The 57,671-nt window shown below is 43.6% G+C and carries 42 protein-coding genes, 2 tRNA genes and 1 CRISPR repeat array (2 of these 45 only partly in view); of the genes, 32 read left to right on the top strand and 12 right to left on the bottom strand.

Annotated elements, in window-relative coordinates:
• Positions 1 to 1,092 carry part of the coding region annotated (locus tag AC1DBT_RS01010; protein WP_480018244.1) for an Ig-like domain-containing protein on the top strand (this coding region is incomplete at its 5' end). The annotated region extends 603 nt beyond the left edge of the window, so 1,092 of the 1,695 annotated nt are shown.
• Positions 1,093 to 1,399: 307 nt separating this feature from the next.
• Here AC1DBT_RS01010 and AC1DBT_RS01005 read toward each other — a convergent pair.
• The 4 genes from AC1DBT_RS01005 to gltX all read right to left on the bottom strand — a co-directional run bounded on the left by AC1DBT_RS01005 (position 1,400) and on the right by gltX (position 5,141).
• Positions 1,400 to 1,476: transfer RNA gene (locus tag AC1DBT_RS01005), tRNA-Glu, on the bottom strand.
• Positions 1,477 to 1,496: 20 nt separating this feature from the next.
• Positions 1,497 to 1,570, bottom strand: a tRNA-Gln gene (locus AC1DBT_RS01000).
• 264 nt (positions 1,571 to 1,834) lie between these two features.
• Positions 1,835 to 3,427 carry an L-serine ammonia-lyase, iron-sulfur-dependent, subunit alpha gene (gene sdaAA, locus AC1DBT_RS00995; protein WP_480018243.1) on the bottom strand — a complete coding sequence of 531 codons (1,593 nt, stop codon included), beginning with the start codon at positions 3,425 to 3,427 and terminating at the stop codon, positions 1,835 to 1,837.
• A gap of 118 nt (positions 3,428 to 3,545) precedes the next feature.
• Positions 3,546 to 5,141 carry a glutamate--tRNA ligase gene (gene gltX, locus AC1DBT_RS00990; RefSeq protein ID WP_480018242.1) on the bottom strand — a complete coding sequence of 532 codons (1,596 nt, stop codon included), beginning with the start codon at positions 5,139 to 5,141 and terminating at the stop codon, positions 3,546 to 3,548.
• 449 nt (positions 5,142 to 5,590) lie between these two features.
• On the opposite strand from gltX, the gene metK reads away from it, so the two are divergent.
• Both metK and AC1DBT_RS00980 read left to right on the top strand, forming a co-directional pair.
• A complete protein-coding gene (gene metK, locus AC1DBT_RS00985; RefSeq protein ID WP_303870545.1) occupies positions 5,591 to 6,844 on the top strand; it encodes a methionine adenosyltransferase in 1,254 nt (417 codons plus the stop codon).
• 93 nt (positions 6,845 to 6,937) lie between these two features.
• Positions 6,938 to 7,384: a MarR family winged helix-turn-helix transcriptional regulator gene (locus AC1DBT_RS00980; RefSeq protein WP_480018241.1), complete on the top strand. Its 447-nt coding sequence runs from the start codon at positions 6,938 to 6,940 to the stop codon at positions 7,382 to 7,384.
• Between the two features lie 87 nt (positions 7,385 to 7,471).
• Here the strand turns inward: AC1DBT_RS00980 and AC1DBT_RS00975 are convergent, their stop codons facing one another.
• Positions 7,472 to 7,924: a Dps family protein gene (locus AC1DBT_RS00975; protein WP_480018240.1), complete on the bottom strand. Its 453-nt coding sequence runs from the start codon at positions 7,922 to 7,924 to the stop codon at positions 7,472 to 7,474.
• Between the two features lie 390 nt (positions 7,925 to 8,314).
• On the opposite strand from AC1DBT_RS00975, the gene priA reads away from it, so the two are divergent.
• The 5 genes from priA to AC1DBT_RS00950 all read left to right on the top strand — a co-directional run bounded on the left by priA (position 8,315) and on the right by AC1DBT_RS00950 (position 15,398).
• Positions 8,315 to 10,639, top strand: a complete 2,325-nt coding sequence (gene priA, locus AC1DBT_RS00970) for a replication restart helicase PriA (protein ID WP_480018239.1) — start codon at positions 8,315 to 8,317, stop codon at positions 10,637 to 10,639.
• A gap of 72 nt (positions 10,640 to 10,711) precedes the next feature.
• Positions 10,712 to 11,263 carry a peptide deformylase gene (gene def, locus AC1DBT_RS00965; RefSeq protein WP_480018238.1) on the top strand — a complete coding sequence of 184 codons (552 nt, stop codon included), beginning with the start codon at positions 10,712 to 10,714 and terminating at the stop codon, positions 11,261 to 11,263.
• A 46-nt stretch (positions 11,264 to 11,309) separates the two neighbouring features.
• A complete protein-coding gene (gene fmt / locus AC1DBT_RS00960; protein ID WP_480018237.1) occupies positions 11,310 to 12,332 on the top strand; it encodes a methionyl-tRNA formyltransferase in 1,023 nt (340 codons plus the stop codon).
• Positions 12,329 to 13,993, top strand: a complete 1,665-nt coding sequence (locus tag AC1DBT_RS00955) for a transcription antitermination factor NusB (protein WP_480018236.1) — start codon at positions 12,329 to 12,331, stop codon at positions 13,991 to 13,993. The genes fmt and AC1DBT_RS00955 overlap by 4 nt, the downstream gene beginning before the upstream one ends.
• A gap of 19 nt (positions 13,994 to 14,012) precedes the next feature.
• Positions 14,013 to 15,398: a thiamine diphosphokinase gene (locus tag AC1DBT_RS00950; protein WP_480018235.1), complete on the top strand. Its 1,386-nt coding sequence runs from the start codon at positions 14,013 to 14,015 to the stop codon at positions 15,396 to 15,398.
• Positions 15,399 to 15,646: 248 nt separating this feature from the next.
• On the opposite strand, the gene rpmB is transcribed toward AC1DBT_RS00950, so the two are convergent.
• Positions 15,647 to 15,847 carry a 50S ribosomal protein L28 gene (rpmB, locus tag AC1DBT_RS00945; RefSeq protein ID WP_006303255.1) on the bottom strand — a complete coding sequence of 67 codons (201 nt, stop codon included), beginning with the start codon at positions 15,845 to 15,847 and terminating at the stop codon, positions 15,647 to 15,649.
• Positions 15,848 to 16,425: 578 nt separating this feature from the next.
• On the opposite strand from rpmB, the gene AC1DBT_RS00940 reads away from it, so the two are divergent.
• The 9 genes from AC1DBT_RS00940 (at position 16,426) to cas2e (ending at position 26,554) form a co-directional block, all read left to right on the top strand.
• Positions 16,426 to 16,566 carry a transposase gene (locus AC1DBT_RS00940; protein WP_480018247.1) on the top strand — a complete coding sequence of 47 codons (141 nt, stop codon included), beginning with the start codon at positions 16,426 to 16,428 and terminating at the stop codon, positions 16,564 to 16,566.
• A gap of 303 nt (positions 16,567 to 16,869) precedes the next feature.
• Positions 16,870 to 19,662 carry a CRISPR-associated helicase Cas3' gene (cas3, locus tag AC1DBT_RS00935; protein ID WP_480018234.1) on the top strand — a complete coding sequence of 931 codons (2,793 nt, stop codon included), beginning with the start codon at positions 16,870 to 16,872 and terminating at the stop codon, positions 19,660 to 19,662.
• Positions 19,655 to 21,331, top strand: coding sequence for a type I-E CRISPR-associated protein Cse1/CasA (gene casA / locus AC1DBT_RS00930; RefSeq protein ID WP_480018233.1), 1,677 nt, complete (start codon positions 19,655 to 19,657; stop codon positions 21,329 to 21,331). Before cas3 ends, casA begins: the two co-directional genes overlap by 8 nt.
• Positions 21,332 to 21,355: 24 nt before the next feature.
• Positions 21,356 to 21,970 carry a type I-E CRISPR-associated protein Cse2/CasB gene (gene casB / locus AC1DBT_RS00925; protein ID WP_480018232.1) on the top strand — a complete coding sequence of 205 codons (615 nt, stop codon included), beginning with the start codon at positions 21,356 to 21,358 and terminating at the stop codon, positions 21,968 to 21,970.
• A 52-nt stretch (positions 21,971 to 22,022) separates the two neighbouring features.
• Entirely contained in the window at positions 22,023 to 23,090 is a 1,068-nt protein-coding gene (gene cas7e, locus AC1DBT_RS00920) for a type I-E CRISPR-associated protein Cas7/Cse4/CasC (protein ID WP_480018231.1), read from the top strand.
• Between the two features lie 34 nt (positions 23,091 to 23,124).
• Positions 23,125 to 23,970 carry a type I-E CRISPR-associated protein Cas5/CasD gene (gene cas5e / locus AC1DBT_RS00915; protein WP_480018230.1) on the top strand — a complete coding sequence of 282 codons (846 nt, stop codon included), beginning with the start codon at positions 23,125 to 23,127 and terminating at the stop codon, positions 23,968 to 23,970.
• Complete coding sequence (gene cas6e / locus AC1DBT_RS00910) at positions 23,954 to 24,601, top strand: type I-E CRISPR-associated protein Cas6/Cse3/CasE (protein ID WP_480018229.1); 648 nt, start codon at positions 23,954 to 23,956, stop codon at positions 24,599 to 24,601. Before cas5e ends, cas6e begins: the two co-directional genes overlap by 17 nt.
• A gap of 20 nt (positions 24,602 to 24,621) precedes the next feature.
• The gene (gene cas1e, locus AC1DBT_RS00905; protein ID WP_480018228.1) at positions 24,622 to 25,593 is read left to right on the top strand and encodes a type I-E CRISPR-associated endonuclease Cas1e; all 972 of its coding nucleotides are present in this window, start codon (positions 24,622 to 24,624) and stop codon (positions 25,591 to 25,593) included.
• A complete protein-coding gene (cas2e, locus tag AC1DBT_RS00900) occupies positions 25,541 to 26,554 on the top strand; it encodes a type I-E CRISPR-associated endoribonuclease Cas2e (protein WP_480018227.1) in 1,014 nt (337 codons plus the stop codon). Before cas1e ends, cas2e begins: the two co-directional genes overlap by 53 nt.
• A 31-nt stretch (positions 26,555 to 26,585) precedes the next feature.
• Positions 26,586 to 28,028: direct repeats of the CRISPR family, unit length 28 nt; unit sequence GTTTTTCCCGCACACGCGGGGGTGATCC.
• Positions 28,029 to 28,980: 952 nt separating this feature from the next.
• On the opposite strand, the gene AC1DBT_RS00895 is transcribed toward cas2e, so the two are convergent.
• The gene (locus tag AC1DBT_RS00895) at positions 28,981 to 33,807 is read right to left on the bottom strand and encodes a DUF4011 domain-containing protein (RefSeq protein ID WP_480018226.1); all 4,827 of its coding nucleotides are present in this window, start codon (positions 33,805 to 33,807) and stop codon (positions 28,981 to 28,983) included.
• Positions 33,808 to 34,509: 702 nt separating this feature from the next.
• Between AC1DBT_RS00895 and AC1DBT_RS00890 the strand changes: the two genes are divergently transcribed.
• The 15 genes from AC1DBT_RS00890 to AC1DBT_RS00820 all read left to right on the top strand — a co-directional run bounded on the left by AC1DBT_RS00890 (position 34,510) and on the right by AC1DBT_RS00820 (position 51,455).
• On the top strand, positions 34,510 to 34,851 hold the full coding sequence (locus tag AC1DBT_RS00890) for an Asp23/Gls24 family envelope stress response protein (RefSeq protein ID WP_311430785.1): 342 nt from the start codon (positions 34,510 to 34,512) through the stop codon (positions 34,849 to 34,851).
• 309 nt (positions 34,852 to 35,160) lie between these two features.
• On the top strand, positions 35,161 to 36,903 hold the full coding sequence (locus tag AC1DBT_RS00885) for a DAK2 domain-containing protein (protein WP_480018225.1): 1,743 nt from the start codon (positions 35,161 to 35,163) through the stop codon (positions 36,901 to 36,903).
• Between the two features lie 7 nt (positions 36,904 to 36,910).
• Positions 36,911 to 39,160: an ATP-dependent DNA helicase RecG gene (locus AC1DBT_RS00880; protein WP_480018224.1), complete on the top strand. Its 2,250-nt coding sequence runs from the start codon at positions 36,911 to 36,913 to the stop codon at positions 39,158 to 39,160.
• Between the two features lie 87 nt (positions 39,161 to 39,247).
• Positions 39,248 to 39,844 (top strand): RsmD family RNA methyltransferase, encoded by a 597-nt coding sequence (locus AC1DBT_RS00875; RefSeq protein ID WP_480018223.1) that lies wholly within the window; start codon positions 39,248 to 39,250, stop codon positions 39,842 to 39,844.
• A gap of 54 nt (positions 39,845 to 39,898) precedes the next feature.
• Positions 39,899 to 40,396, top strand: coding sequence for a pantetheine-phosphate adenylyltransferase (gene coaD / locus AC1DBT_RS00870; RefSeq protein WP_480018222.1), 498 nt, complete (start codon positions 39,899 to 39,901; stop codon positions 40,394 to 40,396).
• A gap of 256 nt (positions 40,397 to 40,652) precedes the next feature.
• On the top strand, positions 40,653 to 41,150 hold the full coding sequence (locus tag AC1DBT_RS00865) for a hypothetical protein (RefSeq protein WP_048597088.1): 498 nt from the start codon (positions 40,653 to 40,655) through the stop codon (positions 41,148 to 41,150).
• Positions 41,151 to 41,180: 30 nt separating this feature from the next.
• Positions 41,181 to 41,759 carry a YceD family protein gene (locus tag AC1DBT_RS00860; RefSeq protein ID WP_480018221.1) on the top strand — a complete coding sequence of 193 codons (579 nt, stop codon included), beginning with the start codon at positions 41,181 to 41,183 and terminating at the stop codon, positions 41,757 to 41,759.
• 394 nt (positions 41,760 to 42,153) lie between these two features.
• Complete coding sequence (gene rpmF, locus AC1DBT_RS00855; protein WP_006303036.1) at positions 42,154 to 42,333, top strand: 50S ribosomal protein L32; 180 nt, start codon at positions 42,154 to 42,156, stop codon at positions 42,331 to 42,333.
• Positions 42,334 to 42,451: 118 nt separating this feature from the next.
• Positions 42,452 to 43,441, top strand: a complete 990-nt coding sequence (gene plsX, locus AC1DBT_RS00850; protein WP_420027370.1) for a phosphate acyltransferase PlsX — start codon at positions 42,452 to 42,454, stop codon at positions 43,439 to 43,441.
• A 123-nt stretch (positions 43,442 to 43,564) separates the two neighbouring features.
• Positions 43,565 to 43,801 (top strand): acyl carrier protein, encoded by a 237-nt coding sequence (locus AC1DBT_RS00845; protein ID WP_006303034.1) that lies wholly within the window; start codon positions 43,565 to 43,567, stop codon positions 43,799 to 43,801.
• An 18-nt stretch (positions 43,802 to 43,819) separates the two neighbouring features.
• Positions 43,820 to 44,521, top strand: a complete 702-nt coding sequence (gene rnc / locus AC1DBT_RS00840; protein WP_303870513.1) for a ribonuclease III — start codon at positions 43,820 to 43,822, stop codon at positions 44,519 to 44,521.
• Positions 44,522 to 44,647: 126 nt separating this feature from the next.
• Positions 44,648 to 48,214 carry a chromosome segregation protein SMC gene (smc, locus tag AC1DBT_RS00835; RefSeq protein ID WP_480018220.1) on the top strand — a complete coding sequence of 1,189 codons (3,567 nt, stop codon included), beginning with the start codon at positions 44,648 to 44,650 and terminating at the stop codon, positions 48,212 to 48,214.
• A gap of 12 nt (positions 48,215 to 48,226) precedes the next feature.
• Positions 48,227 to 49,138, top strand: coding sequence for a signal recognition particle-docking protein FtsY (gene ftsY, locus AC1DBT_RS00830; protein WP_480018219.1), 912 nt, complete (start codon positions 48,227 to 48,229; stop codon positions 49,136 to 49,138).
• Positions 49,138 to 50,619 carry a signal recognition particle protein gene (gene ffh, locus AC1DBT_RS00825; protein ID WP_480018218.1) on the top strand — a complete coding sequence of 494 codons (1,482 nt, stop codon included), beginning with the start codon at positions 49,138 to 49,140 and terminating at the stop codon, positions 50,617 to 50,619. Before ftsY ends, ffh begins: the two co-directional genes overlap by 1 nt.
• 17 nt (positions 50,620 to 50,636) lie before the next feature.
• A complete protein-coding gene (locus tag AC1DBT_RS00820) occupies positions 50,637 to 51,455 on the top strand; it encodes a TrmH family RNA methyltransferase (protein ID WP_480018217.1) in 819 nt (272 codons plus the stop codon).
• Between the two features lie 7 nt (positions 51,456 to 51,462).
• On the opposite strand, the gene aroQ is transcribed toward AC1DBT_RS00820, so the two are convergent.
• The 5 genes from aroQ to aroA all read right to left on the bottom strand — a co-directional run.
• A complete protein-coding gene (gene aroQ / locus AC1DBT_RS00815) occupies positions 51,463 to 52,545 on the bottom strand; it encodes a type II 3-dehydroquinate dehydratase (protein WP_480018216.1) in 1,083 nt (360 codons plus the stop codon).
• Between the two features lie 210 nt (positions 52,546 to 52,755).
• Positions 52,756 to 54,033: a shikimate kinase gene (locus AC1DBT_RS00810; RefSeq protein ID WP_480018215.1), complete on the bottom strand. Its 1,278-nt coding sequence runs from the start codon at positions 54,031 to 54,033 to the stop codon at positions 52,756 to 52,758.
• A 2-nt stretch (positions 54,034 to 54,035) separates the two neighbouring features.
• Positions 54,036 to 55,196, bottom strand: coding sequence for a bifunctional chorismate mutase/prephenate dehydratase (locus tag AC1DBT_RS00805; protein ID WP_480018214.1), 1,161 nt, complete (start codon positions 55,194 to 55,196; stop codon positions 54,036 to 54,038).
• Positions 55,197 to 55,205: 9 nt separating this feature from the next.
• A complete protein-coding gene (aroC, locus tag AC1DBT_RS00800) occupies positions 55,206 to 56,378 on the bottom strand; it encodes a chorismate synthase (RefSeq protein ID WP_480018213.1) in 1,173 nt (390 codons plus the stop codon).
• A protein-coding gene (gene aroA, locus AC1DBT_RS00795; RefSeq protein WP_480018212.1) for a 3-phosphoshikimate 1-carboxyvinyltransferase crosses the window boundary here: on the bottom strand, positions 56,378 to 57,671 show its 3' portion. 59 nt of this gene lie beyond the right edge of the window; only the last 1,294 of its 1,353 coding nucleotides appear in the window; its start codon lies off the right edge, out of view; it ends in the stop codon at positions 56,378 to 56,380. The genes aroC and aroA overlap by 1 nt, the downstream gene beginning before the upstream one ends.

Here is a 57,671-nt window from a genome sequence, read left to right as displayed (position 1 = left end):
ACAGATGCAGAGGTAAACGAAGCTGCAAGCTATACGGCAGTAGTGCTCGCCAACATCATTGACGTCACAAACAACCCTCAAACACCTACACCTCAAGGCTTCGTTCGCGTAACCTTCGAGGCAGGCGAGGGCGGTGTGCTCATCCACAATAACCAAACGTACGCCCAGGTAATATATGATGTAAAAATTAGCAATGCGATGCCTGTTGCTCCAATGGTTAAACCAAACGAAGGCTTAAAGCACCGCGATACAAAAGATGGCTGGACTCCCACCTTGCCAGACGTGGCAGGAGAGAAGAACGCAACATATACAGCTGTGTATTACGCCATGTCCGATCCCGCCATTGCAGAAGAAAATCCTGCTTTGCTTGCGTCCGCGGCCCCAACGGTGAATCCTGTTCACACTCAAACAAAGCAGATTACCGGCAAAGGCGTTGCAGGAGCAACCATTACGGTTACGTTCCCTGATGGCGCAACCACACAGACTGGCGTTGTGGACGCTCACGGTGACTTCTCCATTGAGGTTCCGTCAACTGTACAGCTCAAGCAAAATCAGATAATCGCCGTTGTCCAGATAGAAAAGGATAAAATTCCTGAATCTGTTAACGTTGTAGTTACGCCGTCTAAGGCCGATCGCTTTAAGATTCCTGCTCAGCGTGTTGTCGTGGACGACAAAACACATCTGACACCGTCGGAGAAGGACAAGGTTAAGCATAATCTTGATGACGCTAATCCCGATGTAAAGCCTGCTAAGCAGACTATTTCTGATAACGGAGATGCGTCACTTGAGTTTGATGACGGAAGCACGCTTGTTATCCCTGCCGATAAACTTGTGGTTGAGCGTGTGGTGCCGCCAACGCCGCCAACGCCGCCTACACCTTCGGCACCTGTACCTACGACGTCTGACGCTAACACTCACCAGCCGTTGCCTCAAGGCAAGTCTGCATTACCACAAACAGGCGTGAACGACGCTTCGCCGTTTGCTTCTCTGATGCTTGGATTGGGTGGTTTCTTAGGGCTCTTTGGTATTCGTCGTCGCAAAAAGCGTGGTGACAATACGACTGAACAGGATAGCGATAACACTGCTCAGTAACAGGTGTCTAAGCTAGTTTGTTTACGCTCATTGCTCAAGCAATAAATAGCGTAAACGGTTGATTTAACATAATCATCAATCTGTGCGGAGTACTCAAAAGGTACTCCGCTTTTTTAACAGCGTCTGATATTGTAGAGGTTGTGGCTACTGATGTAATGAATGAAATGCTAGACCAGCACAAAGATCGCAAAAAAGAGGGGCTATGAAGGGCTATAGGACAAAATAGGCAAAAAGAGAAGGCAGCTATAGGAGAGTTATTGAAAAAAGGCTAGAAAAAAAACCGCCCATAAGGCGGCTTAATAATCATTGGTAGCCCGTACCAGATTCGAACTGGTGATCTCCGCCTTGAGAGGGCGGCGTCCTAAACCGCTAGACGAACGGGCCATAGACAAGAGTTAGACAAATGGCTGGGACGGAGAGAATCGAACTCCCACTGAAGGTACCAGAAACCTTTGTCCTACCGTTAGACGACGTCCCAAAAAGATGTTGTACTAACTGCTACGCGCAAGGAATAAATATACGTTAAACACCCTCATTTTGCAATATAAATTTTAAAAAATTTTTCTCTTCACAAATTTTACGAGAGGAGCGCGAACAGTACGCATGCGAGCAACACGGGCGCGAGAAACGCAAGCGCGAACAGTACGCTCGCCAAACAGCACGCTCGCCAAACAGCACGCGCGTGAACAACACGAGTGCGCACAGCACACCGCACATCGCGCACAACCCATCCCAACGCCTGTTAATCGCAGAGATTGCACGTTGTACAACAAGAGCTTGCAGCTTGTGCAGATGGCGCCGCCGCTAGACCTCCCAGAGCCGTTTCTCTAAGCGTTGCTGGCAAAGCTTCGCCCACCGACTTCATCGCTTGAGTAACTTCATCAAATGGCAAGGGATCAAGAACACCTGACAGAGCCAATTGAGCTGCACTTATCGCATTTGCCACGCCAATAGCATTGCGGTCTTGACAGGGATATTCAACCAATCCGCGCACGGGATCGCATACTAATCCTAATAAATTAGCAATAGCAGTTGAGGCAGCACTTAAACACACACGAGGTTGTGCACCTAATAGCTCACAGATAGCGGATGCCGCCATTGCCGAGGCAGAGCCTACTTCGGCTTGGCACCCTCCTTCGGCTCCTGCAACTGAAGCATTATGCGCCAGAATAGCACCTAGTGCGCACGCATTCCACAGCGCGCGGCTTAATTGTGCGTCGTTGGCACCAATGGCTTTGCCAACGCCAAGAACCGCACCTGGAACTACTCCTGCCGATCCAGCGGTGGGGGCGGCAACAATTACGCCCATGGTTGCCGAGCGTTCAAGCACCGCCATTGCATACGCCACGCACGTAGTGAGCGTATCACCCATAAGTGCAGACGCGTAGCTGCTCTTATGCTTCCATACTGTTTGCGCTTGACCACCCAGTAATCCACCAAGTGAGGGGCGTGGGTTACGCAGCGGATCGGTTGTTTCCTCGCGCATAACTTCTAGCACGTGGAGCATTTTTTCGTCAACATTTTGAAGGCGTTCACAAAGCGTAAGCTCGCGGTTTCTCATGACTTCGCCTATGGTCATGTTGTGGTCATCACAGAGTTCTAATAGTTGAGCACCTGTTTCAAAACCAAGCTGCAGCTTTCCTTCGTGCGAGATAGCCACCGAACCAGGGATGTTTACGGTATTAACAAGATGTACGTGGTCTACGTTTCTTAAACGAGTAAGGAGATCGCCTTGAAGCGGATTATCAAGTTCAAAAACGGTGTAGGCTTTACCGCCACGTTTTGCCCTAAATGTGCGCATGGTGGCAATATTGATCTCATAGGTAGAAAGAATTCCGGTAAGAGCTGCAAGTACACCTGCAACGTCTTGATGAGCTACAAACAACGTTGGATAATCGCCAGTAATTTCAACACTAATGCCGTCAATGGAACTTATGCGAATTCGTCCACCGCCCAAAGATTCCCCGGTTACCGACATAGTTTGATTGTCCAGACCGTACATTTTTATCGTTACGGTATTGGGGTGTTTACCAGCGCCTTCATCGGAAGGAATAAAGTCAAACCGTAGGCCTTCTTTTTTTGCCGCAGTAAAGGAGTCGCGCACACGAATGTCGTCGGGCGCAAACCCCAAAATGCCGCCTACCAGAGCTTTATCGCTTCCGTGACCTTTGTAGGTGTGAGCAAATGAATTGTACAGAATAAATTCAACGCGTGCTAAGGGAGCCGGACCTAATGATCGAGCTACTAAGGCGATGCGCAAAGCACCGGCTGTATGCGAGGACGAAGGGCCTACCATGATAGGACCGAGCACCTCAAATGCAGATGTTGTCATCATAATAAACTCACTTATCTACAAAAATCTGTGTACGTTACTGATGGGTGTTGCGGGATATGCCGCGCTGCCACGCGATTTCGCTGTTACAGGCTGCCCTTACGGCTTAACCGTATGAAAATTAGCTATTATGTGCTTCTAGCAATTCCAGCGCGTTTTGCAAACGAAAGAGGGTAAGCTCGCGACCAAGCAGCTCCATAGATTCGCCCAAAGGAGGGGAAACCTGATTGCCACATTCAGCAACGCGAATGGCTGCAAAAAACTTACGCTTTGTGGCGCCAAGTTTTTCGGGAAGCTCAGCCATGGCAGCGTCTATGTGCTCACTTGTCCAGTCGTTTACCTCTTCAAGTGCCGTATAAGCAGCTTTGAGCGCCGCGTCTGCGCTTTCGTTGTTATAAATATTTTTGGTAAGTGAGAGCTCATCTATGCATAGGTTTTTGCCTTGATACAGAAAACGAGCTTTCTCGGCAACATCGTGTGCAAGCGTTGTACGTGGTTTAAGAATTGATGCCAGTAACAAATACCACGAAGGTCGCTTGTCAAAACATGCGTTAATATCGTTCTCATGTATGTCCATGGTCTCGTTTGCGCCTTCCGCCACGTCGCCTGTGTCGCCGTCCGCGCGTGCGTCAGTTTCTTGAGGCATTTCAAGTCCTGCTTTTATGAGCTCGGGAATAAGAACATTGCGCGCAAAATCGTTGTCGCTTAGACGCTGCATATATTGAGCATTAATCCAGTCAAGCTTTTTAGGATCAAAGGTCGCAGGATTTTTTGAAATATGTTCAAGCGAGAATTTTTGCATAAGCACATCTTTAGGCACAATGGTTGTTTCACCGTCAAGCGCCCATCCAAGCAGCGCCAGATAATTAACAAACGCCTCACTGTCATAGCCGCTATCGCGATACTCTTCTACCGAAGTTGCACCGTGGCGCTTTGAAAGTTTTTTACCGTCTACGCCCAAGATCATAGAAAGATGGGCAAAAACAGGAACTTGCGCGCCCAATGCTTCGTATACAATAACTTGACGTGGCGTATTTGATAAGTGGTCGTCGCCGCGAATGATGTGCGTAATCTTCATAGCCGCATCGTCGCAAACGGTTGCAAAATTATACGTAGGAGTTCCGTCTGAGCGAAAGATAATAAAATCGTCTAGCTCGCGCGCATTAAAGGTTACGTCGCCATGAATGAGATCGTGAACAACAACATCGCCACGGTTAAGAGGCACTTTTACGCGAATGGTATAGGGCTCACCATGAGCAATACGCTCTTTTGCAACATCAAGGCTAATTCCTCTACAAGCGCGATTGTAACCCTGAAAACGTGCATGCTGTTCTTGCGCTGTTTTACGCGCAGCATCCAGGGTTTCTTGACTACAAAAACAGTAATACGCCTTGCCTTCTTCTACCAGCTTTTGTGCAGCTTGGCGGTACATATCCAAACGCTCTGTTTGTTTATACGGACCAAAAGCTCCTCCTACATCGGGGCCTTCATCCCAATCAAGACCAAGCCAGCGCATAGCACGTAGAATAATCTGCGTATTTTCTTCGGTTGAGCGCGTAGGATCTGTATCATCAATGCGCAAAATAAATGTTCCTTTATGCGCACGCGCAAAAGCCCAGTTATATATAGCAGTACGCGCACCTCCTACATGGAGTTTACCGGTAGGAGATGGTGCAAAACGAACACGAACTTCTGTATTTGCAGTTTGTGAATTCATACTTGGATACCTCTCGATGTATGTTTATCAAGCAGTTATATGTATCATAGCGCGAAGGAGGTCTGTGCGCGCATGAGCGCATGCAAATTCTCGCTAATTTTGCCGAAATAACACGGTTTATGCTTTAAGCTTATTTTAATGAATTATATCGTATAAAATGTGTCATTTTTGCCAGTGCGCACTCCTTGATACATGTTACATGCATAAACGTGTACTATAAGGTATACAAAAACGGTAAACCTTATACGCTATTTTTGGTAAGCCTTTTGTCATATGGTGTTGCTAAGATTTAGTACAGGCATATCTACCCTTGTTGTCTTGGGTGTTTCATGGGTGCTATCTCATAGAGAATACGGTTTATCTCATATGTTTGTGGCTTGGGCTGGGTAACAATGTCAGGCTGCTTTGCGTTTACCGTTTACGCTACAACAGAAAGATCAGGTGCTTATATGGTTGGAAGAAATTTCCTATTTACATCAGAGGCGGTTACCGAGGGTCATCCCGATAAAATGTGTGACCAAATCTCCGATGCAGTACTTGATGCTATTCTTGCAAAAGAAGCTAATCTCGAAAAAGTTGGATACATTTCACCAAGCGGCATTCCTGCACGCCTTGCAGATGTTCGCTGCGCGTGTGAAACGTTTGTTACGACAGGCACCATTATTGTTGCAGGAGAAATTCGCACGCAGGCCTATGTTGATATCCCAGCTATCGCGCGCGAAACTGTCCGTAAAATAGGGTACGATCGTGCAAAATACGGTTTTGACTGTGATACCTGCGGCGTTATCAATCTTATTCATGAACAAAGCCCCGATATTGCTCAAGGTGTTGATGTTTCGTTTGAATCCCAACATGGTAACTCAGATGAATCTACTCAATTAGGAGCTGGAGATCAGGGTATGATGTTTGGTTATGCTTCGGATGAAACCCAAACATATATGCCTATGCCTGCTTTTATAGCGCAATCATTGGCACGTCGCTTGGCTCAAGTTCGTAAAGAGCACATCCTTGATTATCTTCGTCCCGATGGAAAAACTCAGGTAAGTATTCGCTACGAACATGATGTTCCCGTTTGTGTGAGTGCCATTGTTGTATCAACGCAGCATGCGCCCGAAATTACTTCTATGGATATGATTAAAGCCGACATCATTAAGCATGTTATTGCGCCCGTAATAGAGCCGTTGAATATCAGTTATAAGAATGCCGATATTTACGTGAATCCAACAGGGCGTTTTGTAGTTGGAGGCCCTATGGGCGACACAGGTTTAACGGGAAGAAAAATTGTGGTTGATACCTATGGTGGTATGGGTCGTCATGGCGGCGGTGCATTTTCGGGTAAAGATTGCACCAAAGTTGATAGGTCTGCCGCCTATGCCGCACGTTGGGTAGCTAAAAATATTGTTGCTGCTCATGCTGCTAAGCGTTGCGAAGTTCAGCTTGCCTATGCTATTGGCGTATCGCATCCGCTTTCGATTATGGTTGATACGTTTGGAACTGGCCAGGTTCCCGATACCGTGTTAAGCGATATGGTGCCGCGCGTATTTGATTTAACGCCTGCTGCTATTATTAGTGCGCTTGATCTTCGTCGTCCGATTTTTGAAAAAACTGCACGATATGGGCATTTTGGTCGCAATGATCCCGATTTTACCTGGGAGCAAACAAATAAAGTGGACGAGATAAAGGCACATTTGCAGCATGTTTAGTGCATGCTTGGCGCATGTTTGATGCCCGTTTAGAGCACGGTGTGCGTGCGCGTGGTGCACGTAGTAAGTTGTATGTTTGAATGGGAGTTTGTAATGGCAGATCAAGATGAGCGCGAATCACTTCTTGATGCGTGGATTTCACTCACCACAATCATCAATAATGACCGATTGGTTTCGGTTCTTCCTTATAACGAGGCTGTTGTATGTCGTATTTTGCTGCATCACGTTGATGAAGATATCACTGCTACCGAGCTTTGCAAGATTATGAATATGCAAAAATCTCAGATGAATCATACGCTTGCAGCTATGGAGCACAAAAAACTTATCGTTCGCAAACGTTGTACCAGCGATAAACGTCGTGTTTTTATTCGGCTTAATGAAGCTGAGATGGATGTGTATAATCGCCAACACGCGCAAGTTATGCATATTGTTGGAAATCTTATAGCTACGTTGGGAGAAGAACAAACCAAACAGGTTATTAAACTCTTACATGTGCTTGCAGATACTGCCAACAACGAGCTTGGCAATCATAAGGACTAGCTGCACGTAAGAAAAACGGAGTATCTAAAAGACACTCCGTTTTTATGTAATGTATGTTTATAGTTTGTGCCCGTTAGAGCACTTGTTTTAAGCAAGGTAAGAAGAAATCATCCAAAGTTGCTTTTGGTAATCGGCAATATACTCATTAAACTGATCTTGGGTTGCTCCGTCGCCAGCTTGCTCTGCCAGGTCTACAATCTCTTGAGCTTGACCAATCCACCAGGTAATGCTTTCAACAAGTTCGCGAATAACATCGTCGTCTTTAATAGGGGCGTTTTCGCGCTCTTTAATGGTAGCAAGCTTTAAAGCGCCTTCCATATTAGCGTTGGGGTTTCCGCCCAAAGCAATAATGCGCTCGGCAACACCATCAACAATTTCTTCTGACTGAAGATACATGTCCTCAAGTTTTTTGTGAAGAACAAAGAAGCTTTTGCCTTTAATATACCAATGCATGCTGAGCGTTTTAAAGTAATTAACTTGTTGGTTTGCGAGGTAAATATTCATTTTCTCAAGCAATGCGCTTTTAGGATCTTGTGCCATAATAACATTCCTTTCTGAGGTATTTTGATGTTATAGCTAACATCTGTTTACTCATTGTGTACCCGATTTACGCGATTCGTTACTTAAAAAGTTGCGCAATGGAGCGTGCACATGAAACATCCATGCTTTAAGCATATACTCAGCTTTTGTAAGGAATTGGCGCGCCAATCTATACGCAATACGTATAAGCTTACAAGGTAGAGCTGACTATACACATTATGAGTAGCTTCAAGTAATTTGGGCGTATGTGCTTAACTTTTAAGAAGATTATAAATTTGTACTATGCAAACATATGTACGTATTTTATACTAGTAGAGGGTTTTGTATTCAACGTGCGTCGCAGCTGTGTGCGTGCTCTTTGCGCAGTTGCAACAATAAGAAGGGAGGACTATGCCAGATACAACTCAAGAAATAACTATTGCATCTGTTGTACTTGATATTCCTTCCCGTGCGCTTACCAAGTCGTTTGATTACATAATCACATCCGAGCTTGTTAAAACGTGCACCGTTGGAACAACAATTTTAGTTGATTTTGCACATCGAACAGCTATTGGCTATGTAACTAACGTTAAAGTGCAAACGGCACCAGAAACCTCAAGAGAGCTTAAGCCTGTTTTGCGTGTGCTGGCACCACCTGCTTTTGATCGCCTTCATGCACGGCTGGCTACATGGATTTCGCGTGAGTATGCATGTCCTTTGTCAGAAGCGTTTCGTCCTTTTTTGCCACCGGGACAACTCGTAAAAATTAAACGTGATTCAAAAGACGCTCCGTGGCAGCTTGTGTGCGAGAAACGAGGTTGTGTTGATGAACGTTGGATCAAGCTTACGAAAGCGGGTAAAGATTTCAAACCAGCCGCTCGTGCATGTGCACAGCGTAGGTTATTAACAGCGCTTTCATCAGGTCCTGTTCGTGTGGCAGAGTTAAAGGTTTTGCTTCCAGGAACACTTTCGGTTGCCCGTGCGCTCGAAAAAAAGCATGTGGTAGAAATCTATAAACAACGCATAGAACGCCAGCTTGCACCATCTGCGCTTTCAAGTGCAAAAGCTTTAAAGCCGTCTCAGCTGACCCGCGGTCAAATTAATGCGCTATCTGCTATTAGGCGTGCTTGTGAGGCTCAAGCAGGAGATGTAATTCTTGTAGACGGCATTACAGGATCAGGCAAAACCGAAGTCTATTTAGAAGCAATCGAAGATGTGATAGCACAAGGGAAAACTGCGCTGGTACTTGTGCCCGAAATTGCTCTAACAGCACAAACAGTTGGTAGGTTTCGTAGCCGCTTTGGTAATCGCGTTGCAGTGCTTCATTCAAAGCTTTCGGTAGGCGAGCGCTATGATCAGTGGGATATGGTTCGTACAGGAAGCGCGCGTGTTTTGGTTGGTGCTCGCTCTGCTCTTTTTGCACCGCTTGCTGATATTGGCCTTATTGTGATCGACGAGGAACACGATAGTAGTTACAAGCAAGAACTTGCTCCACGCTATCATGCACGCGCCGTTGCCGAAAAACTGGCGCAGCTGTCGCATAGCGCATTGGTGCTTGGATCTGCAACTCCTTCGCTTGATAGTATAATGCACTGTTCAAAGCGCACGCACCAAGCGCGTACGTGGACGCATGTTGTTATGGACGAGCGTCCGGCTGGCGCACACTTGCCTCGTATTCAGATTGTGGATATGACCAAAGAGTTTGCGCTTGGCAACAAATCCATGTTTTCTCGTGCACTCACAGAAGAGTTGTGGCATGTGGTTGATGCTGGTAAAAAAGCTATGATTCTTATTAACAGACGCGGATTTGCTAATTTTTTGATGTGCCGCGAGTGCGGTGCGGTGCCTGAGTGTCCGCATTGTTCAATTACGCTTACCTATCACGAAAAAACGCATGAGCTCAAATGTCACGAATGTGATCGTCACTGGTCGGTTTTTGTATATCCAAATCCGCTTACCGCTTGTCCTCATTGTGGAAGTAAATACATGGCAGGATTTGGAGCAGGTACGCAGCGTGTAGAAGACGAGCTTATTCGTATGTTTGGCGATAAAACCGTGGTTGTTCGCATGGATGCCGACTCAACGCGTGCTAAAGGCGCACATGAAAAACTTTTAGAAACCTTTGATAGTGCTTCTTGTGCCATTTTAGTTGGTACGCAGATGATTGCCAAAGGTCTCGATTTTCCCGATGTGGTGCTTGTTGGTGTGTTGAATGCAGATACCACCCTTAAAATGCCCGATTTTAGAGCGGCAGAAAAAAGCTACTTCTTATTAGAGCAAGTTGCTGGAAGATCGGGCAGAGGTACGTGCGGTGGTAAGGTTGTTATTCAAACATATTGGGCTGGGCATCCGGTAATGGAAGCCGTGCAAACTCATAATCGCACGCGTTTTGTAACGCAAGAATTGCAGGAGCGTCAATCGGCATATTATCCTCCGTTTTCTCGCATTGCTAATGTGCTTATGTGGAGTTTGAATGCAAAAGACGTTGTTGATTTTTCGGCGCGTTTAGCAATTGAGTTGCAAACAACGCTTGCACATCAAGAAGGTATGTGGCGTATGCTTGGTCCGTCTAATTGCATGAAATACAAGGTTAACGACAGGTATCGCCGTCATATTGTAGTTAAAGCGCCACTTGGTGCTCCACTTGGTACAACCATTTCATCGTGTATAAGCCGTGTAAAAACGCCCCCTGGGCTTCGCATCTCTATTGATGTGGATGCTTACGATATTATGTAACGGTAGAATAATATGCATGAATAATATGGCATGTACAAGGTTACTTTCTAAACGTATAGGATGAGGAGTGTTATGAAAAAAAGTGTTGCGTATAAAGAAATGGTTTGCGCGCCGTCTGTTATTTTGCAAACAGTGTGTGAGCCCGTTAAAGAAATAACGCAGGAAATTAAAGATCTAGCTCATCATATGTTTGAAGTGATGTATGCAACTGATGGATGTGGACTTGCCGCGCCTCAAATTGGCAAAAACATACGCTTGGTGGTTATTGATTGCGAATGGGGCGAAGGCTCTCGCAAAAAACCATATGTGCTTGTTAACCCAAAAATTGTTGTTGCCGATGAAGCAGATCGTAGCATGTCTGAGGGTTGTCTTTCGTATCCAGGTATTTTGGTGCCCGTAAAGCGACCATCGCACGTTATTTGTGAAGCATTAAATTTGGACGGCGATCTTATTCGCTATGAAGCTCGTGGTAATTTGTTGGCTGCATGTCTACAACATGAGTGTGACCACCTGCAAGGCGTTACGATTCCCGATCATTTGCCGCTTCACAAAAAAATGGAAAAACTCGAAGAATATAAGCATGCTTTAGAGACAGGCGCGCGTCCTGGTGAAGTTGAAATTTAAGGTTTGAGTTTTAATTTTAAGTTGAAATGTAAGGTTTGAGAGCTTTATGAATATAGTTTATATGGGTACACCCGATTTTTCGGTTAAACCGCTTCAAGAATTGCATAAGCATCACAAGATTTCGCTTGTTATTACACGCCCCGACGCGGTGCGTGGTCGAGGAAAAAAGCTCATACCGTCACCAGTTAAACAGTGTGCGAACGCGCTTTCGCTTCCCGTGCGTGAGGCAACTCGTTTTGATGATGAGCTCATTTCAGCAGTTAAAGCATGTGAGCCTGATGTTATTGTTGTTGCTGCCTATGGTTGCATTATTCCCGATAGTGTTTTAGCTTTGCCTCGATATACAACGCTTAATATTCACGCGTCACTTCTTCCGCGTTGGCGTGGCGCTGCTCCTATTCAACGGGCTATTCTTTCGCGCGATGAAGTTACAGGCGTGTCTATTATGAACGTGGTTCACGAACTTGATGCAGGAGATTTTTGCAGGCAAGCATCGCTTAAGATTGGCGCTCAATCCCTAGACGAGCTTACCGATAAACTTAGTGCTTTGGGTGCGCGTGAGCTTTTGTGTGCGCTTAGTGATTTAGAGGAGCATAAGCTTGTATGGCATAAGCAATCTCAAACCGACATAACATATGCTCAAAAAATTGATAAACACGAGTTATTGTTGGATCCTGGCTTATCTGCAGAAAGTAATGTGGTTCGTATACAAGCGTCTGGCGACGCTGCGCCTGCACGTTTTATGATGGGTCAAAAGGGTGTTCGCGCGCTTGTCGGGCGCTTTGTAGGTGATGAAGTTGCATCCGAAAATGCGGCGTCTAGCAACGCAGCCTCCGCAAATGCGGTGTCCGAAAACGCAGCCTCCGAGAGTGCAGACTCCAAGAACGCTGTGCGCTTACAACACATACCAGCAGGTTCGGTCCTTATTCAAAATCATCGCGTATTTTTGGGTTGTGCTTCGGGCACCTTAGAACTTTTGCGTGTTAAACCCGATGGAAAATCTGCTATGTCGGCACACGACTGGTCTTTGGGCTTACATAACGTTTCTACATGGAGCCATGTCTCATGACAAGCGTTAAGGTTGCTTCTTCGCGCACGGTGGCATTTAAGGCTTTGTGTGCACTGCGGAAAAACACCACATATGCTCAGGACTTTCTAAAGCATTTTGATGCGTTTTGTGCGCTTTTACAAGACGAAAAAAGTTTTGTCCAGCATGTTGTATGTGGTGTTATAAGCTCGCAGAGTATGGTGGATAAGATGCTTGCGCAATATGTAAAGCGTCTTGCTCATCAGCCGTATAAAGTGCTTATATGTTTGCGTATGGCTACCTATGAATTGGTGTATAGGCAAACGCCTGCTTATGCAGTTGTAAGCCAATATGTAGAGCTTGTGCGCTTGGTGGATAAGCGTGGAGCTTCTTTTGTAAATGCCGTTTTGCACAGAATAGCTGCGTATGACCAGGCAAACTTTGCCCGCGCGCGTCAACATCTTGTGCGGATTATACAAGATTGCCACTCCTACGATGATATCTTGTGCATAATAAACGCAGCGCCGATCTCGGCTGAATCTCAACATCATTTGTTGCAATCCTATGGTTTTACTTGTGAATCTGATTTTCTTTGTGAGGCGTGTTTAGTTTCGGGATTACCCACATGGATTGTAAATCGCGTTTATCGTGATCGTGGGCTGTTTATATGTGCACATATGGCACTGGCCGCACAAGCACATGTTCCGTTTTATGTATGCAAAAATCCTTATAATCCGCCTCAGATACCTGGTGAACTTGTTCCAGTCCAAAATGCATGGGGTAGCTATAAATTACATGGAATATCGCCTGCTGCTCTCTATAACGATATTGAGGGTCAACGTTTAACAATTTCCGATTTTGCTGCGCAATGTATTGCCGCTTGTGTTGTACATACACGTCCCAAGAAGCTTCTTGAAATAGGATGTGGGAAGGGTACTAAGTCGCTTCTTATTTCTTATATGAATAAAAGGCTTTCCTGTCCTGCTATCTCTGAACGAGTTGTGTGCGACAAATCACCTCAAAAGCTCGCTTGCGCGCGGAAACGTCTCAGCCGCGCTCACATTAATGATTCTATTCGTTTTGTAGCTCATGACGCAACAAAACTTGATACCTATTTTGATGAGCACGAACGCTTTGATACGGTGTTTATTGATGCTCCGTGCAGTGGTTCGGGAACCATGAGAAGGCACGTAGAAGCGCCAACAATTATGAGTGAGGTGGCTCTTGATGTAGCTCGTTCTCACAGCCTTGTGTATACTCAAAGCGAGCTCCTTCGTGCGGCTAGTCGTTTGGTTAACGTGGGCGGCTTTTTGATATATGCAACGTGCTCGATTTTTTCGTGCGAAAATGAGGATGTTGTATCCGCCTTTTTGGCTTCAGACGCTGGAAAAGGCTTTGTATGTACGAACTTTCCGCGCGCGTGGACTCAAGAGCTTCATGCGTCTATGCGCGAAGTTGTTACGCAAGCGTATAATTCTTTTAGCGCGAATGTTGTAGATACCAATCACAAAGCAACTGCCGATCGCAAAACAACTGCCGATGTGCACTCATCTTCGCAGATAGCGCCTGGCGCCGCGTCCGCAACTTCGCAGGCGGCATCTGCCACTACGTGCACATCTTCGCGTTGCGGCATGTACGTATTTGCACCAATGGCACATTCATGCGACTCTCATTTTGTTGCATGTCTTACAAGAATTTCTTAATCGTAAAAGGAGAAATGGTATGGCAATTCAAGCTGCAATTTTTGATTGTGATGGTACGTTGCTTGATACGATGGATATGTGGCGCAACACAACAGCTCAGCTTCTAAATTCGTACGGTCTTGAACTTACCAAGTCGCTTTTCGATGCAATTGAGCCGCTCACGATTGTGCAAACGTGTGATTATATTCACACGCACTGCCATGTAGACGCGTCTGGCGATGCGGTTATGCAGCGTTTTAACGAAATAATTCGCAATGGGTATGAACGTTCGTCGGTACCCTTACCTGGTGTTTGTGAGTTTTTGCAAAGCCTTCGTGCGCACGGAGTTCGTATGGTAGTAGCTTCTTCTACGCCAAAGAAGCATTTAGAGTTTGCGCTTAAGCGTGCAGGCATTTTTGATTTCTTTGAGCGTACGTTTTCAACGGGTGGCTCTATTAGAAGCAAAGAGTATCCCGATATTTGGGAAGCTGCGCATACGTATCTTGGAACGGACGCTTCATCCACGTGGGTATTTGAGGATACACCGTTTGGTGTTCGCGAAGCTAAAGCGGCAAAGCTTAATACCGTTTGTATCTTTGATACTCATATGCAGCGCGACATTGAGACCTGCAAAAAGTTTAGTGATGTGTTTATTCATTCGTATGAAGAGCTATCGTATGAGTTGCTTGATGACTTTGAACCCTTGCCAGATTCATGTGACGCACATCAACAGGGGGATTTAAGCGATACAAGCGCTGATGATGTGTTGAGCGTGCTGATTGTTGCGGGTTCTCCTGCACCTTCTTCTCTTAAGCTGGTGCAAAAACTTGCGCGTGCTAACGATTATCTCATCGCAGCAGACGGGGGAGCAAATGTTCTGTATGAAGCAGGCATTGTTCCACAGGTATTTTGTGGTGATACAGACTCGGTTGATAGGGATGCGTATGAGTGGGTAACGTCTTGTGTCGAAAAAAAGATTACATTTCCGCGCGAAAAGTATGCAACCGATTTACAACTTGCGCTCGATTGTGCGGTGCACGAGGCGCGCAGGCGTCGCAAGCTTCTTCATGTTACGATTACTTGTGCTTCTGGTGGACGAGCTGATCATGCACTGGGCGTTGTTGGTGTCTTAGCACGTGCAGCTTCGTATTGTCCAACAATTGTTGAAGACAGCTATACACTGCAGATTATATCGTTGCGTGGACGTTCGCATATACATTTTGCGCAGACGGATATCAAAAAAACGGTGTCGGTAATTGCGCTTACTCCGTGGACGTGCATTTCAGAAACAGGATTTAAGTGGAATTTATCTCATTACGATTTGGCGCAATTTAGCGACGAGGGTATTTCTAATGTGGTAGAAGATTCTGGTGCAACAATTGTGTGTCATTCGGGGAAAGCTGCCGTTTTTATCATGCATGGTTAGTAGGGTAATGCTTGTAAAATGAGCGTGTAAAAAAAGAACGTACAAAAACGCGTGTGCAGTCTTACAACCTTACCAAAAAAGAGCTTATAAAAAAGTGCGTGCGTCTTACAAGCACCTAACAAGGCAGACAAAAAAAGAGCTCACAATTTCACAACTCTATAACTCTACAAAAAAAGGAGCGTAAAGCTCCTTTTGTGTTTATGTAGTGCGCACAAGGCGCAGCGCGTTTAACTACCTGCAGGAAGTTGTTATGCTTGCTCGGCAGAGCGAGCAACTTTACCGCTCTTAAGGCAACGAGTGCAAACGTTTTTCTTAGGAGTTTTACCGTCTTCAAAAACGGTAACGCGTTGAATATTGGGTTTAAATTTACGGTTAACAGTGCGGTGTGAGTGGCTAATTGAGCGACCAGCAACTGCGTGCTTACCGCAAATATCGCAGACTTTAGACATAATTGACCTCCATTGCAGGAGCGCATATCGCGCCTTTAATTCACAAGTGCTTATCTACTTTAGCACATAGTGTATTTTCTGCAAGTCAAACGCGGTTGATATGGTGGTTTAATGACGAAAAAATTTTGAGGAGTGGATAAGCATGCGCGCAGATTGAAAACTTCCCTCATTTGCTAGACATATCTGTTTGCTCGTCAGAATCGTCTTTGAATAAGCTCATTCAGATAAGTGCACGTGTAATCATAACGCGCATGAGTTCATTCAGAATAGCGATGAGAGGTGCGTCCGCGTATGAGCTTTTCAGAATTTGACGCGAGTATCTGGTAAAGATTTCTGCAGTAAACCGCAAAAATCTTTAATAGAGCGGTTGTACAACATCCATGAACGGGGTAGCGTCCATCTAATGGTGTAAAATTGCGGAGCAAAAAAAGAGCCAAGTGCCCTTCCCTTAGCTATAATTTATTGGTCAAAAAAATTAAAAAGTAGGAGTGACAAATGGCTCAAATCAGTATTACCTTTAGTGAGAAAGAAATACTACACTTATTTTCAAAAGATAAGACTAAAGGGCTTATAGAGAGCTGCTCCAATCATGTCTTAAGAGCATTTTGAAAGCTGAATCTACAGCTCAGCTCCATGCAGAGCCATATGAAAGAACAGTTGAACGTAAAGGTAGTAGAAACGGGTTTCGTGAACGACCCTACACACCTTTTAGGACTTGACCAAAAAAATGGTTCCAAGAGTTATTAGTACATGTTCACCTAAGTTTTGGAAGCACATCTAGTGTTCGACTTAGTGTTCTACTAACTTTTGAATTGAACATTTAGTAATTTAAGATTATATATTGAGTGAATAATATGAATTTTTTTTCAAAACGGTAAATATACATTGTGATCTTCTTGATAACTCCATCAAATTCATTCTCGTCTTACTTTCAAATCCAACATACACATTTTTGTCCAACCCCCCATGTATACTAGAGAGCGTAACATCTTATATTACTTAGCGGCTTTGGAAGGACCGTTATGACCAAGATTAATGCAGCTCTTTGGGGTAAAAAAGCAGAATATAATGGTGCTATGCTCTGGCTTCCACTAACACAACATTTAGTAGACACCGCCAATGTAATTGGCTTGCTTTGGGAACATTGGCTCAGTTCGAGTCAACGATTTATGCTTACCTCTTCGTTATCGAATCCCGCATGTGCAAAAAATTTGGTTCAATTTGTTGCGTCTGTTCATGATATTGGCAAGGCTACACCAGTTTTTCAGTTTAAAGAAGCTTTCACCAACTCCAAAGAGTTAGATATACAGCTCAGAAATAAGCTAATAGCTGCTGGTTTTAAAGGAGCTGACAAGTTTATAACCTCTACCAAGGATTGGAGCACAAGCCATCACACCATTACAGGGCAAGCAATACTTGAAAAATGCGGAGTGCCTCACGGAATATGTGCTATTGTAGGCGCACACCATGGGAAACCTTTGGATAGTTATCGAGTATACTTAGATGATCTTGCTGCCTATCCCGACCACTTTTATCAAACAGAAGGTATAAGTGAGGTTGCGCAGTTATGGAAAAGTACACAAGAACAGATTCTTGCATGGGCACTTGAAAGAAATAACTTTCAATGTGTTGCGGATCTTCCAGAAATAAGTGAGCCAGCTCAAATGATTCTCTGTGGCCTTGTTATTATGGCAGATTGGATTGCAAGCAATGAGGACTTTTTCCCTCTTATATCAATTGAAGAAAGCGGTATCACTAATCAGAAAGAGCGCCTCGAAAGAGGCTGGAGTGCATGGATTGAACATGGAACAAAAGACTTGTGGGAACCATCATTATGCACTGCCAATGCAAACCAGCAATATAATAAGCGTTTTGGGTTTACACCTAATGGTATTCAGCAAACAATATATGAGTCCATTCGTACCTGTAACAATCCTGGAATAGTTATCCTTGAAGCACCAATGGGATCTGGGAAAACAGAAGCGGCGCTCATTGCTGCTGAACAATTAGCTCGGCAAACAGGAAAAAGCGGATTATTTTTTGGGCTGCCCACTCAAGCGACTTCAAATGGCATGTTTTCGCGCGTACACCAATGGCTTAAAGGTATTATTGGCGATTTCAATGGATCACTTGGACTTAGATTAGTGCATGGAAAAGCAGCACTTAATGAAGACTTTGCCCACATTGCTAAAGCGTGCAAAAGTATGAATAATGGCGATGTGAATTCTGCAGTAATTCTTAATGACTGGTTTTCTGGAAGAAAGACAGCCTTGCTAGATGACTTTGTAGTAGGAACTGTTGATCAGTTTTTATTAGCTGGACTTAAGCAGAAACACCTCATGCTCAGGCACTTGGGGCTTAGCAAAAAAGTAGTAGTTATTGATGAAGTCCATGCATACGATACATACATGAATCAGTATCTTGAAGAAGCAATCATGTGGATGGCAGCGTATGGCGTTCCAGTGCTCTTGCTTTCTGCAACATTACCTTCTGATCGAAGAGATGCCCTACTACGAGCTTATGTAAAAGGGCTTGGTTTAAAGTGGAAAACTCAGTGCGATAAAACTGAATACAATCCTCATTCTGAAACATATCCGCTGCTTACTTATAACGATGGCGCGTATATTAAACAGAAAGTCATATGTGAGCGCAACGGACTGCATTCCTTACAAATTGAAGTGCACAAACTTATTGACGTTGAAAAACATGGCGTTTTACTATCTACATTGAAAGAGCTATTACAAGGTGGTGGAGTTGCGGGAATCATTGTTAATACAGTGCGGCGAGCTCAAGAAATCTATAACGCATGCCTTGAAGAGTTTGGCCATGATGAGCTTACGCTTATTCACTCTCAGTTCATTGCCACCGACCGCATAAGAAAAGAAAAAAGGATTAGCGAGGCAATCGGAAAAGGCGCAACTCGGCCATATAAAGCTATTATTATAGGAACCCAGGTTCTAGAACAATCACTAGATATTGATTTTGATGTGTTAGTTACAGATTTAGCACCAATGGACTTAATTTTACAACGGGCAGGTAGGCTACATAGACATGTGATAGCAAGACCTGCACGTGTAACAACCCCACACCTGTATATACTTGCCACATCAGAGGAGTTTAGGTTTGATAAGGGTGCAATCGCAGTGTATGGCGCTTATCTCCTCATGAGGACACAGTATTTCTTACCTCAAGTGATACACATACCAGAAGATATTTGTCATCTGGTGCAAGAAGTATATGGGTCTTCGGATATTTCACTGACAGATGATCTCAAAGATGTATATGCACAAGCAAAAGACCAGTATATGAACGAAAGCAATGCTAATAAGCTTAAAGCTTGTAATTATCGCATTGATAAACCCCGTTTAGGAATTGGTAAAAAATCCATTATGGGATTACTGTCTAATAGCGTTGCCGAAAACTCAGAGGAAGCAGGAATTGCACAAGTTCGTAATTCTAGAGAATCGATTGAAATAATAGCCCTGAAAAAGATTGGTTCTGGCTACGGTACATTTTCTGATGGTAATGATATTAAAGATCAAATCGACATGCCTTACATTGCCATGAAGATAGCTCGTGAAACCATTAGCCTACCAGCTCTGTTTACGAGAACAGCAAAGGCTACAGAACATTGCATTCTAGAGCTAGAATCCTATCGGCAAACTCACCTGGCCGAATGGAAGAATCAGCCATGGTTGTACGACTCGTTAGCTCTTATTTTTGATGAAAACGATTCCTGCGTTTTTTGTGGCTATACTTTAAAATATAATCAAGAACTAGGTATTCTCAGCCAAAAGGAGCCTCACGATGCATGAGTTCAATCTTTTAGAAGAGCCGTGGATTTCGGTAATTGTAGACGATTCGGGTCATACAAAATTGGTCTCAATGATAGATGTCTTGCAATCTGCGCATGAATATAAAGCACTTGCAGGCGATATGAAAGCGCAAGATTTTTCCATTTTGCGATTACTACTTGCAGTACTCCACACAGTATTTTCTCGCTACGATACTAAGGGCTGCGCTCGCGCGTTTGATCCAGATGAAGATGAAGCAGAAGATTTTGATGAAGAGAGCATCGAAATATGGAGAACAGTGTGGCAAGAGCGCCATTTTCCAAATATCGTATGTGATTATCTGGATAGTTGGCATAACAGGTTTTATCTTTTTGATGACGAATACCCATTTATGCAGGTGCTGGCTGAAGATATTAGTAGCGATAAACTCGGCGGAAAGAAACCTAGCGCAATTTCAGGAAAAAACATTAATCGTTTAATCTCAGAAAGTGATAATAAGATTGCGCTGTTTTCTCCAAAAAATGGGAACAAGGAAGATAAAAATCGCTTAACCTGCGCTGAGCTTGCGCGATGGCTTGTTACACTGCAAGGCTATGTGGGGCTTTCTGACAAAACTATTTTTGGTACACAAAAATATAAAGCCTCTAAGGGTTGGCTTTTTGACTTGGGTGGTATTACACTTGCGGGATCCAATCTGTTTGAAACACTTATGCTAAACTGGGTAGCCGCAAATCCATTCCAGTTAGCAGCAAGTGATCAAAAACCATGTTGGGAATATTCAGGTGCCGAAAACATACAGCATGCATTTTCAAGTGCTCGCGTTGATAATATAGCGCAGCTATATACGCGATGGAGTCGTGCAGTATATATCCCTTCAAGAGAGGATGAAAACGAACTGTTTACTCCTTTTATGGTTAAGCTTCCCGACCTCAATCACAAAAATGCATTTATAGAGCCAATGACCTTTTGGCATTATAATAAAACTGGAGATAATAAAGATACATTTACTCCCAGAAAGCACCGCACTGAAGAAGCAATGTGGCGTTCCTATAGCTTGCTTACCTTGGCATATTCTCTTGATGATAAAGAAAAATATCACAGACCAGAGGTAATAAGTTGGCTAGACTGCATTAGTCCATATATAGAAAATTTACGTATTGTACTAGAGGCCATTAGTGTAAAGGATGACGGTAATGCAACATCGTGGGTTCCTACTGACGAGATATATGATAATTTATATGTACACGAAGAATTGATAACAGACGTAGATAATAATGGATGGGTTTATCGTATAAATAATGAGGTAAACCATACGAAAACCGCTGTTAGCTCAACGTATAGGGGCTTCCTTAAAGACATGTGCGACATCCAAAATCGGAGTGATGATAATGCCGCTACATTTATTAATAGAACAATCAGCCATGTTTACTTTTTGCTCGATCGCCCATTTAGAGATTGGCTCGCAGGGATTAACCCAAGCGATTCAAAAAACGAATGCTGCGATAGGTGGAGAGCAACCGTTACGCGATTACTAGAAAAAGAAGCAAGTCAAATGGTTGCTAATGCCAATACAAGAGATTTAAATGGTATTACCATAACAGCAAAAGCAAGTGGAGCCGTTACAACAAAAAATATTATTACAGCTTATAACGCTTTTATATATCGACTTAACAAACTGTCAGAACAGTAATGTGCTATGCAGAAAGGAGCGCTTATGAACGAGGCAACCACAGGCTATTCTGAAGTGTCAAATGCCGTACAAAAGATTGTTAGGCAGTATCTTAGCAATGTCGATGCAGCATCACGCCGGGCAATTCTTGCAAAATTGCGACATTCTATTGGAAAGCCACTTAGCCAGTCGGTAGATATTTGGCCGTTAATACTAACGAATGTCCCCGATGACTTTTTAAGCGAGTATGAGGGGAAAAATCTAAAAATGCAGGCTGTGATTTATACTCTGCAAATATACGCTCTTTATGAACAGGGAAACATATCAACAGAAAATATAAGCACTGACAACACTGTCACCGACGAAAACGCTTTGGCACAATCTTTTTCATATAATATGGGTTCTTGCTTGAGAATATTGCGTTCAGATGAAAAGCAACGCAACGCAATGGATAGGCGTTTTTCTAATTTAATTACTTCAGATAATATTGATCATTTTTACTATAACCTAAGGCAATTGACTGGGATCCTTAAAAGCAAAACAAAGGATAACCACCAACATATTAACTATCCACGTTTGGCACGTGATTTGTATTTGTTTAACTTTATTCCAGAGAAGATACGTCTTTCATGGGCACAGGAATACTATCGATTTAATTAATCATCACTTATAAACACTACTTTTACGTAAGTAACAAAGAAAGGAAATCATTATGAACAATCGTCTATTTATAGATATCCACGCACTACAAACGCTTCCCCCATGCAATATTAATCGTGACGATACTGGTAGTCCAAAGACGGCACAATATGGCGGTTCTACACGTGCACGCGTGAGTTCTCAGTGCTGGAAGAGGGCAATGCGCACATATTTTAAAGAACACAGTGCCGAAGAAAATGTAGGAGTTCGTACGCTCTATCTTGTTGACTATATAGCAAAGAAGATTGCCGCACTCGATTCATCGATTTCATACGATGACGCATTGAAGTTCGGAGAAAAAGTGCTTAATAACGCGGGCGTTAAAACAACAAAAGGAAAAGCCAAAGCTCTTTTCTTTATAGGAGAAAAACAAGCGAACGCTCTTGCCCAAGCTGCGATAGACGGAGTTGACGATAAAAAATCATTGCAGGTGATACTGCATAAGAATCTTCCTATAGATATAGCACTTTTTGGACGCATGTTAGCTGATGATCCATCACTTAATGAAGACGCCTCTGCACAGGTAGCTCATGCAATTTCCACACACGCTATACAGCATGAATTTGACTACTTTACAGCAATTGACGACTTGTCGCCTAAGGACAACGCAGGTGCAGGTATGCTTGGTACAGTAGAGTACAATTCATCTGAACTATACCGCTATGCAAGTATTGCTTTGCATGAGTTTTTGTCACAGCTAGATAATGACAAGGAGGCCCTTGCAGCTTCTGTAAAGCTTTTTGTTAAAGGGTTCGTAGAGTCTATGCCTACAGGAAAAGCTAATACATTTGCAAATCAAACGTTGCCACATCTACTTCTGATAACGTTACGCGATGATCGTCCTGTAAATCTTGTAAGCGCATTTGAAGAACCTGTAAAATCAACAGACGGATATGCAAGCCAATCTACTGCTAAGCTTGCGCAAGAGATGGCAAAAACTGAAAAAATTGTCCACAAACCACTTGTTTCTTTTTACGTTAGCCTTGCATCCTCTGAACATATGCAGGAATTAGGAGAAGAAAAACCATCCATGCAAGCTTTACTAGATGATCTGGCAACCAAAATAACTGAAATTCTATAGCAATACATTTGCACATTATTTAATGAGGATTCTTATGAAAAGCTTATTGCTAAAATTTGCGGGGCCTCTACAATCCTGGGGGACAAGTTCTCATTTTGAAACACGCCATACCGATTATTACCCGTCTAAGAGTGCAGTCATCGGAATGATAGCTGCTGCTTTTGGCTATAGAAGAAATGAACCCCATGACGCTGACCTTACGCAACTTAATGAACTTGCTTTTGCAGTTCGAATTGACCAGCAAGGAAACCTGCTTAAAGACTATCACATTGCATCAAAATGCAAGCCTACTGGGGAGTTCGACCGCAATTATGTCACTAACCGTTACTGCCTTGAAGACGCTGTGTTTTTAGTTGTTCTTGGCTCAGAGGATAGTTTTTTGCTTGAAAAAATTGAGCAGGCTCTTGCTGCCCCATACTTCCAACTTTGTTTGGGACGCAGGTCTTTTCCTCTTTCGTATGATTTTATAATTGGTATGCAAGAAGAAGATCCGTTTACACTGCTAAAAACACATCCATGGGTGGCTCAAAAATGGCAACAAAAGAAAATCAAGTCCCTGAATAGTACAAGTGACGATTTGTTTATTCCTATATATGCGGATGCCGATCTCCTTGCTCCCTATCAAAGCAGTATGGAACACCCTTTTGTTCGAAAGCTAAGACACGATATCGCGTTTTCTTTTTCTAGTAAAAACAGAAGATTTGGCTACCGATACGAAGCTCGCTTTGACCTTCCCCTCAAGGCAATATGCCCTATGTTTGATAAAACACATGATAAAAAATCAGCTTCTGCAGATGAGTTAGCATCCAGTAAAGACTACTTAAGCATGGAGCATGATGTATTCAGTATGTTAGAGGTGAACAATGATGTATCTCAGTAGAGTTGAGATTGACTGCAGCAATCTCAAAACCATGCGAGATCTTGCACATGTAGAAACTTTTCATGCATGGGTTGAGGAAAGTTTTCCTGAAGAATGGCTAACACATACTCGTAGTCGTAAACTTTGGCGTGTTGATACGCTTCGAGGCAAGCAATACTTATTGGTACTCAGCAATTCAAAACCAGACTTAACGAAACTGGAAAAATATGGAGTTGCTCATACTGCAGCAACGAAGAACTATGCCTCACTACTTACATCACTTAAAAAAGGAGATAGGCTACAGTTTCGTGTAGCTCTTAACCCGGTAATCTCTCTTCCGAGTGAACAAGTTCAAAATGAGAAAAGACAAAGAGGCCGTGTAGTTCCGCATGTCACACGTGCACAACAAATAGAGTTTTTTACATCGCGAGTACATAAGTACGGGTTTAGCTTAGAAGCAGGAGAATTTGACATTGTAGAGAGAGGTTTTTCTTATTTTAGGAAATCTCAGAAACCTATTCGTTTAGCTAAGGCAGTATATCAGGGATTTCTAACTGTAGAAGACGTGGAACTTTTTAGAAGTGCTCTTGTTAATGGTATTGGTAAGAAAAAGGCATATGGCTTTGGAATGATGACGGTTATCCCCCAATAGTTGGTTTTCGTGAGAAGACCATGGAACTGTTAGGACTAGTTGCAATGAAAGCAAACGTTGGTGCAGAGAAAGTTAAGTTACAAGAGCTTCCTCACGTTTCTGATCGAATAAGCTTTATCTATATTGAATACGCTAAGATTAATCGAATTGACAGTGCCATTACTGCCTACAAAGAAGAGGGAACATTTAGAATTCCTGCAGCATTAATGAGTGTTTTACTACTAGGGCCAGGAACATCAATAACTCATCGTGCTATGGAGTTGTTGGGAAGTGTGGGCGTTTGCGTAATATGGGTAGGCGAATTTGGTGTAAGAACCTATGCTCACGGTAGGTCGTTAGCGCGGACATCAAAGCTTCTCATGTTACAAGCAAAGCTTGTATCGAACACGAGGACCAGACTAGAGGTAGCAAGAAGAATGTATCAGATGAGATTTCCATCTGATGATTGTTCAGCTTACACAATGCAACAACTACGGGGGCGTGAAGGAGCGCGTGTGCGCACCATATATCGAAGAATGTCACGTAAATATCATGTTCCGTGGAACGGTAGAGATTATAATTACGAGATTTTTGAAGATGCTTCTGCAGTTAATCAAGCACTTTCTGCTGGCAATGTCTGTCTTTACGGTTTGGTACAGAGCGTAGTTTATGCACTTGGCTTAGCATCTGGCTTGGGATTTGTACATGTGGGGCACGATCTTTCATTTGTTTATGATATTGCTGATCTTTACAAAGCTGAAATTACTATTCCACTCGCATTTTGTCTTGCAGAAGAAAAAGAGCAGGACAGCAGTATTGACATTGGTTCGCAGATGCGTTTGCGCATGAGAGATAGCTTTACTTCGGGGAAATTGCTTCCCCAGATTGTGAAGGATATTCAATACATACTGGCTGTACCTGAAGAACAGCAGGTTGAGGCAGATATTTTGCAATTATGGGATGATAAATTGGGAGCTGTTTCTGCAGGAATTAATTATAGTGAGACAGATTGACATGCCGCTTACCATAATTACCCTAAGCAAATGTCCTAGATCACTACGAGGAGATCTAACTAAATGGATGCAAGAGATTGATACAGGAGTGTATGTAGGAAATCTTAATAGTCGTATTCGTGAGAAACTTTGGAGTAGGGTTTCTAACTGTGTGGGTTCAGGATCTGCTACATTATCTTTCGTTGCCCAAAATGAGATTGGTTATGATTTCTGTACCATTAATTCTGCTAGAAGAGTTGTATATCTAGATGGGATTCCGCTTATATTTACCCCAAATTGTAATAAGTGTGATGATATCCAAGAACATGGTTTTAGCAAGGCATATCATTTTCATAAGGCGCATATGCACAGTAATAAAAAACTCAAAAAGGATGATGACTGCTCTTTAGAAACCACAGTAAAGGATGAAAATGTTTATACTGCAAGTGACTTTGAGATTTTATCTGATAAGAAATTTGTTATTTTAGACATTGAAACTAGTGGGCTAAACGAAATAGACGACAAAATCATAGAAATAGGCGCGATTAGAATTTGCGACAAGCAGGTAGATTACTATCAGCGTTTAATTAAACGGGATTCGTTGAATCTTTCCCCAGCTATAACCCAACTAACTGGGCTTACCGATATAGAGCTCGCTAATCGAGGAGTAAGTCCCTGCGCGGCTCTTAATGGGCTAAAACAGTTTATAGGAGATTTGCCTGTTTTAGGTTATAACATTGCGTTTGATACGCGATTTATAAATAACGAGCTGCACTCCATGAACGAAGAGCTTCTTGATAATAGAGAAATTGATGTAATGAGATTTATTAAGAAAGAAAAGATGTTCTTAGAGAGTTACACACTTGATAATGTTCTTAAAGTGTATGGAATATCAACTCCTGTTTCACACCGAGCGCTTGGAGATGCTAAACTAATAGCAAAGCTTGCATTAAAAGTGAATAAAATTTTTGATGTTCTCTAGTTAAAGTAGCTTTGAACAGGGATTTTTAAGAGTTTTTCCCGCACACGCGGGGGTGATCCTACTTTCTCTGCTCCACCCCCTTCCTGCTTACCGTTTTTCCCGCACACGCGGGGGTGATCCTAAGTCACAAAATGCTATGAACAGCTATCACAAGTTTTTCCCGCACACGCGGGGGTGATCCCGCTATGAGCAACAATCAGTAAAGCGGATATCAGGTTTTTCCCGCACACGCGGGGGTGATCCTTAATAATCTTAACTTTGAGTCTAAAAGTCCAGAGTTTTTCCCGCACACGCGGGGGTGATCCCTTTTCCGCCTGTGATGCGTGGCGCGTAAGATTGGTTTTTCCCGCACACGCGGGGGTGATCCCCTACACCAGCAAAAAAGAAGCCCTTAAAGCAGCGTTTTTCCCGCACACGCGGGGGTGATCCTGGTTGTGAACCTTCAGGAGCATGACCTTTGGCAGTTTTTCCCGCACACGCGGGGGTGATCCTTGGGCACGCGGCGAGATTGGGTACTCGCGTTGGGTTTTTCCCGCACACGCGGGGGTGATCCCAACGCTCCGCCCTTTTGAAAAGCCAGCTTTCAAGTTTTTCCCGCACACGCGGGGGTGATCCCATTTTTTATTTCCTTTCAAGTATACATTTATAGTTTTTCCCGCACACGCGGGGGGTGATCCTAGACAGGTAAAAGCGCGCAGACCTTTGCGCGCGTTTTTCCCGCACACGCGGGGGTGATCCTTTCACAGACCAAAAGACGGTGGATCTTTCAAGGTTTTTCCCGCACACGCGGGGGTGATCCTCAGTCACGCGACCCGACTTGCTCACGACAACCAGTTTTTCCCGCACACGCGGGGGTGATCCTGAGTTTAGATGCTGCACTAGAGTCAAGATTCTGGTTTTTCCCGCACACGCGGGGGTGATCCCAGTCAAAAGCAGCCAAAAACAGCCAAAAAAAGGTTTTTCCCGCACACGCGGGGGTGATCCTGACTAGAGCTTGAACTAGAGCTTGAACTTGTAGTTTTTCCCGCACACGCGGGGGTGATCCCAGACAAAAACAGCCACAAGCAGCCACAAACAGGTTTTTCCCGCACACGCGGGGGTGATCCCTCTTGTACTTTGCCTATAGCAAACGCGATTTCGTTTTTCCCGCACACGCGGGGGTGATCCTTGCCGTTCTCGTTAAAGTAGAAACGACAAGCGGTTTTTCCCGCACACGCGGGGGTGATCCCATATCTTTAACCAACCGGTATGCGTATCTATCAGTTTTTCCCGCACACGCGGGGGTGATCCTATCAGCTGTGCTATAGTGCAGATAGCACATATAGTTTTTCCCGCACACGCGGGGGTGATCCCCACTTTCGCAACTGTACAACGCGCTGAAACACGTTTTTCCCGCACACGCGGGGGTGATCCCCAATATGAGGTATCAAGAGAAATTGCAGAAGTGTTTTTCCCGCACACGCGGGGGGGGGTGATCCCGGCAGCCTGGATCAGGCTTCTGAATGAGTGATGGTTTGCCCACACTGACGGACGGCCAAGTCCTAAAAGTGGCGAAAATTCCGTTTCCTTCCTCTAGCTGTGACTGCTTTTCTATTCTCATCAATTTAATAGTAAATGTATTTTACTCGTATTCTTCTAAAACCAAGTTCACACCACGGCTGCTCATCAATTACCTTCATCCTATAAAGCATTGTGTTCAAAGACATTACCTATTGGATACCATACATTACTGTGTCACATATTGTAGCGGAATTTACATGTATAGGATTCCCTGATTGTCGTACATACCTGCTGCGTCATTGTTGCAACATCTGGTTGCGTAATCACTACCATAATGGTTGCTGTTCTGCGGCAACGCCTACAGTAAAAATAAAATTGGGCGTAACTTTTAGGTTCTGCTTGAATATTTCTCCTAAAACGTATGGCGCATAGCAAAACTGCATTAAAGTTCTCGTGATTTGTGTCCAAGAGAGCTGTCAGTGTCCTCGTTTACAAAACCAAGCGAGCAATATTGCAAAAAACCTTATTTGGCACGAGTTCTGAAGTTAAAAATTGCCCTTTGTGCCGCTTTTGAGAGGTTCTCAAAACTGTACCAACGCGATTATCTTGGAACATGCAAAACACGTTTTTGAACCTATGGCTCTTCGCCATAAAAACTCGTGTCAAATAAGGTTTATTCGAATATTAAGGAAAATGTTTTGTGAAAGCTTGCTCGAAAGCCCTGTCGCAGCGCCTAGGTGGCATGGAATCAAACCAGGTGTGACGGCGAGTCTTGCGCAGCATCACGCCAAGCGCAGCGGTCCGCCCCGCGTAGCAGCCACATGCAGCTCCAAGCCACAACGCAGTGCTACGCGCAACACCAAGCCAAACAGAAGCGAAATGTACACTACATTTTGACCCCGATCTTTCCTGTAATACTTGCAAGTTTATTGCGTATCACTTAACAATATATGATTATCATGTTCGACGATTTTACCGGATTTAAGCAACATCAATAAAGCATGATGTAAAGCTTCATTGTCGTATTTGCCTATTCTCTTTTTACCATATAGACCACCGATAAACTTATAGAGTCCATCTTGTGTCACCTTAACATTCTTACCGATAATCTTAAGCATTCCCTCGCCAATCTCTTCAGGTGCAATCTGGTTAAAATCGCGCACAATATCCCCAGGTATTCTAAAAACAATGGGTTTATACTCTAGATATAGAAATCCATGCCTGCGGATAATGCCGAGTTCTTCGCACCCGCGCATATTCGTATCAAAAGTTTTTTGCACAACAGAAGTAACTTTTTCACGGTGGAAATACCAGATAATTCTCTGCAAAAGCAGCTTTTCCGAAAGAGGCGCTTCAACTTCCAAAATATCTTTAATAAATTCTTTAAAATCTGTGTTTTTGTGCTCATAAAACATATGTTTGCAATCAGCCATTTTGTATGTTGGAAAAGAGAAGGTGTTTGTATCAACTGGTTGTGCAATACCATCAATAGTTTTTGAATATACTGCTTCTAAACTGCTCATATTTCCAATAGATTCATAATGAGAATTCGCATGATTAAAATGCCTGCCATAGCTATCATGAACTGAATTAGCTAAAACACCTGAATCATTGCTTGAAGAAACCATACGTTTACTAGGTAAAACCGTGATACTATCAGATGTATTTGCCGCATGAATATAGTTCATGTTTACAGCTTCGTTAGCAGCAGTCAAAAGCTTCTCTTGCTCAATTATTCTGTTTCTAAACCACTCAGTCGACCAAATTCTATAGAATTGCCAACCCATATGTTCCAAAACGGTTTGTCTCAATCTATCTCGATCACGAGCATTCTTAGAAGAGTGATAGCTCGCACCATCACATTCAATTGCTAAAACGTAGTCAGAACTGTTTTGCATCTTTAAGCCAAGATCAATCCTGAATCCAGAGCATCCTACCTGCGTGTCTACAGAGAACCCATGATTTCGCAAAAATTCACACACTTCAAACTCAAAATCTGAATCAAACTGATCTGTGTTTTCCACGCTTTCTGTGCGCTCAAGAGCAATCTGACCATGTTCAGCATAATCAAGATATTCTCTGAGTAATCTAACACCTTCTGATTTCGTGCGACTCAGATCTATATCGTTAGCATGCATGGAAGAAATAATCTGAATGTTATATTTAGCTCGCGTAACAGCAACATTCAAGCGTTTTTCGCCGCCATCTCGATTCAACGGTCCAAAATTAAGTGAAAGAACGCCTTTCGCATCCGGTCCATAGCCAACACTGAATATGATGGTATCGCGCTCATCGCCCTGCACTGTTTCAAGATTCTTTATGAAGAAAGCATCCTCTTTATTCTCGTCAAAGAATAATTCTTTTTCTGGAGTTGATTGGCGCCGCCTGTACAGCAATTTATCAATAAGATTCTGCTGGCTTTGGCTAAACGCAACAACACCCAAACTTCTATTAGGATATGTATCAATGTTTTTATAAATCAAATCGACAACATACTCAGCTTCTTTTTTATTGTTATGAGAGGAACGATCAAACTCTCCATTCACATAGTAATAATCAATTCCAAGACCTTGAGAATCATGCTGAGCAGATGGGAAACTTATAAGTTTGCCATCATAGAAGTTCTTATTAGAAAATGCGATGAGGTCTTCACAACGACTACGATAATGCCAGCTTAGTCTTACTTGCGGCAGCACGGCAGAAGCTAAATCTAATATAGAATCAAAACTTCTTATATCATCATCTTCGTCATCAATTTCATCATCATTTATAACTGCACTAAAGAAATTAGTAGGTGGCATTTGCTTAGAATCGCCTACAATAACAGCCTGCTTAGCACGACTTATAGCGCAAATTGCATCCCACGGAAACATCTGAGAGGCTTCATCAAATATGACAATATCAAAGTTCATACAATCATAGTCAAGATACGTACTCACGCTTAATGGCGACATCATAAAACATGGTTTAACTTGCTGAACAAGCACCCCAGTATCTTTAAGAAGTGAGCGTATGTCCATATTGTTTCTTGATTTCTGATTTTCTCGCAACAGTGTGCTCAAAGGGCTTCCTGCCGCAGCACAATTCAGTTCAGGGCAGGCGGATGCAAGTTTTCCGCGTAAAGTTAATTGATTGATTTTAAACTGCTCGACATCTTTTTCTGCAAATTCTCGGGCTGCTCTATCTTGGGAAAGTCTGCTAAATTGCGACAGAGTACTATTTTTTCTAATAATGAAGTCAATCCATTGCAAATAAAACTGCTTTTTAAAAGTCCCTACAATAGCGTCCTCGCTTACATTGTTTTTTATAACAGCGTCAATAAATGTAAGAATCCCAATATTTTTGATGTTATTAAGTAATTCTCTAAATGCACACCATTGATGCAATTGCCCGAATGCAGAAAGACAGCCATTCAATTTAGATAGTGCGTCGTCGAGTGACATAGATCTTATGTTAACAATTTCCTTATCAAAATTGCCACACATATAGTCCAAGTTTTGAACAGTGCTTTTATCAAAGATGTTGGAGATGCGATCGGAATAGTCAATGAATGTTTTGCTCTCGGATAAGAAGCTTGAGTGCTGCTCAAACTGCTCAAACGTGTGTTCTTCAGAAAGCATCTGTTTAAGCGTGTCCATTTGTTCACTTACATAATCCCAATTAGTATCGATACCTTTGTAAGCTGGGCCAAGCATGGATATAACAGGCGCTTCAATGGAAGGATACTTGTTTATCGCTTTCTGGTATGTTGATAGGGCACCCATCAAAAGAACAAGCTCGCCATACGCAGGCTTCTTGTTTGTTTTCATACATCGTCGTACATCAGAAACAATTTTCTTATATCCCGAATTAAACATTCTAGAAAACGCACTCTTCAGATGTTGCAGATCATTATAATTTTTCAAACCATCTAGTTGATAAATCCTGTCACTACAATACGACAACTTTTGTGCTGAAAGTCGGATCTCATCGCTCAATGACTTTAATTGTTGCAGAGCAGCGCTCGCACTGGCAAAATTTTGCTTTTGTAAAAGAGTGGGAGTAATGAGCGACGATTCGGCAGCAAATCTAAAAAACGTTTTCCAAAAAAGCAGATCCTTCAAACATGTACAGGTGATGGCATAGCGTTTAGAGATGGTAGCTGCTAGTGTCTGCAGTTCTCGTAGCATATCGACTAACGTAGACATACTGTGCTGTATGCGCGTTTCCTCGATCAAAGAAGTACTCTGATTTATGTATCCGTACCACGGATTATCGCGGTAGTTATATCCTATCGTAGGCAGATAATCTACATATGTTGTTAAGAGATTGGTCGCCGCATCCAGATAGTCTGAACCTAATGTTGATATATCTTGCACTTCACATATTACATCAGGATTTTTATCAAATTTTGCATGACATTCAAATAGATCATATAGGCTTTTATTAATTATAGGATTTATGCTATGCAGGTTGTAGTCATAGGAATCTAATTTTTCTTTTGCTGCTACTTTTGCACGTAGTTCTTCATTAACTTTTTGGTGATTGATTTCATTTTTTTGAATATCAAAATTGTCGCATATATCTTTGATAACATCCTTTTTATTTGCTTTGTTTGAATGAAGGGGGAGACAAAAATCGGCAATGCCTACTTGCTTCATTTTATGGTAAACGACATTTAGAGCTGCAAGTTTTTCTGAAACGAATAACACCTTTTTTCCGTCGTGAAGGCACTCAGCTATGATATTAGTTATTGTTTGACTTTTACCAGTGCCTGGAGGGCCTTGCAAAACAAAACTTTGGCCTGATTTTGCCATTTCTATGGCATTAATTTGGCTAGAATCAGCGTCAACAACAGTGCATAAGTCAATTACTGGATCATGCGTAGGTTCATATTTATCGATATCTGCATTGGGACTATCATAAGAGTTCGTAGGAGCACCTAAGAGCTTAGCAACTATTGGATTGTTAAGAATCTTATCCTTATTATGCTTAAGATCCATATACATATTTATTTTTGCGAAGGCAAAAAGCCCCACTTTACACTCTCGGCTTATTTCCCAGCCTAGGGGAGAAACTACATGCTGCACACGTTCAATGTATGCTTCCAATGTAGTTTCATTTGTATACTCTGGAAGTGTTATGCCATACTCGTTATTTAGTTTGCACGAAAATGTTTTATTGATAAGAACTTCATTATCAAGTACTGATATTACGCACGGATCAGTAAGAGCTTTATACGTTATTTGGATGGGGATTAAAAGTAGGGGAGCATAATGAACGGTATCAGCGTAATTAGCGTCTTTCCAATGAATAAAACCAAATGCAATATGTGCAACGTTTATGCCGGTTTCTTTCATAATCTCATTGGCGTTTTTCATAATACTTCTTGCAGTAGTTATGGGATTATTAGAGGTACTGTAAGCAAGAACTTGTGAGGAGCTTATTTCATTGGAGAATTTGTTAAGCAAATCGCTTTTGTTATAAACCTGTTCTTCTTCCTTACTATCTAATTTTGTATTGTATACAGAATTATCGTCATAATTACTAGTTCCATCGCGAAGAACCTTAACCGGATTAAATATTTTAAAAGACTTTGGATTATCTGAGGAAAATTCTTGGAAAATCTCATTGGCAGTTGGTTTCAATATTTCTAAGGTAGATGATTTACGATCTTTGAAACTTACAAGATTATTTCTCTTGCCAGTATCCAATAATTGTTCAGCCCACTTATCCATACGTTTAGATAACTCATCTAATTGTTTTGCTTCCATCTGCTTTTTCCTCACAAGCGTGCTAGTAGTAACTCAATTAGAATAATTCTAACTCTAAATACGTTCTGTTTTTTAAAACAAGGTTTAAAAATCATTCATACGTAATAGTAAAAAATGACAAAATTGAAATGGGAGTTTGTGAAATCTTGAGTTAAAACTCGCTGGCACCCTCGCTTACAAAAACTTTCGAGAAAATTCGAAAAATACCCCGTTTGACACGAGTTCTGAAGTTAAAAATAGCCCTTCGTGGTGCTTTTGAGAGGTTCTCAAAACTGTACCAACGCACCTACCTGGTAAAATGCAGAACACGTTTTTTGACTCCGTGGTGTCACGCTACAAAAACTCGTGTCAAATAAGGTTTTTTTTCGAATATTAAGCAGAATGTTTTATAAAACCTTGCTCGAAAGCGCCAGCGCAGCACCAAGATGGCATGGAATCAAGCCATGCACAACACCAAGCTACACGCAGCAACGGCGCGCCAACTTCACTGTCCGCGTTCCCACCAAACTCCTAAAAGCCAGATCCAATTACATCAAACCACGCCGCGCCCAACAACGCCTGCGCCCAACCACGCAGAATATATGGTATTTCTTAGGTAAATGCCTATAACCCCACTATTTAAAAATAGTTCCGTATGATTATTGAATGAATGCGTTACAATTGCTATATGTAAACATGCTTAAGACGAGAGGAGACTTTCGTATGTCACAAGTCGTTTGTGGAACGCTTAAAGTTTCAAACGATTGCATTGCCGATTTGGTAGGTCATGCAGCTCTTGAATGCTACGGTGTAGTGGGAATGGCTGCTCTCGATCAGCAAGACGGCATAATGCATCTCTTACCCATGTATCGCTTACGTAAAGGTGTAGACGTAGAAACTAAAGACGACCATCCAGTTGTATCGCTGCACGTCATTGTTGAGCAAGGAGTCAACCTGGTTTCGGTTTCTAAAAATTTAATCAGTGCCACTCAATTTATCTTAAAAAAGATTGCCGAGCTTAACGACGTAGAAGTTCGTGTATTTATTGAAGGCATACGCGCCTGATCGCGTGTTGCAGGTGTGCGCTTGCTGCACTAACGCGTTTGCTGCACGTCTTGCGTACGAGTTCGTCGCGTGCCATGTGACAGCGTGCCACGCGTTGCACCCGTCGCGCCGCTCCCGTTGACCTTGCGCACCTTGCTTGGAGCGTACTGGTGCAAACAGCGCGAACATCGTGCAAAGCGCGCACAAGCATCGCAAAGCGCACAAGCGCCACACCAGCGCACCAACCGCGCGCAATACGTGCACGCGTACCGCGCCTGCACCTGCTCAAGTATTGGATAACCGTCTATGAATTAAAGGAATTCCACTGATATGATTTCTCATGTGATTCGTACCTGCTTTCCCGTTGCAGCTCAAGCGGTTGCAAACAAAGCTGATGAAATTAACAAGCTTAACGTATTCCCCGTTCCCGACGGAGATACGGGAACAAACATGTCGCTTACGCTTCAAACCGTGGTAAAAGAGGTGGAAGACCTGCCTCAAGATGCGTCGATGGAAGATATAGCACATGCAATTACGCACGGATCACTTATGGGCGCGCGCGGTAATTCTGGCGTTATTACCAGCCAAATTTTGCGCGGTATTAGTGAAGGTCTTGTTGGTGCAACGGACGAAGCTCTAAGCGTAGAAGACATTGCAAAAGCCTTACGAAACGGCGTAAAAGTTGCATTTAAGGCTGTAAGAAAGCCCGTTGAAGGCACCATTCTTACCGTTTTAAAAGACGTGTCGCTTTGCGCCGATAAGCTTGAGCAAAAACACGCAACCAAGCAAGAGCTCCTTGATGCAATTGTGGTTGAAGCATATGAATCCGTTGCACGCACACCCGATTTATTGCCCGTGCTTAAAGAGAACGGGGTAGTAGATTCGGGCGCTTTTGGTTTTGCAACTTTTATCGAAGCCTTTGTAAATGCTTATAACGGTAAAGATCAGCAGCTTACCAATTTTAAGACTACGGTTGATGCCCACGATGCCCAAGATACCAAAGACGCTAAAGCCCACGTATCAAATGCGGTTGATATTGCGGTTAACGAAGATTGGGAAGGCTCTCAGTATCGTTATTGTACCGAGTTTTTGTTCCATGCCGATTTAGAAGACTTTAACCCCGAAACTCATCTTAAATTCCTTGCGTCCCAAGGTGACTGCGAACTTTTGGTAGGAAGTTATCCCGATTATAAGATTCATGTTCACACTAATCGTCCCGATTACGTTTTGCGCCACATGCTGCATCGCGGCCAAATATATAACGTGTTTGTACACAATATGGATCTAGAGGCTCACGAACGAACAGACGCCATCCGCGATGACAAAGTTCTTGTTCACGGTGATGATTTTGTCGCTGGATCTGCAGCATCTACATCGGCTGCATCAGCTGCTTCTAATGCACCGTTAAAGGACGTAGGTTTCGTTGCGGTTGCAGCTGGTAGTGGTCAAGCAGAAATTCTTACATCATTAGGTGTTGATCAAATTATCTCTGGCGGCCAAACCATGAATCCCTCAACGGCCGATATTCTTAAAGCTATCGAGGCAACCCATGCTCGTCAGGTAGTTGTATTGCCTAACAATTCTAATATTCGCATGGCCGCCGAAGCAGCTGTTCAGGCAGTTACTTCTTGCGTTGCAAAAGTTGTTCCCACTAAAAGCGTTCTGCAAGCGTTTTCTTGTATGTTCTGCGTTGATTTGAGCAAAGATTTTGATGAACTTGTTTCACAAATGACCGATCAACTTTCCCTCATTAGAGACGGCGAGATAACCTGTGCTGTTCGCGATTCGTCGGCCTCTGATGGTACGCCTATCCACGTAGGTGATGTCATGGGTATTGCCTGTGGTTCCATCGATGTGGTTGGGCACGACGTATGCAGCGTAACGCTTGAAGTTATTGCTCGTATGATGGCCGAAGAAGAAAGCGATACCTTAACTATCTTAGCTGGTAAAGATATGGATCAAGCAAGCTTTGACGATCTGGTAGAAAAAATAGAAGATAAGTTCCCCTCGCTTGACGTAGATCCACAACGCGGAGAACAACCGCTTTATCCTGTGATTTTCTCGCTCGAATAAGGCGTCTGTGGATACTCAACTGCATATATCCGAGGCATCACCGCGTCTTGCAGCGTCTTGTGCGCTTGACGCGCCGCTTGGCATGTTGCCGTATGTAACGCCTGCGCGCGCGAAGCTGTTTTCTAATCTTGGTATCCATACCCTGCGCGATCTCATGTTGCGTATCCCTCGTAGATACCTTGATTTTTCGCGGCATGTTTCTATTCTTGAAGCAGCTGTAAATGATACAGTTACTATATCGTGTGTTATTGATCGAATTAATCTTAAGCGTCCACGTCCGCATCTCTCAATTGTTGAGATGTACGTAACCGATACCATAGGTATCATGCGCATTTCGTTTTTTAGGCAGCCCTGGCTTGCAAAAGCCTACCATGTTGGCGACGTTGTTGCGCTTTTGGGTAAAGTAGAATATTCGTATGGCTTTAAGTGCATGAATTCGCCGTTTATTGAGCTTATCCACGCTGCAGATACCCGTCCTACAGACGGCCACGCTGCAGATACTCATACAGCGGACGCCCATGCACAAGATAAGCGCGCGCCTCAGCCCGTGGCCAATACTCGTCTTGATACGCATATTCTGCCTGTCTATGCACTGTGCGACGGCTTATCCGCTGCGTGGTATCGACGCATTATTAAAATATGTTTGCATAAAATTTTGCCGCTGGTAGATTGTATACCGTCTGTATATCTTGCGCGTAATCGTTTGATGGGATATTCAACTGCTATCCAGCAGATACACATGCCAACATCGATGCGTGCACAAGAAGCTGCGCGTCGCCGTTTTGCATATAACGAGCTGTTTTTTCTTCAGCTTGCACTTCGCGCGCGCACTTCTGTTGAGGATACTCAAGACCCCATACAACACTGCATTAACGGAAGCCACCTCAAAAACTTTTATAAGGCGTTGCCGTTTGAATTGAGCGCAGAGCAGCAAAGTGCAGCTCATGACCTTTTACATGATATGCAGGCAAAAACGTGCATGAATAGGCTGTTACTTGGTGATGTTGGAACGGGAAAAACCGTTGTTTGCGCCCTTGGTTTTGCTGTTTGCGCCGACACATCCACACAAGCTGCCATGCTTGCGCCAACCTCTGTTTTAGCTCAGCAATATGCCGAAAAAATAGGCACGCTCCTTACCAAATTGTCTATCTCGTGGGCACTTTTAACGTCTGCAACAACAAAGTCCGAGCGCACCGATATTCTGAGCGGCTTACAAACAGGGTCGCTTCAGGTCATTTTTGGTACCACATCGCTTTTGTCTGATGATGTGCAATTTCACAAGCTTTCCTACATCGTCATTGACGAGCAGCACCGCTTTGGCGTTCATCAGCGTCTTGCGCTTAGACAAAAATCTCCGTTTGCCGATTTACTTGCCATGAGCGCAACTCCTATTCCGCGTACGTTGGCACTCTCGTTTTACGGCGACTTAACCTGCTCTTTCATTAAACATAAGCCGTTTTCTACGGCAAAAGTAACAACAAAAGTATTAGCAAACGAAAATGTATCTGTGGCCTATGACGCTGTTGCTGCATGCATTGAGCAAGGTCAGCAAGCTTATATTATTTGTCCACTTATCGACAGCCAAGACGCGCGTACCACGGTTGATGACATTGCTCCCAATGCACAGTCTTCCGCGCAGACGTTGCACAGTGCACAACAAACGTTTGAAGCTCTCAAGCGTAGTAGTTTTAGCGCTTATCGAATTGGTCTTTTAACAGGTCGCATGGATAACGTTGAAAAAGATAAGGTTATGAGTCAATTTAGAGCGCATAAGCTTGACGTGTTGGTAGCAACAACCATTGTTGAGGTGGGTGTAGATGTTCCGCGTGCCTGTGCTATGATTATCCTTGACGCCGATCGCTTTGGGCTTGCAACGCTTCACCAGCTGCGTGGTCGTGTTGGCCGAGGTAGTCTTGCTGCGCAGGTTTATTTGGTGACCGCTTCAAAAAAGCATAGTTTAGCTCGACAAAGGCTTGATATTTTGGAGAACACCTTTGATGGCTTTGAACTTTCTCAAAAAGATTTGGAACTAAGACGCGAGGGCGACATTTTAGGCTATCGTCAAAGCGGTACGCTTACACTGCGTGTTTGTGATATGGTGCGCGATATGGATCTTATTGAGGCGGCTCACCGCGATGTGGGCGAGCTGTTAGACGGTGATCCTGATGTATCGCAAGTCCAACATCGAGCACTGGTGCATGAAATGCACGCGCGCTTTCCAGCTTATTTTGAAGAACTTAAAGGTATCGGGTTTTAGCGCTTTGAACTGTAAACCTTTGCGTCTGTGCTATCCGCGCCGTCTGCGCCGCGTATTAACTCATAAAGCTCTCTTGAAAGGAACCATATGCGTATTGTAAGTGGAGTTTGGGCTGGTAAAGAGCTCATTACTTTGCAGGGACGAAACGTCACGCGTCCAACTACTTCGCGCTTGCGTGAGTCTATAGCGTCTATGGTTAAGCATGAGTTTGATTTGGACTTGGCTCGCGCGTACGTTTTGGATGCATTTGCAGGTTCAGGAGCTTTGGGTTTTGAGCTTATGTCGCAAGGTGCAGCATATTTGGCCTCTATCGAAAAAGATCGCAATGCTTTTAAGATTTTGCAAACCAACGCGCAAAACCTTGGATGCGAGCCAAAAACGTTTACGGCGTTGTACGGTGATTGCATGAATCACACCCTCATTGAGCGTATTAAGCACCCAATTAATTGTGTACTGCTTGATCCACCGTATGCCTATAAGCCAGATGAGGTATGTAAGCTTTTTGATGCATTAAGTTTGGCGCATGTGCTTGATTTGCATGCGCTTGTAGTCTACGAGCACGAAAAACATACCACACTTGAAAAAAGTATCCGCACCCACTTTGCCACGCTTGAGCTTGTGCGCGAGAAAACTCACGGTATTACGCAGGTAAGTCTTTTTCGTGTGTCTGCACATAATTTGTAGCAAACGTTTGTTGATATACGTGCAAATATTGATACACATAAAAAAAGGAGTGCTATGAATACAGAAATTTCTCATGTGGTAGTTCCTGGTACTTTTGACCCTATAACGCTTGGCCATCTTGATGTTATTCGCCGCGCACGAAAAATGTTTCCGCAGGTAAGTGTTGCTGTTGCGCTGTCAGCGCGCAAAAACGAAACGGGCGCTACCTTCTCGCTTGAACACCGTGTCGAGTTGGTGCGCGCCTCGCTTGACGAGGCACGTCTAAACGATGTAAACGTGTATCCGTTTGAAGGTCTGCTTGTTCAGTTTGTCAAGTCAATAGGTGCACAAGCTGTGGTAAAAGGCTTGCGTGCTATGACCGATTTTGAATACGAGCTGCAGCAATCCGACCTTAATACGCGTATGAATCCCGATATCGAATCCATTTACGTAATGAGTAACCCCAAGTACGGTTTTATTTCGTCCTCGGTTGTGCGCGAAATAGCAAGTATGGGTGCCGATGTAAGCATGATGGTGCCTGCATGCGTTTTACAACACTTGTATCATAAGTAGCGTAAGCTCGTGCAAGAGGGTAGTACGAAAGGGTAGTGCAAGAGGAACGTGCGAGATCTTGCGCGAAAACGCAGCGCGCGAGCTTGTATGAAAACGCCTCAATTTGCGTTCTTGGTTGTAAAGCTTATGGATCTGTATGCAATATGATAAAATCTCCCTTCGCTTTAAGCTTTTATCTGTTAAGATAAAAACGTATGGTCAAAAATGAAGTTAAAGTGAACCTATTGATCATTCATAGGATTGAAAGGAGCCCAGTATGCAGCCGGGTGAAGAAATCGAGAGCCTTGTTAATGAACTTGAGTCAATGGTAAGCGAAGCCAAAACACCGTTTGCTGCTGGTCAAGGTAAAAAAATCGTTGATGAAAACGATGTTTATGAAATTCTCGATGAGATTCGTCGTGTTTTTCCCCAAGAGTTTACTGACGCACGTCGTATTGTTAAAGAAGAAAACGAAACACTTGAACGCGCTCAGCAACAGGCTGACTCTATTGTTGCCGATGCTCAGCAACAGGCTATTATTTTAGCAAGTGACCAAGAGATTGTCCGTATTGCCCAACAAAAAGCCGAAGAAGTTAAAGCTCAGGCAGATCAATACGAACGTGACACGCGCTACAATGCAGAAGAATATGCCGATACCGTTTTAGCGCATCTAGAAGAAAATCTTAAATCCCTTACCAACTCTGTAACACGCGTGCGCCAAACGCTCAATGAAAACTCTGGTGACCGCAATCAATCTAATAACGTTTCGTGGTAATTGTATTCAAGCAGGTGTTTTAGGTACCTTATGAAAAAAACCGTTGCAATTTTAGATGATCGACTTTCGCAGCGTGGAAGCTCGGTGCATCTTACAGGTCATGTTGATGAAGATTCGTACGTATTGGGTGCGCACCATTTTGTGTTGCCCCAAGGCGTTGAGTATTCGCTTGATTTAACGAATGCTGGTCAAGGTATTTTTGTAACGGGTATCCTTTCGTGCACGGTTGAAGGCACCTGTGATCGCTGTCTTGACAAGGCAGTGTTTGCGCTTGAAGGCGAAGTTGACCAGTATTATCTATTTGAAGAGCCTGAGCAAACGCCCTTATCTTCTGATGAAGACGAACTCGATTTTGAGCTTGTGTCTGCTGATAACACACTTGATCTGACGCATGCGCTTGAATCGGTGTTACTCATGGAAACGCCTTACGTTATCTTATGTTCTGATGAATGCAAAGGTTTGTGTTCTGAGTGCGGTTGTAACCTTAATCACACACAATGTAGTTGTGACGAACGCTTGGCGCATAACGCGTCAGAAGAACCTCAATCTCATAATGCACAAGAGCTTGCTAAATTAAAGAAGCTGCTTTCTTCTTCTGATACCAAGTAGGAACGCGAGCTAACGCGTACAAACGCGTGCAAACGCGCGCCAACCAAGCACCAACTATTACAATCGCGCAGACAAGTGTCGCCTGTGCATCGTACGCGCGCCAACCAAGCACCAACTATTGCAATCGCGCAGACAAGTGTCGCCTGTGCATCGTACGCGCGCCAACATAGCGTACTCTTGTTAGTATGTTGCGCGCCTTAGTACGTGATAATTTTGTTATGTTTACTCATAAGACTTGTTTATATGGTGAGTACATGTAAAATTTCTGATGGTATAAGGAAATGTTAGGCGTATACCATATAAAACATGGTATAGTACATTCTTGCGTATTTTTAATAGATGCCGCTCAGGAGTTCATTCGCCTGACGCTATGATGTTTTAAGAGAGGTTAATGATGGCAGTTCCTAAGCAAAAAAAGGGTCGTGGCGCAACTCATACACGTCGTTCAGCAAACAGCAAGCTCGAAGCAGCAGCTCGTTCAGTATGTCCTCAGTGCAATGCTGTTAAGCTTCCACATCACGTTTGCTCTAACTGTGGCTACTACAAAGATCGCGAAGTAGTTGTTACCGAGTAATTTTGCACTAAAGCCTATGAGCAGGTCGGTCCTTACTCGGATCGGCCTTTCTTTTTTATGTGTTCAGTGCTTTTTATGTGTTTGAAAAAGTACCGTAACTCAAAGTTTGGAGTAGACCATGGTTACAGTTTGCGTTGATGCAATGGGTGGGGACGAGCCTAGTGATGTTGTTCTTGAAGGTATTCACCAGGCGCTTGTCAGTGACCCCGAGCTTCAGGTTCTTGTTGCAGGATTACCTGAAGTGGTAGAGCCTTTTTGTGCTACGCATGCACGTACACAGCCTTTGGTTTGCACGCAAACTATTGGTATGGAAGAGCATCCTGCTACTGCTGTTCGAACCAAGCGCGATTCCAGTATTGTGTGTAGTTGCCGTGCGGTAAAAGACGGTCGCGCACAGGGATTTTTTTCTGCTGGTTCAACGGGCGCAATTTTTACCGCAGCAACTTTGGAAATTGGTCGTATTCGTACTATTAAACGTCCAGCTATTGCCTATGCAGTTCCTGGATTAAGCGGTAAAAAAACAGTTTTTCTTGATCTTGGTGCCAATGCCGATGCACGTCCAGCTACGCTTGTACAGTTTGCTTATATGGGTCGTGCATATGCTCGTAATATTTTGCATGTTAAGGATCCATCTGTGGCACTTTTGTCCAATGGTACCGAGCCAACAAAAGGCTCCGAAGCAGTTATTGCAGCTCACAAAGCGCTTGCCGAGGCAGGCCCTTGGTTTAGCGGCAATTGTGAATCCTCTGATATCTTGGCAGGCAAGGTAGATGTTGTGGTAACCGATGGTTTTACGGGCAATGTTGTTCTTAAAATGATCGAGGGCACCGTTAAATATTTGTATACGCAGCTTAAAGGTCAAGCCGCTCAAAATATGGGATATGCGGTGGGTCTTTCTTTGGCAAAAGGTGCACTTAAACGTATCGCGGTTGATTTATCTGGAGAAGAACAAGGTGGTGCCATGCTTTTAGGACTTAAAGCACCGGTGCTCATAGGCCATGGTTCAACTTCGGTCGCAGCCATTAAGCATGGAACACTTGCATGTGCTCATGCAATAAGAAGCAATCTAGCCAGCAAAATTGCTTCTGATCTTGTCCGTGAATCTTAAATGTATATCGTGCTTTTAAGCATGTTTTTCTCGTTATTATCTATAAAATAGAATTTATAGTTTTAAGCTTTGCTAAACTAATTTTTTTAGCATACGTATTTTACAGGTAATAAGGAGATTTATATGGACTCATCTCAAGTTTTTGAGACGGTTACAAACATTATCAGTACCGAACTTGATGTTGATAAACAATCTTTAACTCCTCAAACAGAATTTAAGGATTTAGGTGCAGATTCATTTGATCTTCTATCGCTTATTACAGCTTTTGAAGACGAATTTGGCTCTACACTTAATGACGATATTTTACAAAATATAAAAACTATAAACGATGCGGTAGACGCTATTGTCAACGCGCAATAGGTACTAAAGAGGCTTTATATGTCTGTTGAAGCGCGAATTAAGCATGCGGAACAAATTATTGAATATACCTTTGAAAACAAAAAGCTCATTCAAGCTGCTATTACACATCCTTCTGCAGTAGAGGGGCTTCCTGTTTCTGCTTCGTATGAGCGCCTTGAGTTTTTAGGTGATTCAATTTTGGGAGCTATTGTTGCTACCGATATGTTCGAAAAATTTCCTGGTATGGATGAAGGTGCGCTTACACGCATGAAAATTTCACTGGTAAGCGGAAAAACACTTTCGATGGTTGCCGAGGAATTAGGCATAGGCCAATGTATCATCTTTGGTGACTCCGAAAAAGGTACGGGCGTGCGTGGATTTACCTCTGCCTTGGAAAATGTGTATGAATCGCTGGTTGGTGCACTTTATTTAGAAGCTGGCTACGAGCCTACGGTCAAATTTATTCGCCGTACTCTTACACCGTACATGGTGCCCGAACTTGCAAAGCATCCTATTTCGCCTAAGAGCCGTCTTCAAGAAGTTTGCCAAAAGCGTTTTCATATTGCGCCTGTGTATGAGCTTGAGGACGAAACAGGTCCAGCTCATGCTCCACAGTTTACCTCTGCTGTCTTTGTAGATGGTGAGTTGATGGGTAGGGGCACTGGCTCGTCCAAGAAAGAATCTCAAAGTATAGCGGCTCTGTCGGCTTTAGATAAGCTCGACGTTGATGATGAGGCATAGCGTCTTTTGTAAGCATAGCTAAGCTCGCAAACATGGCCTTTTTTAATGCGCTTTACCATTGTACGCGCACACGCTTTAAGCGTTATGCTACATTTGAGATACTGATCGTTGTGAGAGGTGTAGCTTGTGTATCTTAAGTCTTTAACGCTTAAAGGATTTAAGTCCTTTGCCGATAAAACCGAGATGATTTTTGACCCTGGCTTAACTGTTGTGGTGGGTCCTAATGGATCGGGCAAATCGAATGTATCCGATGCTATGCTGTGGGTCTTAGGCGAACAAGGTCCGCGTAACCTTCGCGCCCAAGCTATGGAAGATGTTATCTTTGCAGGCTCATCCAAGCGCGATGCCGTGAGCTTTGCCGAGGTAACGCTCGTACTTAATAATTCTGATCACACGCTTCCTATTGATTTTACCGATGTTGCTATTACGCGCCGTATGTATCGTTCGGGCGAAAGCGAATATCTCATCAATGGTGCTGCTGCCCGTTTGCGCGATATTAACGATATTCTGCATGATTCTGGACTTGGTAAAGAAACACATTCTATTATTTCGCAAGGAAAACTTGATGCTATTTTAGTTTCAAAGCCTCAAGATCGCCGTGATTTAATTGAAGAAGCTGCAGGTATTGCAAAGCATCGGCGGCGTAAAAAACTTGCCGAAAAAAAACTTGAGCTTATGGCAACTCACCTTAATCGGATAAAAGACGTTAAACGTGAGATCCATAAACAGCTGCTTCCCCTTGAAAAACAAATGGGCGTTGCCAACCGCGCGCGTGAGTTAACTTCTGTGTTACAGCGTAGTAAAACGATGTGTGCAGTAGACGATTTGTCGGCGCTTAAAGCTCGCTATGAGCAGCTTTCATCCGAGTTAAAAGAGGCAAATGCATCGGTTGAACTCCTAGAATTTAGAAAACAAGAGGCTCAAAAGTCGCTGGAATCGTATAGAGTGTTGCTTGAACAGAAAGGCTTGTTTGTAGGCGATTTAAGCGAACAACGTCGCCGTCTTCACGATATTGCTGGTCGTATGGATTCGGATATGCGTCTGCTTGAAGAAAAGGGCAAAAATATGGTGAAGCATTTAAGTGAACTTCGCCGTAACATGAGCGCGCAAGAACACACCAAGCAGGATTTGTTAAAAGAAAAACAGGAGCTCATGGATTCTCAAGCCGAGTCCAATGGTGAAATTGAGTTTTATCTTGGCTCACTTGCCGAAAAAGAGCCTCAACTTGCGTCAGCAAAATCTAAGCGCATGGAGTATTCTCGTACGTGCAACAGCTTAAATGACCAGGTAAAGCACGCTACGCGTCAGCGTGATGCCTTACAAATTTCTGTTGCTACTTTAGAAGAACGCTTAAAGCGGACTAAAACCGAGCGAGCACTTTTTTCTGAGCGTCTTGGTGAATTAGAAGATACCATTAAGCAAAACGAGCAAGCGCAATCTGCCCTCGATGAAAAAATGTCGGCAATACTTGCGCAACTTAAGGAAAAAACCGAAGAACTTTCTCAAAATCAGCATGTATTGGATGAGGCTTCTGCACAAAAAGCAGCAGCATCTACGCAAAAGGCAGAGCTTGATCGCAAACTCTTTAAGATTCGCGGCGAGCTTGTTGCTAAGACCTCACAAGTAGAGGCTGCTCAACATGCTTCGCAGCGCCTAAGCTATGTAAAAAAGACATTTTCGCCAGATATTCTAGCTACGTTTTTAGATGTGTGTCGTGTTCCAACCGAGTACGAAACGCTTGTAGAAGCCTATTTGTCTGACGTATTGTCTATGCTCATCGTCAAAGATACCAATACGGCATTACATATGATGACCTCGTGTTCTTCTCAAAAAGGACGCCTTGTTTTGTATCCAATGCCCACACTCACCGATACAGATGTACAAACAGCGCATGACAAGATTCGCACTACGTATGCTGAGTGTGGTACGTCGCTTTTTGACGCTTTGGATGTTAATGCTTCGTATAAAAGCATACTTTTTGCGCTTACGGGTACTGTGTTTTTTGCCGATACTTTGCAACATGCCTATGAGCTGCACAAAAAATATCCCGAACTTACCTTTATTTCAAAAGATGGCTCATGCTTATACGCCGATGGACGTTGTGTTTCGCTCATTCATACTGTTTCTGTCTCAATGCTTGCTCTTAAGCGAACCATCCGTTCGTTAAACGAGCAAGAAAAAGATATCCAAACTAAGCAAGATGCATGTGCTGCCACAATCTCCTCTCTTGATGAGCGCATATCTGCACTTTCAACTGAAGTGGCAACGCTTAGACAAACAACCGCCCAGCTCAACGGCGAATCGTCCTCGCTTGCGCGCGAACGTGAACGAATTCAAAAGAACCAGCAACTTACTCAAGAGCAGTTGAGTCGCCTTAAAACAAAACAGCAATCGTTTGAATCAGACGATAAACTCACGCGCGAAAAGCTTCAAAAACAAACGCATGAACTTAAAGAGGCTAGCGCTCAAGTTGAGAGCCTCCATGATACATATGAGGAAAGCGTGCAAAAACGTAACGAGACATCTCGCTTAGAGAATCGTCTTGAAAAAGAGGTGAGCGAGCTTAAACTTAAGCTTGCACGTGCGCAGGAGCGAAAAAACCATCGAGATGCACGTAGCACGCGTATTGATAAAGACCTTGCGCTTATTAGTCAAACCATAGGCGAGTACGAACAAAGTGCGTTTACGCTTGATCGTATGAGGTACCGTGTTGAGCCGCTGTATAATCTCTATCAACAGTTACTCGAGCTTGTTCAAGCGTGGTCGCAAAAGCTTAAAAGTTCAGCTACGCTTGCCGAGGCGGACTCTGCTTCTCTTAAGAAAACCGTTGCCGAAGCACGCACGCGCCTTGATAAGAGTTCTTCAGAGCTTGAACACGCAAAATCGCAGGAGTCCAATCTTCGTGTTGAACAAACGCGCCTTGAGGTTGAAGTTAAACATGCGCTTACGCAGATTACCGAATTTGGTTATTCGTTAGATGATGCGCTTGATTTACCTCATATTCAAGACAGAAGTATGTGTGAGCGTCAGATTGCTCATATTGAAGCCGAGCTTAATACTTTAGGACCCATTAATTCGGCTGCGCCCGAAAATTACGAAGCCACCAAAAAACGCTATGAGTATATCAGCTCACAAATTGAAGATCTTGAGTCCGCGCGTCAGTCGCTCAAAAAAATTACTCGTGCTATTGAACACAAAATGAAAGAACAATTTTTACAAACGTTTAAGCAGGTTAACCAAAACTTTGTACAAATTTTTTCCATTTTGTTCCCGGGCGGATCAGCGCATTTGGAGCTTTGCGATCAAGATTCGATCCAAGACGCTGGTTTAGAAATAATTGCACAACCACAAGGTAAAAAAATTCGCAATATGATGCTTATGAGCGGTGGCGAAAAATCCTTGTGTGCGCTTGCGCTGTTGTTTGCCGTGTATAAAACCCGTACCGTTCCATTTTATGTATTTGACGAAATTGAAGCAGCGCTTGATGATGCAAATCTTTCTAAGCTGTTACATGCCATTGAAGAGCTTAAGAAAACAACGCAACTTATTGTGATTTCTCATCAACGCAGAACAATGGAGGAAGCTGATGTGCTCTACGGTGTTTCGATGCATGCCGATGGAGTAAGCCACGTGGTAAGCCAGCGTTTACGTGACGCTTTGCAGACCGAGGGTATTTTGCATACTAACAAGTAAGAGGGGAATCACATGTTTAATTTTACTGAGCGATTAAAATCAGGACTTGCTCGTTCGCGTGAAGCGTTGAGTGAAATTTTCTATATGGGCGCCTGCGTTGATGATGACTTTTGGGATGATTTGGAAGATCGTTTGGTTATGGCAGATGTAGGCGCAGAGCTTACTGCGCGCATCTGCGATGATCTTCGTGATTTAGCTGCTCAAAAGGGGTATACACAAGCTGCTCAAATTCAACAAGCGCTGATTGATCGTCTTGCACAAGAGTTTTATACCATCGATTACGACATGTTTTCAACCTTTCCTGGCTGCATCGTATTTGTAGGTATTAACGGAGCAGGTAAAACTACCACAGTTGGAAAACTTGCCTTTGTATGCAAAGAATCGGGTCATTCGTGTTTGATTGGCGGAGCCGATACCTTTAGAGCAGCCGCCATTGAGCAGCTTGATGTGTGGGGTAAGCGCGCAGGCGTGCGCGTGGTAACGCGCGAACGAGGGAGCGATCCTGCTAGTATTTGTTATGACGTGCTTGAAGAAGCGGCTGCGCAATCAACCGATTTGGTTCTTATTGATACAGCAGGGAGGCTTCATACCTCAATTGACTTAATGAAAGAACTCCAAAAAGTTGTTGCGATCTCGCGCAAACGTGCCTCTATGCCCGTAAAAATTGTACTCGTGTTGGATGCAACCTGTGGCCAAAATGGACTTGTTCAGGCACAACAGTTTCATGAATCGTTGAGTTTAGATGGTATTATAGTTACTAAGTTAGATGGCACTGCAAAAGGTGGCATTGCACTGCGCATTTCTCACGATCTTAAGCTGCCTATTGTTCGTTGTGGTGTTGGCGAGCAGATTGAGGATTTGCAGAGGTTTGATCCATACGAATTTTGCGCTGCTTTAGTCGGTACAAGCGAAGGGGAAAAATAGTGTTTAGTAACCTTTCAGATAGATTACAAGAAACGTTTGCGCATTTGCGCGGTAAAGGCATGTTGAGCGAGCGTGATATCAATGATGCTATGAGAGAAATACGCATGGCATTGCTTGAGGCCGATGTTAACTATCGTGTTGTAAAAGATTTTGTTGCAACATGCAAAGAAAAATGCTTAACGGCCGATATATTGCAATCGTTGAGTGCAGCTCAAAATGTTGTTGCGGTTGTTTTGGAAGAGCTTACCGCGCTTTTAGGTACTACCGAATCAAAACTCACTTTTTCACCGCATCGAACCCCTCATGTTATTATGCTTTGTGGTCTTCAGGGCTCAGGTAAAACTACGGCCGCAGCAAAGCTTGCTTATTTGCTTAAAAGTCAAGGTCATGCTCCCTTACTTGCAGCATGTGATACACATCGTCCAGCTGCTGCCGACCAATTGCAAACGCTTGGCGAAGAAATTGGTGTTCGTGTGTACAGAGGCGACGGAGCAAATGCAATACGTGTAGCTCAAGAGGCAGTTCAAGATGCCATAGACAATCTTAAAGACGTTGTCATTGTTGATACGGCTGGTCGTTTGCAAATTGACGAAGAAATGATGCAAGAAGCCATAGATATTAAACATGCTGTTAAGCCCGAACAAATTTTGATGGTCGTAGACGCTATGGCAGGTCAAGACATTGTAAACGTTGTTCAAGAGTTTTCTAAACGTCTTGATTTTGACGGCGTTATCATGTCTAAACTCGATGGTGATGCACGTGGCGGTGGCGCCTTATCGGTTAGAGAAGTAACTGGTAAACCCATTAAATTTGTTTCTATGGGAGAAAAACCATCATCACTTGAGGTGTTTCATCCCGATCGCATGGCAAAACGTATCTTGGGTATGGGCGATGTTGTTGGTATTATCGAACAAGCTCAAAAAGTTGCTCAAAAGTCTGATTACGAGCAAGCCGAACGCATGCTGCGTGAGGGCTTTACTATGAATGACATGCTTGATCAAATGCATCAGATTTCAAAAATGGGCGGCATTAAAAAGATTATTTCGTCGCTTCCTGGTGGCGATAAAGCACTGCGCCAAGCCGGAGATACCATGGGCGAAACTCAAATCAAACAGATCGAAGCAATTATTTATTCGATGACAAAACAAGAGAGACTGCGTCCAAAAATTATCAACGGTCAGCGCAGACGCCGTATTGCAGAAGGTAGCGGAAGAACTGTTCAAGAGGTTAACCAGCTGCTTCGTCAATGGGGCGAAATGAATAAGATGATGAGCAAAATGCGTCAACTTACCCAAGGTGGCGCAGGTGCCAAGCGCGGATTGCGTCAGATGAAAGATATGATGCGCCAGATGGGCGTCTCATCTGGTGGAGCTAATCCCTTTGGCGCGCCGGGTATGGGTGGATCTTTGCCCAATTTAGGAAATTTTGGTGGTATGGGCTCTACCAAGAATCCTTTTGGTAATGGCAAGTTTCCCTTTTAGAATTGCGTTTATGCACCATGAATATTCAACGCGTTACCAATCTTGAAGGCCAAGCGCTTGCTCCTTATGTCAGCCTTTCAAATCGTGAGCTTAAAAACATTGCTCATCCAGGGGATTCTTTTGTCATTTGCGAATCACTTTTGGTGCTACAAACTGTTTTTGAGTTGCATGTAGAGGTTGTATCTGTGCTTGTATGGGATAAGCATTTAAGCAATCTTGAGCGCAGTATCTCGCCTGCAGCTTTAGGCGATGTGCCTATATACGTGGCATCTCATGAGCTTTTGTCTAAGCTTGTAGGTTTTAATGTATGTCGTGGATATTATGCATGCGTACGTAGACCTTCGCTTTTGTCCAGTGCCGCCGTTGATTGGCACTCTTATACGCGTATTGCTGTGGTGGAAGACTTATGCGATGTGTCAAATCTTGGTGCGCTTATACGTAACGCTTGCGCGCTAGGTATTGATGCCGTGGTGTGTTCGCCCACCTGCGCCGATCCATTTAACAGGCGTTGTGTGCGTACTTCTATGGGAACGGTGTTTAGATTACCAATCATACAGGCTAATTCTAACTGGCCTTATGACGTGTTTTCTTGCCTTTCAGCTGCAGATTATACGGTTTTTGGTGCTGCATTACGCAAAGACGCCTTAAATGTGCGCGATGTCGATTTTTCGCATTATAAGCGTTGTGCGCTTTGTTTTGGTAACGAATCAAAAGGACTTTCAACACCTGTTATCGATGCATGTGATCAGCTGGTTATGATACCAATGAAACATGGTGTTGATTCGCTTAACGTTGCTGCGTCATCGGCTGTTTTATTTTGGGATATGTGCTCTTAAACATACGCTATGAGCTATGCTTACTGCCAAGTTTTTCTGCAAGTGCACAAATTGCCTGCTTATAGCCGTCTATACCTTCACCGATAATACTTTTAAAACACGCCGCGCGTATGTAGGAAATTTTGCGAAACTCGTCGCGCTCATCTATGTTTGTAATGTGCACCTCAACTGTTGGAATATTTACGGCTTTAAGCGCATCAAGAAGTGCGATAGATGTGTGCGTATAGGCACCAGGGTTAAATACAATACCTTGATAGTTCCCATATGCCTGCTGAATCATATCTACAAGATCGCCTTCGTGGTTAGATTGATAACATGTGCACGACGCAAAGCCAAGCTCTTTTGCTGTGTGTTTGCACAACTGAATAAGCTGCTCATATGAGCTACGACCATAGAGCGTAGGTTCTCGTATACCAAGCATATTAATGTTGGGCCCATTCAAAATTAAAATATGATAGGGAAGTAGTGCTTCAGTGGCACAGGTCTTATGATCCTTGAACTCACGTGTGCTTACCTTTTCACCAGACGCTATGGTATGCGTTTTCTTTTGTTGTTTTCCATCTGCATTGCTGGTATGCAAAGCTTTTCTATGTGCAATTTTATTAAGCGAAATTTTTTTATCGTTTTCAAGCAACAGTTTAGTAAGTTCTTCGGCTTCACTTGTCATACGGTTTACATGGTGTGGGTCAAAGGTGGTTTGATGAAGCATAGGTTTAAGTTGCTGTGCCTGTGTTCTTTGAACAGACGCTTTAGGATTGCTTATCTGAACTTTGAGAGCTTCAGAATTATCAAGGGTTGCACCAACACGCGCGCGTGTACGGATCTCAAAATTATTAGAAAGTCCTGTCAAGCGAGAGAAAGACTCAAAAATTGCTTGTACAAGCGTTGGCCGACATACAATCTCTATGCCGTGATCGCCAAGTTTGAGGCTTCCTAAAACGCCTGATATATCGTTAAGACCTGCTTCATCAACCAATGAAGGTTTGATGATTTGTATACGAAGACGAGTCATACACAATGCATTGCTTTGAATGTTACCAGTGCCACCTAAACACGCAATAATTGAGGCAGCTATTTCTTCATTGGTCACGATATACCCCGTTTGTTAGAACGCAAAAGCTTGTTGCTACTTTACGTTTAATCTTCTCATGTTTGCTTGACTTAGCAAGATTTTTATACGCCAGCGCGCAAAATAAAAGGCTTAACGTAGGTTAAGTCTTTTAGAAGCGCAAAAGTTCATGCTCCGCGCACACCTTCACAGAGGATACGTAAGCTTGATGTAGAAAACCCCATAGTGCTTTTACGCAATATCCAGTCGACTGATCAGTGCTTGGGCATCTTTTTGTGCAGAGCCTAAACAATTATGCACAACATCGGCCCAACGTTCGTACGCTTCTTTACGTTCTTCATAAAGTTGCTGTAATCCCTTTGCTTGCGATAATGGACGATCCTTCACTGAAAGCGAGGTTAAGGGGCGTGTGAGATACACAATCACAGAATTTTGGTGAAGGTATTGGTAATTACTATCTCTACATACAATTCCGCCACCACACGAAATAATCAAACCGCTTTGTTTGCTATAGGTTTCAAGAAGCTCAGACTCTTTCTCTCTAAATGCTTGTTCACCTGCGGATTTGAGAAAATCGGCAGGACGCGTATGCCAGTGTTGCTCAAATTCTTCGTCTAAGTCTACAAACTCACGTCCTGTAGAGGCACTTATACAACGCGCACAAGAAGTTTTTCCAACGCCTGGCATACCAATAAAGGCAATATTTTTTTGTTGATGCATAAGCTTGGTGCTTATACGTGTAATGACCTTTGTATCTATGCGTGTATTTTGGAAGTATTCCGAAGACTTTGCGGCTTGTGCTACCAACATAGGAAGTCCTGTTTGGTAGGGGATATGAAGGCGCTCGGCATTAAGGCAAATTCCTGTAATACTGGGATTATAGACCACATCGATAACGCCTTTGAGCTGAGAGAATTTTGCAAGTCCACCTGTGTCTATCAACGAAGCAGGACAGTTGGGATACATACCAACAGGTGTTGCGCCAACAATAAGCACTGCGTTGGGCACGCGCTCATACATGGTTTGGTAGGTAAGCTCGCCCTCGCGATCTACCACATGAATACAAGCATTATAGGCGCGCAAGGCCTCCTGAACGGCTTGAGAAGCGCCTCCTGCTCCTAATACCAAGACGTCGCGCTGAGCAATGACGTCTTCTACGCTGCTTTTGAGCTGCGTTGTACAAAAATGTTCAAGTAACCACGAAAAACCATACACATCGGTGTTATATGCATATACGCATCCGTCTCTTTTTACGAGCGTGTTAGCAACACCTAAACGACATGCAAGCTCGTCGGCTTTATCTGCACACTCATACGCAGCGCGTTTATATGGAATGGTAACGTTTATACCATCCCAGTTTCCATGAGTTATGAAGTCTTCAACTTCATGTGGCTCTTTTTCAAAATAGCTATATGGATATGAGCCAAGCTCTTTATGAATTACATCCGACCAGCTATGTTTAAGCGTTTGCCCCAACAGACCATAAATTTTTGTTGTATTTTGAGCCATTTTTATATAACCTCCGTATAGCTACCCAAGTAGCGAACCTCAACACATTCTTGCGTAAGTGTTTCCATAAGGCGAGGAAACTCTGGAGCTAAAGGTGAGCACGAAATATCAAAATAGAACATAAACTCAAAGTCGTGGTTGGGGATTGGTCTACTTTCCAATTTTATAATATTGATGCCCAAGGTATAAAACGTTGCAAGAATTTTGTATAAACTTCCCGGTTTATGCGACGCTATCAGCATAAGCGATGTGCGATCTGCTCCTGGGAAAATTTCGAGGTTTCGTGCGATACACGCAAAGCGCGTGTAGTTGTTGCTGCTATCTTGGACATCTTCTTTAAGCACGTCTAAACCATAAATTTCCGCACAGTTTTTACTTGCAAGTGCGGCACAGTTTGAATCTGGTGACGATGCCACCATTTGCGCAGCAACAGCGGTATTTTTTACCGTGTGAATTTCAACATGCTTGAGCGTATCAATAAAATGAGAAGACTGTGCAAGTGCTTGTTCGTGGCTATAGATGTGTTTAATAGTTTCAAGCGTACTTCCAGCTTTTGCCAAAAGATTGTGCTCAATTTTAAGCCTGCATGTTCTTACAATTGAGAATTGATAGCGGTGCATAAGCTCAAACACCTGGTTAACCGACCCTGCATAGCTGTTTTCTATAGGTATTACTCCATAGGTACATACGCCGTCTTCTATTGATTGAAACACGTCTTCAAAATGCGGATAGTAGTTAAGTGTTGCATGCTTGAACAGCTTATCTGCTGCAAGCTGCTGATAAGCCCCTTCAATTCCTTGGCAACTTACATGAGCAAACGCAGGAAACAATTGGTTGGAGTTTTTCTGTATGGCCTTGGTTATGCGCATAAGCTCTGATGTTTCGGAGTTCATATGCGTATATTCACGTATTTTTGCAATGTGCATAATAATCTGAAACAGTGTTTGCATGGGCTCGATAAGATCTTGCGGAGTCATGGCGGCAATGCGCTCCAGCACACGGCGCTCGCGATTGCTATCAAGCACAGCTAAACCGTGTTCCTTTTTGTAGGCAGCAATGGCTTGTACGCAGTCTAAACGTTGCGTTATGAGCTGCACAAGCTTAGTATCTATTGCGTCAATTTGATCTCTTTGTGCAGTGAGTGTATCGTCGTTTGCCTTCATATGATCCTTCTATGCGTTGTTGTTGAGCGTGCTCGTACCTGCAGGATAGCTTATAAGAGCGTCAAGTGTTACCAGTGCGCACACTGCCTCTACTACCACGCACGCGCGCGGTACAATACAAGGATCGTGACGCCCGTGGATTGCTAAATCTACTTCTTTGCCATTTTGCGTATCTACCGAATGTTGCAGACGCGCAATACTAGGCGTTGGCTTAATGCCTACGTGCACCAATATAGGATTTCCCGTACTTATGCCACCTAACATACCTCCAGCAAAATTAGTATGAGTTACCACGTGCTTATGCGTTTCATCCCAAAAATATGCATCGTTATGCATAGAGCCGCGCATAGTAGAAGCCCCAAATCCTTTTCCAAATTCAACGCCTTTAACTGCAGGTATGCCAAATAACGCCCGTGCGTACATGTTCTCAAGTCCGTCGAACATGGGTGAGCCCACGCCTTCGGGTACCCCACATACTACGCACTCAATACTTCCACCTATGGAGTCTTTATCGCGATGTACGGCTTCAATGAGTTCTTGCATATGATGAGCCGTGTCTGCATTAAGGGTGCTGAGGTTTTGCTTGTGCGTTTGGTAGCTTTGTGTGTGAAGCTCCTCTAAATGGCGTAGCTGGTTTGCAAGCGTCTGTTGACCGTTTTCTGTGGTATCAAAGGCACAAAAGCTCGTATCGTATACATCACCAACTGATGATATATGGGCATATACACGTATGCCTTTTGAGTTTAAGTATTGCTTTGCCAGCGCGCCTGCAATACATAAAGGAGCGGTAAGTCTTCCCGAAAAATGTCCGCCACCGTAGATATCTTGTACACCCTTCCATTTTTGATCGGCCGAAAAATCGGCGTGTCCTGGGCGATAGATATGTTCAAGTGGTTTATAAGCGCTTGCGCGTGTATTGGTATTAGCTATAAAAGCACATATTGGGGCGCCGCATGTTTGATCTGATTTATTAAGTCCGCTTACAAAATGTATCTCATCGGCTTCTTGACGAGGTGTTGACCACGGAGCGCTTCCTGGTTTTCTGCGTGCGGAAAACTTGGCAAGAAGTTCTCTATCAAGCTTCATACCAGCAGGAAAGCCGTTAATAACGCATCCGATAGCTTCGCTGTGTGATTGTCCAAATACCGAAACAGTCAGTGTTGTTCCAAATTGAGAAGGCATTAGTCATCCTTTGTTTCTAGATATCCACCTAACTGTACAAAATCTTCAAAGAAGGTTGGATATGATTTTCGCACGCATTCGGCGCCATATATCGTAGTAGGGTGTTGAGCATACGCAGCTGCTATGGTTGCCATCATGGCAATTCTGTGATCGCGAAAACACTCAACTTCGCCACCGTCAAGCATACCGTGGCCATGAATGTAGATGGTATCAGCGTCAGAGCTTATATCTGCACCCATGTTTTGCAGGGTTGTGGTTATGCTTAAAATTCTATCGGACTCTTTAAGCCGCAAACGCGATGCATGCGTAAGTTTGGTGGTTCCGTTTGCAAAACATGCAAGTGCCGCTAAAGGCGGTGCTAAATCAACTATATCGTCAAGTGGAAGCGTTGCAGGTCTGAGTGCCTTTGAGCCAACTTCGATATACGATGCAGTTTTTTGTGTACGCGCACCAAAAGCTGCCAAACACGCCAGAATTGCTTTATCACCTTGTGAAGATGTAAGTGAAAGCCCACTCATGCGCAAAGGATTACCCAAAGCTGCTGCACATAACCAAAAACCCGCTCCCGACCAATCGCCTTCAACGGTTAAAGACTGTCGTGGCAAGGACAGTGTTTGTTTATCTACACTAAAACGTATAAACTCCTGCCCTTGTTCATCGTGCTCTTGCGTTTGTGCTACATTGATTCCAAACTGTTGAAGCGCATCAATTGTCATCTTTACATATGATTTTGACTCGAACGGCTTTGAAACGATAATTTCTAGATGAAGGTGTGCAATTCCTGCTGCCAGTAAGAGTCCGCTTATATATTGTGACGAAACGTTACCTGGTATATGAAACACACCGCCTGAGAGCTTTCCTTTTATTTCTAAGGGAAACGCTCCTTGTTCGGATAAGAAGCACCCGTGAGCACAAAGTTCAGAATACAAAGGCTCAAGGGGGCGCGTAGCTAGTCTTCCTTGACCAACAAAATATGCATGCTTTCCAAGCGCAGCAACTACGGGAAGCATAAACCTAAGTGTTGAACCAGATTCACCACAATTGAGGATGACTGGGGTATCACCTGTTGCGCTTAAGTTATCTGTGAATGCAGCTTTGGCATCTGCGAGAGAGCTTTGACTTGCAAAAAACATGCCGCGCACACGATACCCTAAGGTGGTACGAGTAATACATGCACCAAGCGCTTCTAAGCACTCAATGGTTGCTTGTATATCATCTGAGGTACTTGAGCAATTTATATCTACAATCGCAGATGTTGAGGCAGCTAAAATAAGAAGTCTGTGTGCCATCGAC

The organism is Fannyhessea sp. C0108B2 (assembly GCF_056583915.1).
The sequence above is the reverse complement of the archived record's forward strand: the minus strand, read 5'-3'. Positions and strand labels throughout refer to the sequence as shown.

What these genes read in the sequence shown, in the direction of transcription:
- fmt (WP_480018237.1), top strand. Translation starts at nt 11,310, where the DNA reads ATGAATATAGTTTATATGGGTACACCCGATTTTTCGGTTAAACCGCTT.
- priA (WP_480018239.1), top strand. Translation starts at nt 8,315, where the DNA reads ATGCCAGATACAACTCAAGAAATAACTATTGCATCTGTTGTACTTGAT.
- AC1DBT_RS00845 (WP_006303034.1), top strand. Translation starts at nt 43,565, where the DNA reads ATGGACTCATCTCAAGTTTTTGAGACGGTTACAAACATTATCAGTACC.
- AC1DBT_RS00955 (WP_480018236.1), top strand. Translation starts at nt 12,329, where the DNA reads ATGACAAGCGTTAAGGTTGCTTCTTCGCGCACGGTGGCATTTAAGGCT.
- AC1DBT_RS00820 (WP_480018217.1), top strand. Translation starts at nt 50,637, where the DNA reads ATGAATATTCAACGCGTTACCAATCTTGAAGGCCAAGCGCTTGCTCCT.
- rpmB (WP_006303255.1), bottom strand. Translation starts at nt 15,847, where the DNA reads ATGTCTAAAGTCTGCGATATTTGCGGTAAGCACGCAGTTGCTGGTCGC.
- cas1e (WP_480018228.1), top strand. Translation starts at nt 24,622, where the DNA reads ATGGAACTGTTAGGACTAGTTGCAATGAAAGCAAACGTTGGTGCAGAG.
- cas5e (WP_480018230.1), top strand. Translation starts at nt 23,125, where the DNA reads ATGAAAAGCTTATTGCTAAAATTTGCGGGGCCTCTACAATCCTGGGGG.
- ftsY (WP_480018219.1), top strand. Translation starts at nt 48,227, where the DNA reads ATGTTTAATTTTACTGAGCGATTAAAATCAGGACTTGCTCGTTCGCGT.
- AC1DBT_RS00980 (WP_480018241.1), top strand. Translation starts at nt 6,938, where the DNA reads ATGGCAGATCAAGATGAGCGCGAATCACTTCTTGATGCGTGGATTTCA.
- AC1DBT_RS00895 (WP_480018226.1), bottom strand. Translation starts at nt 33,807, where the DNA reads ATGGAAGCAAAACAATTAGATGAGTTATCTAAACGTATGGATAAGTGG.
- AC1DBT_RS00875 (WP_480018223.1), top strand. Translation starts at nt 39,248, where the DNA reads ATGCGTATTGTAAGTGGAGTTTGGGCTGGTAAAGAGCTCATTACTTTG.
- AC1DBT_RS00860 (WP_480018221.1), top strand. Translation starts at nt 41,181, where the DNA reads ATGAAAAAAACCGTTGCAATTTTAGATGATCGACTTTCGCAGCGTGGA.
- coaD (WP_480018222.1), top strand. Translation starts at nt 39,899, where the DNA reads ATGAATACAGAAATTTCTCATGTGGTAGTTCCTGGTACTTTTGACCCT.
- AC1DBT_RS00810 (WP_480018215.1), bottom strand. Translation starts at nt 54,033, where the DNA reads ATGGCTCAAAATACAACAAAAATTTATGGTCTGTTGGGGCAAACGCTT.
- aroC (WP_480018213.1), bottom strand. Translation starts at nt 56,378, where the DNA reads ATGCCTTCTCAATTTGGAACAACACTGACTGTTTCGGTATTTGGACAA.
- sdaAA (WP_480018243.1), bottom strand. Translation starts at nt 3,427, where the DNA reads ATGATGACAACATCTGCATTTGAGGTGCTCGGTCCTATCATGGTAGGC.
- gltX (WP_480018242.1), bottom strand. Translation starts at nt 5,141, where the DNA reads ATGAATTCACAAACTGCAAATACAGAAGTTCGTGTTCGTTTTGCACCA.
- AC1DBT_RS00865 (WP_048597088.1), top strand. Translation starts at nt 40,653, where the DNA reads ATGCAGCCGGGTGAAGAAATCGAGAGCCTTGTTAATGAACTTGAGTCA.
- rnc (WP_303870513.1), top strand. Translation starts at nt 43,820, where the DNA reads ATGTCTGTTGAAGCGCGAATTAAGCATGCGGAACAAATTATTGAATAT.
- AC1DBT_RS00975 (WP_480018240.1), bottom strand. Translation starts at nt 7,924, where the DNA reads ATGGCACAAGATCCTAAAAGCGCATTGCTTGAGAAAATGAATATTTAC.
- AC1DBT_RS00950 (WP_480018235.1), top strand. Translation starts at nt 14,013, where the DNA reads ATGGCAATTCAAGCTGCAATTTTTGATTGTGATGGTACGTTGCTTGAT.
- casA (WP_480018233.1), top strand. Translation starts at nt 19,655, where the DNA reads ATGCATGAGTTCAATCTTTTAGAAGAGCCGTGGATTTCGGTAATTGTA.
- AC1DBT_RS00805 (WP_480018214.1), bottom strand. Translation starts at nt 55,196, where the DNA reads ATGAAGGCAAACGACGATACACTCACTGCACAAAGAGATCAAATTGAC.
- cas7e (WP_480018231.1), top strand. Translation starts at nt 22,023, where the DNA reads ATGAACAATCGTCTATTTATAGATATCCACGCACTACAAACGCTTCCC.
- metK (WP_303870545.1), top strand. Translation starts at nt 5,591, where the DNA reads ATGGTTGGAAGAAATTTCCTATTTACATCAGAGGCGGTTACCGAGGGT.
- rpmF (WP_006303036.1), top strand. Translation starts at nt 42,154, where the DNA reads ATGGCAGTTCCTAAGCAAAAAAAGGGTCGTGGCGCAACTCATACACGT.
- AC1DBT_RS00885 (WP_480018225.1), top strand. Translation starts at nt 35,161, where the DNA reads ATGATTTCTCATGTGATTCGTACCTGCTTTCCCGTTGCAGCTCAAGCG.
- casB (WP_480018232.1), top strand. Translation starts at nt 21,356, where the DNA reads ATGAACGAGGCAACCACAGGCTATTCTGAAGTGTCAAATGCCGTACAA.
- cas2e (WP_480018227.1), top strand. Translation starts at nt 25,541, where the DNA reads ATGATAAATTGGGAGCTGTTTCTGCAGGAATTAATTATAGTGAGACAG.
- AC1DBT_RS00890 (WP_311430785.1), top strand. Translation starts at nt 34,510, where the DNA reads ATGTCACAAGTCGTTTGTGGAACGCTTAAAGTTTCAAACGATTGCATT.
- cas3 (WP_480018234.1), top strand. Translation starts at nt 16,870, where the DNA reads ATGACCAAGATTAATGCAGCTCTTTGGGGTAAAAAAGCAGAATATAAT.
- plsX (WP_420027370.1), top strand. Translation starts at nt 42,452, where the DNA reads ATGGTTACAGTTTGCGTTGATGCAATGGGTGGGGACGAGCCTAGTGAT.
- cas6e (WP_480018229.1), top strand. Translation starts at nt 23,954, where the DNA reads ATGATGTATCTCAGTAGAGTTGAGATTGACTGCAGCAATCTCAAAACC.
- def (WP_480018238.1), top strand. Translation starts at nt 10,712, where the DNA reads ATGAAAAAAAGTGTTGCGTATAAAGAAATGGTTTGCGCGCCGTCTGTT.